The following is a 57,671-nucleotide window of genomic DNA, read 5'->3' on the forward strand; positions in this document are numbered from 1 at the left end:
GATTAATGAAGCAATTGCTCCACAGCCTACTAGACCTATTTTTAACATTTTAATCTCGACTTAGCTAATTAATTAAAATCTGCCAGTAATTGGTGGCTTTATTAAGATAATATTTCCTATTGCTGATATCAAATTGAATGGCAACACTATTTTTTTCGTAGGATCATCGATATTTTCGCTTAAACATCCGCTTGAAACATCCGTAATAACAATACCGCTTATTGCAGCTTTATCAGTATCAACCATGGCATCGTAAACTTTACCCACATATATAGCATCTGTAGTGTATATTTTTTTATTCAACAAGTCACTAATTTTTATTGCCATACTACTCCTCCCGTTAAATTCTTTCAATAATATAAACGAGGTAATATAAAATATTTGTTAATCGTTAATATTTTTAATATACTTCATTTATATGTTTTATTAATTATTTTTCGAGGTGATAGCATATGTTAACAGAATACATTAAATTTTATTTCGAAAAAGATGGAGATATATGGGAAAAAATCGTTCAAAACAGAGATTGCATTGAAACTTTAGACATTATCCGTAATGCCGTTATGGTTGACGGATATAAACTAATAAAATGGGAAGAATGGCTCTCTGAAGAACACGATTAATTTATAGCATATTAAATGCCATTAAATATTATTTTGGATAGTTTTTAATTACTAATTCCGTTATTTTTCGCCTTCCGTTGACTCTTGAATTTATTATTCTTCCAGCACAAACTTTATCGATATTAAATCCACCATAGTGGTCTTCAAAAAATCGGTCTTTTGGATTTGTATTTGTCGGGTCAGAATTACTGAGCATTAAATATGCGCCTTTTTTGTCCAGATATTTAAACCAGTTGCTCAAGTCCACCTGATCTTTTTCGAGAAAATCCTCTTTAGAATAAGATGTAAAACTAACAGTTTCTGGAAGGGGCCTGTAGGGTGGATCGATATATACAAAAGTTTCTTTGTCGATTGAAATATGCTTTTCAACGCCCTTATAGTCATCACACAGTAATTTTACGCCTTTTAAAGCCTTGTTTACTCCCCTAAGGGTTGGTTCATCAAATATTCTTGGACGAAGATACCTTCCAAATGGAACGTTGAACATTCCTTTCTTATTTAGCCTATAAAGGCCATTAAAACAGGTTTTATTTAAAAAAATAAATCTCGCGACATTTTCAATGATATTTTCAGATTTATTTTTATCAATGTTTGATTTTTCAATGTTGTATTCATTTCTTATTTTGTAATACTGCATTTTTTGAGATTCGAAGTTCATTTTGTTAAAATTTTCTTCAATAGGTTTCAAAATAGAAATTAATTCATCAATGTTATTTTGAACAGTTTTATAAGAAAGCATTAATTCGTGATTTATATCATTTAAAACCACTTTTTTAAATTTATATTTACTTTGGAGGCCCAGATAAACTGCACCGCCACCTAAAAATGGCTCAACGTACTTTTTAATCTTTCCATTCTTCAATCCTTCCGGATAGTGGTCTTCAAACTGGGTTAAAAGTCTTCTTTTACCGCCAGCCCATTTTAAAAAAGGTTTCGCTTTTCGGTGCATAACATATCAGAAAAGAGTATAAAGACAATATATGTATATTTTTCGGTACTGGATCTTTTCGTTGCGTTATTTGGTCAAAAACTGTCAATTAGATCTATATTAGAAATATCGATCCCATTGTTAAAATATTCATAATTTAGAATGAGTACAACGTGGTCAATCAGTCCCTTTTTTTCTGAACTTAAAATTTTCTTTAAGTCATCTTTTACTCGAACATCACATATTTCAGGAAGCAGTTTTTCAGCCATCCCGATAGACTCTATTCCAGATAATGTCTTTTTTAAAGCCTCTGGAACAATTTCAGAGGTGTAAATATGGTTTTTATTCTCCAAATATTCCATATTCCTCAATATTATCTCATTTTCGCCCGTACTCCCATCATAGCTTATCATATATGTCCCCCACAATATATCATATCCATAAATTAAAATTTATAAAAAGAAGTATATATGTTTTATTAAGAAATATAATCTCTTCAAAACGTTTTAAATGAACATAAATCAGTTTAAGGGTTAAAAAGGCAGGTTATGAAGCAGGTTAAAAAATTAGAAAACGAAAAAATTAATAATCTCATGATAAGGTATGTTATCCCCTCGATTGCAGGAACTGTTATTATTGGGATTTATGGGATAATTGACGGGATATTTATTGGACGAACAGTCGGAGCTGAAGGTCTTGCAGGGGTAACATTTTCATTTCCCGTTTTGATCGCAATTAGCTCCATAGGAGTTATGATTGGAGCTGGATCTTCTGCAATAATATCGATAAGCCTTGGAAAAAAAGACTACAAAAAAGCATCCTGCATATTAAAAACTGCACTAACTTACATTATACTGATAAGCCTGATAATTACTTGTTTTGGCTATCTGCTAATAGACCCGGTTATTTCATTCATGAACCTTTCAAAAAATTTGGAAATATATGTTGCAGGGTATTCAAAAATAATAATTCTTGGTGCAATTGCACAAATTTTTGCGATATCTCTTGACCCGATACTTAGAAACGACGGCTTTCCAAAAAAATCCATGATAATTCTGGCATTAATGTCGATATTTAACATTATACTTGATTATATATTGATAGTTATATTTAATTTTGGTGTTATAGGGGCTGCCGCTGCTACTGTGCTTGCACAAGGTCTTGGATCAATTTTATACTTAAAACATTTCTTAAGCGGTAAATCAAACGTTAAAATCGGGAAAAATAGTCCATTTTTAGAATTTTCGACTATTAAAAGAATTGCAAAAACCGGATTTTCACCGTTTATCATGGAACTTGCATTTGGAATACTGATGATAGTACACAATATCCAGTTTATGAGATATGGAAGTCCATTAGACGTTTCTGCATACGGTATTGTAATATATATCACATCATTTCTATACATGGTCTATTTGGGGATTTCAGAAGGCGTTCAGCCATTGATAAGCTACAACCATGGAGCTAAAAAATTCAACAGGGTTTTTGAAATATTAAAAAAAGCAGTGTTTGTCAATGCAATACTCGGTATTTGTTCATTTTTAACAATTTTAAAGTTCCCAAATCTTTTAATAAAGATTTTCAATCCCCATGATACGAATTTAATCACAACAACCACAATCGGCCTTGAAATTCATAATTTCGCAATTTTAATCATGGGTGTTTCTATGGTATTGATGATGTATTTTTTAGCAACGGAACAGCCAAAAATTGCAGGATTTTTATCCCTTGGAAGAACCTTGATTTTTATACTCCCTGCAATTATTCTATTTCCCATATACCTTGGAATTAAAGGAATATGGTGGTCAACAGTATTTTCGGAATACTTGAGCTTTATTATTACAATTTACTTCATAACTAAAGAATTTAAAAAGATAAAATATGAAAAACTAAACGTTAAAAAATAAGTTAAGGTTTAAACATTAGCGAGTTGTCTAAATAGTATAAAAATAAATATTATTTCTTAAACTTAATCCGAATTTTAAAATTTTAAAATGGTCAAAATATGCTTCAATTAACCCTTGAAAGTTCATTTTCAAACACTTTGACGGTTTCGGAACTGAATTCTTATGTAAAAAGCACTTTAGAAGAAGATTTTTTATTAAAAAGAGCTTGTATTAAAGGAGAAATTTCAAACTGTACCTTACATAAATCAGGACATGTTTATTTTACATTAAAGGACGAAAACAGCGCAATTGATTGTGTAATGTTTAAACCATATACTAAAAAGTTAGATTTCAGCCCTACTGAAGGTATGAGCGTAATAATAAAAGGAAAAGTATCTTTGTATACAAAAACTGGAAAATACCAGTTTTATTGTAATGAAATGGAAAAAGAGGGTCTTGGGGATTTATTTATAAAATTTAAAAAATTAAAAGAAAAACTCGAAAGTGAAGGATTATTTAACGAAGAGTACAAACAAAAAATCCCGAAATACCTGAAAAACATTGGAATCATTACATCCCCAACAGGGGCAGCCATTAGAGATATTATCAAAGTTACGAGAAATAGAAACAGTTCTGTTAATATAATTATATATCCTGCAGTGGTTCAGGGCGAATCTGCTGCAAAAACAGTTATTGCCGGAATTTCAGAGCTAAATAAACTTGAAAAAATCGATTTAATCATTATTGCTCGTGGTGGAGGATCGATGGAGGATCTTTGGTGCTTCAACAACGAATCCCTTGTAAGAACAATTTTTGAATCGAAAAAACCAGTAATTACAGGAATAGGGCATGAAACAGATTTTACGATTTCCGATTTTGTAAGCGATTTAAGGGCTGCAACACCATCAAATGCTGCAGAACTTGCCATATATAATGAATACGAATTGAAATCGATGATTAATAACCTTGAAAGAATGTTAAAACACAAGGTAAAGACTGAAATTTCAAACAGGTCTTACGAGTTAGACATTCTTTATTCAAAAATCGAAAAAAACAGCCCGAAATCTAAAATTGAAAAACAAAAAGTGCATGTTGATAAAATACGGGCTCAAATGAATCATGAAATTAAAAATAAAATTTCTTACGAAGTAAAGCGCTTTGAAAAGTCGTATTCACTTTTAAATGCATATAATCCGTTAAATGTACTGAATAAAGGATACAGCATTATACAGGATGAAAATGAAAAAATTATAAGTTCAAAATCTTCGCTAAATTTAGAAAATGATGTAAAGATTACGTTAAAAGATGGAATTGTTGAAGCACATATTACTTTGAAAGAATAAAAAAGGATACTGGTGATATTTATGGACAATTATGAAGAATTAATTGAAAAACTTGAAAATATCGTAAATTCAATGGAAAATGATGAATTATCACTTGAAGAAGCCATGAAAAACTACGAAGAAGGGATAAAATTGAGTAACAAACTTTATAAAATTTTAAACGAAGCTGAAGGAAAGATTAAACTACTGTCTGAAAACGGCGAAATTGACTTTAACACTGAATAAGGGAATTTTATGTATTATATCTCAATGATTATCGTAGTTTTAGCAAGTATACTCTACCATATCTGTCAAAAATCAATTTCAAGCGGTGCAAACCCTTATGTTTCACTAATGATTACATACCTCGTTTCAATAATTTCGACAGTTGCTGCAATTATTATACTGAATGGAAAAATCGATATCATAGAATCTGTCAAAAATTTAAACTGGGCAAGCTATGTTCTTGGAATTTCCATTGTATTTTTAGAACTTGGATTTTTACTTGTTTACCGTGCAGGCTGGAATGTAAGCGTTGCGGCACTTACTGCATATGTTGCAGTTGCAGTTTTATTAATACCTGTAGGAATACTTTTATTTAAAGAAAATATCAGTATTTTAAAAGTTTTAGGAATTTTATTTTGCGTATTGGGACTAATTTTAATCAATAAATAATTCAAAGTCGGATCAATTCTGTAATATATATCCCCAAATTATCCGATATTCGTACCGTTTTTATTTTATACATCGTCACGTATATTTTTATAAAAATTTTAATCCAAATTATTCCAAATGATAGTTATGAAAGATATCATCATAAAAGGCGCAAGAGAACATAATTTAAAAAATATCTCGCTAACACTTCCAAGAAATAATTTAATAGTTGTAACTGGAGTTTCCGGCTCTGGAAAGTCCACAATAGCATTTGATACGATATATGCCGAAGGTCAGAGAAGGTATGTTGAATCACTTTCAGCATATGCAAGACAGTTTTTAGGGCTTATGAATAAACCTGATGTTGATAGTATTGAAGGATTATCCCCTGCAATTGCAATACAGCAGAAAACAACAAGTAAAAACCCAAGAAGTACCGTTGGAACGGTTACTGAAATTTATGACTACTTAAGACTGCTTTACGCAAGAATTGGAATTCCATACTGTCCCGAACACAATATTAGAATAGAATCACAGAGTCCTGAAAAAATAGCTGAAAAAATCGAAGAAGAATTTTCTGAAACTGTGACGATATTGTCCCCCATTGTGAGGCAGAAAAAGGGAACCTACCAAAAACTCTTTAAAGACTTAAATTCCGAAGGTTTCGCAAGAATTCGTGTAAATGGCGAAATTTACAGAACTGATGACGAAATAACACTTGAAAGGTACAAAAAACATGATATTGAAATTGTTATCGATAGATTAACTCCAAAAGATGACCATTCAAGGCTTGTTGAAGCCTGTGAAAGAGCACTTGAACGTTCAGGCGGACTTTTAATTGTAACTGGCACTAAAAATAATGAAGAATTTGAAAAAATTTATTCTTCAAATTTAGCCTGCCCAATATGTGGTATTTCGTTTGAAGAGCTTCAGCCAAGAATGTTTTCATTTAACAGCCCATTTGGTGCATGTGAATACTGTAGCGGACTTGGAATAAAAATGGAGTTTGATGCGGACTTGATAATTCCAGATAAAAACAAATGCATTGCTGACGGTGCAGTTGCACTTTATAGAAACTTCCTTGATGGATACAGGTCACAACATCTGGCGGCAGTTGCAAATCATTTTGGATTTACGGTTTTAACACCGATAAAAGACCTTTCAAAAGAACAGTTAGACATTTTGATGTATGGAAGTCCTGAAAAAATTCATTTTAAAGTATCAAATGGCAGTGGAGATACCGAATGGAGCCAGAATAAACCATGGGAAGGGCTTATCCCGCAATCCATTAGACTCTACAATGAAACTAAATCAGAATACAGAAGAAAAGAACTTGAAAAGTTCATGAAAGTCAGTTTGTGTCCAAAATGTGGTGGAAAACGTTTAAAAGATAAAGCACTTGCCGTAAAAATAGAAGATAAGTCTATTATCGATTTAACGGATCTTTCAATTTCAAAAGCAGAAGAATTCTTTAATAATTTAAAATTAACGGATAAAGAGTACGAAATTGCAAAACAAGTTATAAAAGAAATAAAATCGAGATTAAAATTCTTAAATGACGTTGGTTTGGGATATTTAACCCTTTCAAGGCGTTCTGGAACACTTTCAGGTGGAGAAGCTCAGAGAATAAGACTTGCAACCCAGATTGGTTCAAACTTAACTGGTGTTTTATATGTACTCGATGAACCATCAATTGGCCTTCACCAAAGAGACAACCAAAAATTAATTGAAACGCTCCATAAATTAAGAAATTTAGATAATACATTGGTTGTTGTTGAACATGACGAAGATACAATTTTAAATGCAGATTATGTCGTAGATATGGGGCCAGGTGCAGGAGTTCATGGTGGAGATGTTGTTGCAGTTGGAACGCCAACAGAAATTTCAAAAAATAAGGATTCGTTAACTGGAAAATACCTATCTGGCGAATTAAAAATCGAAATACCAAAAAATAGAAGAAAAAGCGATAAATTTTTAAAACTTTCAAACTGCAGGCAGAACAATTTAAAAAATGTGTCTGTTGAAATTCCAACAGGAGTATTTAACGTGATTACAGGAGTTTCGGGAAGTGGAAAATCCACTTTAATTTATGAAAACCTGTATCCTGCATTGAAAGAAAAAATAAAATCTGAAGAGAGTGTTGAGGAACTTGATTTTGAGGATCAGCTCTACGAAAATACTAAAGAAAAATGCAATCTTGAAATCAATTCAGAAATCGATAAAGTTGTCGTAATTGACCAGAGCCCGATTGGAAGAACCCCTCGATCAAACCCTGCAACTTACACGAAAGTATTTGATAAAATCAGGCAGGTTTTTGCAGAAACCAAAGAAGCAAAAATAAAAGGGTATGGTCCAGGAAGGTTCTCTTTTAACGTGAAAGGAGGACGCTGTGAAAACTGTCAGGGCGATGGAGTTATAAAAATAGAAATGAACTTTTTGCCAGATGTTTTTGTGGAATGTGAAGAGTGTAAGGGTGCTAGATACAACCACGAAACTCTTGAAGTAAAATATAAAGGAAAATCAATTTCCGATGTTTTAAACATGAGTGTTGAGGAGGCAAGAGAACATTTTAAAAATATTCCGCAGATTTCAAATAAATTAAAAACTCTGTGCGATGTTGGGCTTGGATACATTAAATTAGGACAGAGTTCCACAACACTTTCAGGTGGAGAAGCTCAAAGAATTAAATTAACAAGGGAATTATCCAAAAGAGCTACGGGAAACACCATATATTTACTCGATGAACCGACAACAGGACTTCACTTCCACGATGTTAAAAAATTAATCGATGTTTTAAACAGCCTCGTTGAAAAAGGAAACACTGTAGTTGTAATCGAACATAACCTCGATGTAATAAAATGTGCTGACCACATAATCGACCTTGGACCTGAAGGCGGGGAATTTGGCGGTAAAATCATTGCAACAGGGACTCCCGAAGAAATTGCAAAATGTAAATTAAGCCATACTGGAAAATTCTTAAAAAACATTCTTTCCAAAAATTAAAGATAATATGATAAATATTTCAGATATTCCGAAAAATCCGGGCTGCTATATTTATAAAAACGAATCCGGAACTGTAATTTATGTTGGGAAAGCAAAAAACTTGAAAAAAAGAGTTAGTAGCTACTTTAACAAAAAAAATCACGATCCTAAAACCGAAAAACTTGTAAAATCAATTTACGAGATGGAATTCATAGTAACAGATAATGAAGTCGAAGCTTTGATTTTAGAAAATACTTTAATCAAAAAATACAGTCCTAAATACAATATAGACTTAAAAGACTCTAAAAATTATGCATATATCTACATTAGCGAAGAAAATTTCCCAAGAATTGGAATATCGAGAAATAAATCAAAAAAAGGAAAATTTTATGGACCATTTACTTCTGCAAAGGAAAGAGATTATGTTTTGGATGTTTTAAAAAAGACTTTCAAAATAAGATCTTGTAAAAATATGCACAAACGTCCCTGTTTAAGGCACCATATAAAAAACTGCACCGCGCCATGTAGTGGTGACATAACCTCCAAAGATTATTTGAATCAGATAAAAAAGGCAGAACATGTTTTAAAAGGACATATCGATTCATTAATTGATGAACTCAAAATTGAAATGGATAATAAATCAAAAAATCTGCAGTTTGAAGAAGCTTTATTGATTAGGGAAGAAATAAATGCAATTGAAAGACTTAAGACTCGTCAAAACGTTAAAAGAGATGTAAAATATAATGAAGATGTAATCAGCGTCCTTGAAAAAAGCGGAAAACTCCATATAATGGTTTTTAATGTATTGAAAGGAACGCTTTTTGATAGAAAATACTTTGAATTTGATTACACAGAAAATTTCTTTGAAGAGTTTTTAATCCAGTATTATTCAGAAAATGAAGTTCCTTCAGAAATTATACTTTCAGAGCTGCCTAAAAATCTTGAAGAAGATAATAATGAATACAATTCTGATGCAATTTTAGAGTATCTGTCAAAAAAGAAAGGTTCAAAAGTTGCTTTTAAAATCCCTAAACAAGGAGAGAAAAAACAACTTTTAGACCTTGCTATAAAAAATCTTGAAATTTATGTTAATGGAAATGAAATAAAAGTTCAAAGTTTAAAAAACAAATTAATGCTTGATAAAAGTCCAAATGTAATAGAATGCTTTGATATATCGCATCTTTCAGGAACATTTACTGTTGGATCAATGGTCCAGTTTAGAAATGGAAAACCTGACAAAAAAAATTACCGCAGATTTAAAATAAAAACAGTTTCTGGAATAGATGACTTCAAATCCATTTCTGAGGTAGTATTTAGAAGATACAGTAAATTAATCGAAGAAAATTTGGAATTGCCTGATTTAATAATTATTGATGGTGGAAAGGGCCAGCTTTCGTCAGCATTTTCTGAACTTCGAAAATTAAAACTTAAAATTCCGCTAATTTCGATCGCAAAACGTGAAGAAGAAATTTACACTCCCGGAATTGAAAATCCCCTTCCAATAAAGAAAAATGAAAAAGCATCCCTATTTATTCAGGAAATTCGTGATGAAGCACACAGATTCGCAATAAATTACAATCGATTACTTAAAAAAAAGGAATTGATAAAATGAGTTCTCCCGATTTCAAGTTAAAAGCAGATTTTAAACCAAAAGGATCCCAGCCAGAAGCAATTGCAGGGCTGGTTAAAGACCTTGAAAAAAATCCAGAAAAAAGTAAGCAGACACTGCTTGGTGTTACAGGTTCTGGAAAAACTTTTACTATTGCAAATGTTATTGAAAAAGTTCAAAAACCAACACTGGTAATTGCGCACAATAAAACACTTGCGGCACAACTTTATAATGAGTTTAAAGAATTCTTTCCTGAAAATCGAGTAGAATATTTTGTTTCGTACTATGATTACTATCAGCCAGAATCATATATTCCACAAAAAGATCAATATATTGAAAAGGATGCACAGATCAACCCGAAAATTGAGCAGATGCGTCTTCGTGCAACTTCTGCAATTCTTTCGAGAAGGGACGTGATAATTGTTGCATCGGTTTCCTGCATATATGGTCTTGGAAATCCTGAACTTTTTAAAGAAATGGGTTTTGAACTTAAAGTTGGAGAAAAAATCAAAAGATCCGACATTATTGAAAAATTAGTAGATATTCAATACGAAAGAAACGATATGGAATTAGTTCCAGGAAGATTCAGGGTAAAAGGCGATACTTTAGATATTATTCCCGGATATCAAGATGATATTTTAAGAGTTGAAATGTTTGGGGATGAAATTGACAGAATTTATGAATTGGATCTAAAAAACATGTCTAAAAAACATGAAATAGATTCATTTTACATGTATCCTGCAAAACACTTCGTAATTCCCGAAGAAGATAAGAAAAATGCGATTAAATCTATTTTAAAAGAACTCGATGAATGGCTTGTAAATTTAGACATGCTAAAATCCCACAGGTTAAAGCAGAAAACCCTGTATGATATAGAAATGATTGAAGAAACTGGAAGCTGTAAGGGAATTGAAAATTATTCGAGGCATTTTGAAAATAGGAAAGAAGGAGAACCTGCATACTGCCTTTTAGACTATTTCCCTGAAGATTTTTTGATTGTAATTGATGAAAGCCACCAGACAATCCCGCAAATTCGCGGAATGTATAAAGGAGACCGTTCAAGAAAACAGTCATTGATTGATTACGGTTTCAGACTTCCAAGTGCATATGACAACCGCCCACTTAAATTTGAAGAATTTAAAAAATACATGAATAATGTAATTTTTGTGTCAGCTACCCCTGGAGAATACGAATTAGATAATTCAAATCAGGTTGTAGAACAGATTATTAGACCAACAGGATTGCTTGATCCAGAAGTTGAAATAAGGCCGATTGAAAATCAGGTTGAAGATATCATAAAAGAAACTGAAAAAATGGTCGAAAAAGGGGAACGGGTATTAATTACGACCCTTACAAAACGTCTTGCAGAGGAATTAACAGAATATCTTGCAAAACGAAATGTTAAAGCAAGATATCTGCATTCTGACATAGATACAATTGAAAGGACTGAAATTATTCGAAATTTAAGGCTTGGAAAATTTGACTGCCTCGTTGGAATAAATTTATTGAGGGAAGGGTTAGACATTCCAGAAGTCGGGTTCGTTGGAATACTCGATGCTGACAAGGAAGGGTTTTTGAGAAACGATAAAAGCTTGATTCAAACAATTGGTCGTGCTGCAAGAAATGCAAACTCAAAAGTTGTACTTTATGCTGACAAAATGACCGACTCAATTAAAAAAGCAGTTTTCGAAACAGAACGAAGAAGAAAACTTCAAAAAGAATACAATGAAAAACACAATATCATGCCTAAAACTATTGTAAAACCAATAAGAGAAAAAGTAGTCGATATTTCTGATGTAAAACATATCCCTGTAGCAGATATTCCAAACGTCATTATTGAACTTGAAACTGAGATGTATGAAGCCGCAGAAGCGCTCGAATTTGAAAAAGCAATAAAAATAAGAGATACAATTGCAAAACTGAAGAAAAAAATTAAATAACTTATTTTTTTATTTTAAATTATTAAATCAAAAATATTATTTTAAAACATACTCGGTAGTCAATACTCCTAAAATCAATAATACCGATATACCTCCAAGATATAACTCTAATTTTGGAACCAATTCTATCCAGTAGGGGATTATCCCACAAAAGGGGCCATAAAATAACCTTAAAATTACAGAAATGCCAAAAATTACCAATAAAGCATTGAACAGAACATAGGATATATCTTTTTTAAAATAACTCTTTAAATTGACATCTAATCCCATAATAACCCCTTTTGATTTTAATAATTCGATCCAATAATTAATATATAACAATGCAATTTAAAAAAACTAATATATAATTATATGGTTTAATATACAACTTAATTCTAAAAACCATTGAATACAGGATATGTTAGTTCTAATCCAAATTTATGGAAAAAATGCACTTAAAAGACTATAAATTCACTGGATTAGATATTCCGCCAATATTTACAATTTTTATATATTAGTTAATGAAAGAAAAAATTAATAAATGAGGGATTTTAGATAATTAACATAATTAATTGGTGATGAGCCTAATTTTTGGATATTTCTTTTTATATTAAGGTATATTTTGTTATACGAGGTTAGTTATGGGAAAAACAGACAAATTTAAGAAAAAATATGGGATTAAAGATATTAGTGAACAGGGGTTTTTTGAACATTTTTTTGAACTTGCCCTATGGAATTCCAGATTTATCGTGGTTTTGGCAGTTATTTTTGGAACCCTTGGATCAATTATGTTATTTTTAGCAGGATCTGCTGAAATATTTCATACGATTATTAGTTATTTTTCAGACCCTATGAACAGCGACCAACACAACCAGATACTAATTGGCGTTATTGGTGCAGTAGACCTTTATTTAATAGGAGTTGTACTTTTAATATTTAGTTTTGGGATATACGAGCTTTTCATCTCAAAAATAGATATCGCGCGGGCAGATGGCGAAGTTTCAAATATTTTAGAAATTTATACGCTCGATGAACTAAAAAGCAAAATCATTAAAGTTATAATAATGGTTTTAGTAGTCAGTTTCTTCCAGAGAGTTCTCTCAATGCACTTTGAAACATCGTTAGATATGATATATATGGCAATATCAATATTTGCAATATCCCTTGGAGTTTATTTCATGCACAAACAAAAAGTGTAAGTTATTTTTTAATACACTGCATTTTTTAAATTATTCAATACTTCAAAATAGACGTTAATTTCATTGTGAATGTATTCCCCAAATAATTCATGCCGATAATTTGGAGCTTTTTCCACATTTAATTCACAATAATAACAATTTTTTAAGTCCGATATATTCATATCTAAACATTTTTTGCAGTATATACTGTACAAAAAATTCTCTTGTAGATAATTAAAATAATCAAGAGCATATTTGCTGTTTTTATGAATTTCAAAAGTAGAATGTTTGTTGCAGTATAACCCAAGCATGTGTTCTGCAACTGAAATTTCCTGAGAAACTACTTCGAGTATTTCTGGAATTTTTGAAACCATTTCAACGTTATTTTTAACGCATTCTTCGAAATTACCACAATTTTTAAGTAAATAGATGTAATAATGAAGTTCATGATCATATCTATCCAAAATATCCCCCTTAAATAAAAATAATCATGTGGTTAAAATTGGGAAACCTGGATTAACATATGAAATGGGATTAATCGTCAATATATCTATTTTCATCTAAATATTAATACCTTTTGAAAAGGTATAAAAAAGTAAAAATTAACATTTAATTGCTTCTTCAGGAGCCCCTAATTTTTTTGGATGAGGTGCTTTTAAAACAAAAAATTCAAGCGTTTCTGAATTTTCATTTTTGATTAACATTTTTGTATTGAATGGTATGCTTAAAATCGTTCCTTTTTTGTAATTTGCCGGATTTTGATCTTCAAGAGTAATTTCCATTTCCCCACCAACAATTACTAAATTTACATTTGAATTTGAGATATGTTTTGGCATGAATTCTCCTTTTGGAAGCATTATGTGTCTTATCTGGATATCATCGGTATTTACAAGCATTTCAACCAATTTTTTATCGGATTTATTGAAATTTTGAACTTTTTCAATCATTTTATCACCTTGAAAAATCATAACTTTTTGTAAGTTATTGCATTTGTTGGGCATTTTAATTCACAATTTAAACACAAGAGGCAGTGTTTTTTGAATATCTCTGCATTTTGCTTGTTTTCAACTTTAACAGCTTCGGCAGGACATACATTTTCACAGATCTTACATGAAATACATTTTTCAGTTACATTTAAGCCATACTTTGAAAAATACCCAGTAATGCTTAATAAAAATCCCCAAGGACATAAATAACGGTGCCATGAGTTTTCATTTGACAGTAATGTAGTCAAAACACCAATTGAGATTATTATAATGGGTAGTGGAAATCTTGAGCCATTTATCATTGCATTTACGGTAATTCCAAGCCCCACCATAAATAATAACATTATTAAAAGTCTTGGTTTTTCAGATTTTAGTAAATTTGGAATATTTTTACTGGAAAAGCCAGTTTTATCTTTTAAAACTTGTATGGGATGAATAATCGTATTTATGGGGCATACGAATCCGCAGTAATACCTTCCAAATATTCCTGCCAATATTATCGATAAAAATACAAAAACCATCCAAAACTGAGTTTGACCGCTTATAAAGGTCCACAAAAAGATAATAAAAAATAATACCTGAATAAAAGGCCGTATTTTTGATATCTGCATTTTAAACCCTCAAAATCAGATTTTAATGTTTGATATTAAATTAATCCATTAATTTACCATCGAGTGAAATAACTTTTTTAGTAATATTTACATCTAAACCATTCAGTGCACGGCTTACTAATGAATAAAGTCCACTGCAACACGGAACTGTCATTATCGCAACTGTTACATTTTTAATATCGTTTTGTTCAACAATTTGCCTTATTTTTAGCATGTAATCTTTTGTATCGTCTAGCTTTGGACAGGCTATTGCAAGAACTTTTCCTTTCAAGAGATTATTGTGAAAATCAGGATACGCAAAAGGAACGCAATCCGCCGCAATTATCAAATCAGCGTTTTTAAAGTAAGATGCATTTGGATTTAGAAGTTGAAGTTGAAGTTGAAGTTGAAGTTGAACTGGCCAGTTTAAAAGTTCTGATTCTGTTTCTTTATTTTGAAGCATTTCTGATCTTTGTTCAGACCTATTGAAGCTTTTTACAGCTGAACCGGGACAGGGTTTTCCACTGTGGCCACCACAACTAAAACCAGAGTCAGAAGTAATTTTTAATGCCCCAACTGGGCAGACATCAAGGCAGGCCCCAAGACCATCACAATTGATTTCACGGGTTTTATCAACTTTTACTTTTCCCGTTTTTTCATCAGGAATTATTATACTTTCTTCACAGGCTGAAACACAGAGTCCGCACTCTTTATATCCAAGACATGTTTCACTGTCAATTTCAATTTTGAATTTTGCCATTGAAATCACCAACATGTAAATACTATTTTCAAACTTCTAAAATTAATTTAAATTTTTTTAAGTAATTTTTAAAAATTAAAAGTTAATATGGAGTTTAGGAGATTATTCCCCTAAAAACATCTTCATATCAGATTCCACGTTGCTTATTCTGCCAAGTTCAAATTTATCAATTAATACTTTTGCAACGTTTGGCGAAAGGAATTCGGGAAGTGTTGGACCTACATGGATATTTTTAATTCCAAGATAAAGGAGTGCAAGTAAAACAGCCACTGCTTTTTGCTCGTACCACGCAATATTAAATGCAATTGGAAGCTTGTTTATATCGTCGAGTTCAAACACTTCTTTTAATTTTAAAGCAATTACTGCTAGTGAATAACAGTCATTGCACTGCCCTGCATCGATAACTCTTGGAATTCCCCCAATATCCCCGAGATTTAATTTATTGTACCGGTATTTTGCACAACCTGCTGTTAAAATAACTGTGTCTTTTGGAAGATTTTTTGCAAATTCCGTGTAATATTCCCTATCGCTATTTCGTCCGTCGCATCCTGCCATTACAAAGAATTTTTTTATTGCGCCAGATTTTACTGCGTCAACCACCTTGTCAGCAAGCGCCAATACCTGATTATGTGCAAAACCACCGACTATTTTTCCAGTTTCAAGTTCTACTGGTGATGGACATTTTTTAGCCTGTTCAATTACTTCTGAAAAGTCTTTTTTGCCGTTAACTGTTGGAATATATTTAATTCCAGGGTATCCAACAACGCCAGTTGTATAAATTCTATCGGCATAACTGTCTGCAGGGGGCACAATGCAGTTTGTAGTCATTAAAATTGGTCCATTAAATGATTCAAACTCTGTTTTTTGTTTGTACCATGAACCGCCGTAATTTCCTGCAAAATGTTCGTATTTTTTAAATTCAGGATAGTAATGTGCTGGAAGCATTTCACTGTGAGTATATACATCAATTCCAGTTCCTTTTGTCTGTTCTAAAAGGTCTTCCATGTCTTTTAAATCGTGACCGCTTATTAAAATACCAGGATTTTCCCTAACTCCGATATCAACTTCGGTTATTTCAGGATTTCCATATTTTCCAGTATTTGCTTTATCCAAAAGCGCCATCGTATCTACAGCATATTTTCCAGTTTCAAGAACCAGCGCAGTTAATTCATCGGCTGATTTTGAATCATCAGAAATATCAATCAGCGCTTTTTTGATAAATTTGTGAATTTCACCACTGTTTTCACCAAGAACCATTGCATGGTGAAGGTATGCAGCAATTCCTTTTAATCCGTAAAGTGTAGTAACTCTTAAAGCCCGTATATCTTCATTTTCAGTTGCCTGTAGTGAAACTTCTTTTGAATTTGATTTTTCTAAAATTTCTAAATCTGTTTTTGCATTCCAAGTTGCAAAATCTGGTAATTGTCCGCAATTTCCGCCACAATTTGCTTTTAAACTATCCCTTAACTTCAAACCTTCTTTAACTTTTTCAATTAAGTATTTGTCATCAAAGTTAGTATTTGTAACTGATGCGAAGAGCGAATCTACAATATATCTATCTATAACTTCAGTATTTGCTCCTGTTTTTTCTGAAACATGAGAAATACCTTTTAAAGTATAAATTAAAAGGTCTTGAAGATTGGCCACATTGTCCTTTTTCCCGCAAACTCCAACTTTGACACAACCTGTTCCTTTAACTGTTTCCTGACATTGATTACAATACATTTTTGTTGGTCTTTCCATAAAACACACCTTTTAAAATTTTAAACTTCACCCTAAAATCAATTATATTAATATCATGATTAATCGATTTTAAAGGAATTTTTGTAGTTTAAAGTTAGTTTAATACATTTTTATAGGGTTTTGGAATTAGTTAACGAATAGTATTGTATTATTTAGGATATAAATAAATTTTTGACCGTTTTTAAATGGTTTGTGATATAATTATTATTACTATTAAATAATTTAGTAATATTAGACATAAAAAAGTATTTGTTAAAAAATAATAATGTTATCGTAGATTTTCCCATTTATATTTTGTATTTTCTGATAAAATTCAGAAACTATGTCAGATTCACCTTCGATTACAAAAATTTCGAGTTTTTTGTTCTTTTCGCATGTCGTTTTTACGTAAGACTGGTTCATTGATTTTATTATTGTCTCGTACTCAAAATAAATATGGCTCATTTCTTCCATCGTATCTTTTGATGGGCTGTAAACAACTGTGATCATTCCATTTACAGTTTTTCCAGGGGTTAACGCATTATTTTCGATTACATATTTTCTTACAGCGTCACGAATGAGTTCGCTCCTGCTGGAATAATTTTTAGATTCTACAATGGAATCCAGTTCAGAAAGTAAAAATTTTGGAAAAGAAAGGCTTATCCTTTCTACGTTAGCCATTATTTCACCGATAGATAAATAATTACTATTAAAAAAAGTTATTTGGGAATTAATAAATACCAGGCTTTGTCGCCATTTTCTTGGTATCGAACAGCCATAAATTCAGTTTTAGACTTTTTTGACATGTCGTGCGTGAATGTTATAAATGGCCGCCTTTGTTCAGTAACCTCTGCCCGCATGTTCCTTAATATTGAGTATAATCTTTTAAAATAAGTAACAGTATCATCTTTATCAGGGTATATCGCATCATATACGTTTCGAGTTATGTAAACAGGCTCACTAAAACCCCTTCTTTTCGCATAACGAGAAACATTTATGACCTCTGCACCAGGTTTTATTACTTGCTCGATATCCTCTAATTCTTCAGGTATCTCAAAATTGCCCCTCATCAAAAATCCCCTCCAACGAAGTAGAATAATATATGGTTAGCATTACATTTAAATATATCGGTAAAAGGAAATAAATAGCTTTTTTTAAAATAAGAATATTATTTAAAGAATTACTTGTAATTAAAACCATTTTTACACATTTGTGGTAATTTATGTGTTTAATATTTTTTAAAACAGGGATAACACTGTTTTTCAGGCCATTTTCAAAAAACATTATTACATTATTAAAAAGTGATTTATAGTTTAAAAAACATCATAGAATCTGAAATTTTGAACAAAGATCGATTTAATATTTTTAAGTCCTGTTTTATCCAAAACTCTTGAAAAAGTATTTAATGAAAGAAATCCATACTCTATAAATTAAATTAGGAACTGAAAAACATGGTATCCCAAGACGACATACTTTACGAATTTTACAATAACGATGGAATACTTTCTACAGAACAACTTAAGGAATTATCCGGCATTTCAAAGGAGGAAAGTATAAGAAGCATTTCAAAATCTATGAATTCGTTGATTCAAAAAAAACTAATCGGAAAAGTAAAAGGCCCAAAAAACAGCACAATTTATTTTTTGACCAACCCTTACTATTTCCTATGTGACGATAATGAAAGAATAAAACATGAAAAAACACACTGTTTAAACGTCATAAAAAAAGTCATGGAACATCATGATGAATGTAAAATCTTTGAAAAACATGACATGATTATCCTAAAGTTTAGTGCAACATACCAGATTCGAAACCATCTAAAATTAATAAAATCAATCATAGAAATGTTTGGAAATTGTTTAAAATATGTTTTACACGACAATTACATACTTGTAACGGGTAAAACCCATCTTGAAATTGACATGTTTAATATAAACCATTTTTTAAAAGAAGAAAAAGAAATAAACTTTAAAAATACCATAAAATAAAATTAAATAAAGTTAGATGCCGTATATATCATCTGCATCTAAAACTTCAGTATCGTGCTCTTTTAATACATCAATTCCTTTTTGAATATCTTCAGTTCTTAAAACTGCTAAAGCTTTGTCATTCATTGAAAATGCATATACATAATCAATGCTGATATTTTCTTTTGAGAGTATATTAATAGTTTTTGAAAGAGATCCAATCTTATTTGGGATACATATACATAAAACATCCGTTAAACTTACTGAAAACCTATTTTCTTTTAAAATTTTTAATGCAAGATCCGGATTTGAAACAACCATTCTTAATATTCCGTAATCTGATGTGTCTGCAACACTCAGTGCAGAAATATTTATTCCTGCTTTTTCGAGTATTTCAGTTACCTCATTTAGTCTTCCGGATTTATTTTCTAAAAATACTGATAATTGTTTGATAATCATATTGGCCCCTCCATTATAGTTTTCTTTTATCAATTACCCTTTTGGATTTTCCTTCACTTCTTTCAATAGTTTTTGGCTCTACAAGTTTAATTTTAACACTTATTCCAAGAGTACTTTCGATTTTATGTTTGATTTTTTTACTTAACTGTTCAAACATACTGATTTTGTCTGAGAAGAACTGGTCTTCGATTTCAACCCAAACTTCAAGAACATCTAAATTATTTATTCTATCCACTATTAATAAATAGTGAGGCTTTGTTTCACTCATTTCTAAAAGGACACTTTCTATTTGTGATGGGAATACGTTAACCCCCCTTATAATTAACATGTCGTCGCTTCTTCCAGTGCACTTGTTCATTCTAACAAGGGTTCTTCCGCATTTACATTTTTCGTAATTTAAGGAGGTTAAATCTCTTGTCCTGTATCTTAAAAGAGGCATTCCTTCTTTTGTGATCGTTGTAAATACAAGTTCCCCTTCACTTCCTGCAGGAAGTGGTTTTAATGTAACTGGATCAATAATTTCTGGAACGAAATGATCTTCATTTATGTGCAATCCGTCCTGATATTCACAGTCGCACGCTACACCTGGACCCATTACTTCACTAAGCCCGTATATATCCATTGCTTTTATTCCAAGTTTATTTTCAATTTCTTTTCTCATGCTTGGAGTCCAAGGTTCTGCACCAAAAATTCCAACCCTTAAATTAATATCGTCAGCAGTCATTCCAGCATCTTCGAGTGTTTCTGCTAAATAAAGGGCATATGAAGGCGTACATGCAAGAACAGTTGTTTTAAAATCAGCCATTAATTGAAGCTGTTTTTGAGTATTTCCGCCCGAAATTGGAATTACTGTTGCACCTAATTTTTCACCACCATAATGCAGTCCAAGACCGCCGGTAAAAAGACCATATCCATAAGCAATCTGGATGAAATCATCTCTTGAAGCTCCAGCACAGCTTAATGCTCTTGCAACTATTTCAGACCACATTGCAATATCTCTTCTCGTGTATCCTACAACAGTTGGCTTTCCAGTCGTTCCAGAAGATGCGTGAACCCTTACAATTTCGCCCATGGGCACTGAAAATATTCCAAATGGATAATTGTCTCGTAAATCCTGTTTTGTTGTAAATGGGAGTTTTGAAAGGTCATCGATACTTTCAATATCTTCTGGATAAACGCCCATACTTTGCATTTTTTTCCTGTAAAATGGAACATTGTGGTAAACACGACTAACTGTATCAGAAAGCCTTTTACTTTGAAGTTCCCTCATCTCTTCTCGATCCATGCATTCAATAGTTTCATTCCATATCATGATATCCCTTCTATTCTAAATTGTAACCCATTTCAAAAGCTTTCAAGTTCAATTCCAGAAATTTTTCAGGAACTGTGTCTTTTATAGCTTTTATCCATTCTTCTTTTTTAATGTTGCTGTTTTTTGCGAGAACTCCGATTAAAGCAACGTTTACTGCTTTTAGTGTTCCTGCTTTTTTTGCAATTGATAGTGCATCTACTGGAATATACCCAATGTTTAATTCTTCAAATTTTTCACTTAAATCAGAAGGATATTTCATATTTCCAGTGATTACGGGCATTGGATCTATTTTTTGAGTGTTTACTACCAATTTTCCATTTTCTTTTAAGTAATCCACATATCTTGCACCTTCGAGCATTTCAAAAGCCAAAACAATATCTGCAGTTCCTTTTTCAACTACTGGGGAATAAACTTTTTCACCAAATTTAACGTATGCAACGACGCTACCGCCTCTTTGAGACATTCCATGAACTTCTGAAACTTTAACGTCTTTTCCGAGATTTTGTGCAAGTGTTCCTAATATTTTAGAAGCTAAAACTGCACCCTGTCCACCAACTGCTGCGATGACGATATTCATTATTTTACCACCTCAACTATTGCTGAAAATTTACACAAGTCTTTGCAAAGCCCGCATCCAACACACAAAGAATCATTTATTTTTGCAACTTTTCCATCAAATGAAATTGCAGGACACCCTGCTTTTAAACATAGTTTACAACCTGTGCAGAGTTCAGGATCTATTTTATAATCTTTAAAATCAAATTTAACCCCTTTTATCAATACACATGGCCTTTTTGTGATAATTAAAGAAGGTTCTTCAGCATTTACTTCTTCTTTTATCGTTTCTTCGAGTGCTTTTAAATCGTACGCGTCAACTACGCGAATTCTATTTATTCCAATTGATCTTCCAAGTGCTTCAAAATCAATCTGATTGGTACTTTCCCCAGAGAGTGTTTTTCCGGTTGAAGGGTTTTCCTGATGTCCCGTCATTGCAGTAATTGAATTATCTAAAATTATAACCGTACTGTGTCCTTTATTGTACACAATATCGATTAATCCAGTAACGCCTGAATGCCAGAACGTAGAATCCCCGATAACTGCAACGGACTTTTTAGCAAAATCTTTTCCCCTTGCCATTTCAAATCCGTGTGCCATTCCAATACTTGCACCCATGCAGATTGTAGTATCGATTGCATTTAATGGTTCAAACCCTCCAAGGGTGTAGCAACCAATATCTCCTGCAACATGGAGTTTTAATTTTTTAAGAACGTAAAATGGACCCCTGTGGTGGCATCCTGGACACAAAACAGGTGGTCTTTGAGGCAATCCTTCAATTTTTTCAATAACAATTTTTGATTCGTTTAAAAGCGCATTTCTAATTATTTCACTGCTCAATTCACCAACTACTGGGAAAATTTCTTTTCCAATTACGTTTAATCCTATTGATCGAATTTTTTGTTCAAAAATAGGTTCCAATTCTTCAAATACGTAAACTTTATCGCAATTTTGAACGAATTCTTTAATTTTTTCTTCAGGAAGTGGATAGCTCATTCCAAATTTCAAAAAAGATGCATCAGAAACTGCTTCTTTTGCGTAATTGTAAGCAACCCCACTTGTAATAATTCCAATTTTTTTATTCGTATATTCAATTTTGTTTATATCAGATGAATCTGCGAAATTGGAAAGCTCATTTAATCTTTCTTCAATGAAAATTCTCCTTTTTTTAGCATTCGCAGGTGCGGATACGTATTTTGAAGGGTTGTAGTCGTATAGTTTTAATTCAATTTTTTCTTTTTCTTCCAATTCAACCAAACTTTGGGAGTGGGATACTCGGGTACTGAGCCTCAATATTACCGGCGTATCAAATTTTTCACTGATTTCAAGACCCAATTTTACAAAATCCTTACATTCCTGGCTGTCTGAAGGTTCCAAAACAGGTATCTTTGCAAACATTCCATAATACCTTGTATCCTGCTCATTTTGAGAACTGTGCATACTTGGATCATCTGCAACAATTATCAAAAGTCCTGCATTAATTCCAGTATACGCAACAGTCATTAATGGGTCTGCTGCAACGTTTAAACCTACGTGTTTCATTGACACTACGGTTCTAGCACCTGCAATTGCTGAACCAATAGCCACTTCAAGAGCAACTTTTTCATTTACTGACCATTCCGAGTTAATTTCAGGATATTTTACAATATGCTCTGTTATTTCAGTACTCGGTGTTCCAGGATATGCAGTTGCCACAAGAACTCCTGCTTCGTAAGCGCCTCTTGCTACTGCTTCATTTCCAAGCATTAATTTTTTCATAATTAACCTCTCAAATGAATAATTGATGAAATATTTTTTGATAATTTTTCCGAAAATAAAACGTTATCCCGATTTGATATATTCAAGCGATATCAAATCTTTTCCGGTTTGAATATGCAAAGACTGTTATTTATGCATATTGTAAATTGTTAAAATAAAAAAGCATTATCGCGTTGAAATAATATGATTTAAACGTTTGAAAAAAAGAAATTCTGGATAAATATCCAGTTAATTCAAATATGAACCCCTATTTCTTAAATTACCCTTCCGATTATTCGAGCAATTGATGAAAGTATCCCTAAATTTGGGACAATCAATTATTTTTGATTTAATCAATATATATTAATTATTAATTGATTTTTTTGGATATTTTCATATCAAAACTTAACAAAAAACTGAAAAAACGGAGTTTAATATTTTTCAATGATTAAATCCACCTTTTTCGCCTGAAAAACATAACCATTGAAGTTAATACAAGCCCCATTACAATAAGAACATAAAAATATCCAAAAGACCACTTTAATTCAGGCATATTTTCAAAATTCATTCCATAAAGCCCTGCAACGAATGAAAGCGGGATAAATATTGTGGAAATTATTGTAAGTACTTTCATAATCTCGTTCATGTTGTTGCTCATCACGGAAAGGTGTATTTCTGCAATGTTTGACGTATTATCCTTTAAAATATCGATTGTTTCGATTAAGTGAACCGTGTGGTCATATAGGTCGTGAATGTATATTAAATTGCTTTTTTCAATAAATTCATACTCATCTCTGCTGAATTTATGAAATATTTCTTTAAATGGTCCGATATTTTTTCTTAAAGCTACCAATATTTGTCTTATCTGCTTTACATGGATAATTTCTTCATTTTCGATATCTGAAAACAATTTTGAATCATATCTCTCAATTTCATCTTCAATCGGTGAAATTATTGCAAAATAATGGTCAATTATTGAATCAAGCACTGCATAAAATAAATAATCCAGTTTTTTTTCACGGATAGACCCGCTTTTGTTTGATATTCGATTAATCAAACTCTCAAGGATAGTTATGTCGTGTTCAAAAAAAGTGATTAAAACATTGTTTTTTAAAATTATACTGAGCTGTTCTGATTCAAGATGTACTGTATCAACTTTCTGGTGGATTATCCTTGTTACGAGATACTTATATTTCTCGTAGACCTCAAATTTAGTTCTCTGACTGGTATTCAATATATCTTCAAGAGTTAATTTGTGAAGTTCATATCTTTCACCAATCAACCTCATTTCTTCAGCAGTTGGAATCCCCGAAAATATGATCCAATTTACACATAAATCATCAATAATTATTTCATCGAGACTTTTTACCTGCTTTTTTAAAAAATTATCGGCATTATAACTAATAAATATTATTTCAGTCTCTTTTAACTCCATTTCACCAGTATATACCAAATCTCCAGGAGGCAGTCCTGCTTTTTTTGAATATCTGCTTCCAATTTTTCTCATACTACCACCTTATGTAGAAATTTCAGTTAAAACTGTTGCATGTTTGCCGGATTTTTTATGTCTTTTATATACTTTCAAAAGTTCATGCGCTCCCAAAAATACAAATGATGCCAACAACACGTAAGCCCAGTCGACAAGCCCCATCGGTGCAAAACCAATCATTTTGTTTATCGGCGAAACGTATATCGCGGTAAGCGTAAATACTATGGAAATTAGTATCGAATAAATCATATTCATGTTTGTAAAGAGTGTTCTGCTAAATAAGGTTTCGTAAGAGTATCTTCGTGAAAGAATATTCATAAACTGGCAGAATGCAATTGTAGAATAGCTTATCGTAGTTGCAAGAGGGTATACTCCGGCAATTTGCGTCAATTCAAGGTCATTTCTAAAAATAAATAGTCCAAAGTTTAAAAATGCTAAAAAACCCATTAAAAATCCAAAAAACAAGATTTCTGAGATTGCATATTTATTTAAAACGTGTTCTTCTTTTCTCCGAGGTGGTGCATTCATTATATCTCTTGATGCAGGATCGAAAGTTAATGCAGTTAACGGTAAAATTTCTGCAAGAAGGTCGATTGCAAGTATCTGAATCGTTAATATGGGCATTGGCCAGCCCATATATGCAACAGCAAGTAAACCAATTAAAACTATTGTCAATTCTCCCCCATTACTTGTAAGAGATGCAATAATCGTTTTTGTAAGATTATTATAGATTGTACGCCCTTCCCGAATTGCATAAACTAACGTTGTAAAACTGTCATCGAGTAAAATAAGTTCAGATGCTTCTTTTGATACGTCCGTACCAATTTTTCCCATTGCAACCCCAATATGGGAACTTTTAAGAGCTGGAGCATCATTTACCCCATCGCCAGTTACTGCAACAATTTGACCCTGTTCTTTTAGTGTTTTTACGATCCTAAGTTTGTTTTCAGGCGAAGTTCTCGAAAATATCAGTGCATCATTTTCAGCCATGTTTTGTTTTAACTCATCATCAGGCATTGAATCGAGTTCTTTTCCAGTTATAACTTTTACTTCCCTCCCGCCGTCTGCTAAAAAAATCTGTTTTCCAACAGCCTGTGCAGTTATAGCGTGATCTCCGGTCATAATATATGTTTTTATATGTGCTTCGTGTGCTTTTTTTATTGCATCTTTCACACCCTCTTTTGGAGGATCACTCATTGCCATTAAACCTAAAAAAACCATGTCTTTTTCAGTGTTTTCAACAGAATATTCTCCCCCATTGTTTTCCAATTCCCGATATGCGAATGCAAGAACCCTCATTGCTTTTTTTGAATACTGGATATTTAATTCGTTTAACATTTCAATATCTTCTTTTTTTAATTCAACAACTTTTCCATCCTTATAAATATATTTACTAACTGAAAGAACACTATCAAGTGCTCCTTTCATCATTAACATCTTTTTATCATTAAAAAGCCTAATAGAACTCATTCTTTTTCGAACAGAATCAAAACTAAACTCCTGAATTTTAGGATATTTTTCATCTTCATTTAGCGACATTATATTTAATTTTCTAGCCGCCGTTATCAGAGCAGCTTCGGTCGGGTCTCCAATTGGGTACCATCCATAGTGATTTTCGTCAGGCTCGTGAATTTTTGCATTTGAAGCCATTGTAGCCGTATTGAATATTAATTCGATATTTGAAAAACCTGATTCGTCCAACTCATTTTTCGATGCATCAAGAATCGTACCTTTTGGTTCATATCCGACACCTGTTATTTCATACTCTTTTCCATCAAACCAGATGCTTCTAACAGTTATTTCATTTTTGGTTAATGTTCCGGTTTTATCAGTTGTAATTACGTTTGTCGAACCGAGTGTTTCAACTGCTGAGAGTTTTTTTATTACTGCATTTTTCTTTGCAAGTTTAGAAACTCCGTTTGCAAGAGCCACCGTTATCTGCATGGGAAGGGCCTGCGGAACTATCGCAACTGCAATTCCAAGTCCGTAAATTAAACCAAATTTTAACCCCAAACCTTGATTTAAACTTATTAAAAAAAGTATTGATGCAATAACTACTGCAAAAATGGTAATTTTGTTTGCAATATTGCTGAGTTCTACCTGTAACGGTGATTTTGCAAGTTTTTCTTCCCGCGTGAGGTTTGCAATTCTTCCAAGTTCAGTAGCCATCCCTGTTGCCACAACAACTCCTTTAGCATTTCCTGTAGCAATATTTGTACCCAAGTAAACCATATTTGTACGATCTGCAACCCCTACTTCAGAATCAAGCGCCTCAGTATCTTTTTCCTGGGGCATTGATTCACCAGTAAGTGAAAAATCATTTGTACTTAAATTATAAGATTCAATAAGCCTGATGTCAGCAGGTACTTTGTCGCCTTCGTCAAGATGTACAATATCTCCGACAACCAGCAACCCTTGCGAAATTTCTTTTAATTCTCCGTCACGGTAAACTTTTGAAGGGGATTGTATAAGTTTTTTTAAAGAATCCATGATATTTTCAGCCTTATTTTCTTGATAATACCCAATTACTGCATTTATTATCACAATTAATGCCATTATTGTTCCATCACGGTAATTACCAATTAAAAAAGAAACTGCCGATGCAAAAATTAAAACTGCTGCAAAAACGTCTTTAAACTGAAATAAAAATTTTAACCATTTTGGAAGCCTAATTTCTGCATTTAATTCATTTTTTCCAAAAGTATTCAGCCGATTTTCAGCTTCTACGTTAGAAAGTCCTGATTTTTCAGTATCTAATTTTTTAAATACCTCTGAAATAGGCATTAAATAATAATTGGTATCTAGCATCCCCTCCCCCCGGCAAAATACCCATTTTTAAATCATCGTTAAAATATTTTCATGCTTTTACATCTTAATTTATGTAAATACATTAATTTAAAGATTATCAAAATAGAATTTTAAATTTATATTATTAAAACGTTAAAAAAGAAGAAAAATTCTAAGTTATTCAAGTGAAAATTCAATGGTTACTTCCTGATCTACTAATCGTAAGTAGTACTGTCCGGCACCAGTTCCTGCAGACATTTGGAAATCGAAAGAGTCGCTACCTAAAGGGGCAGTGATTTCAAAACAGTTCGATTCCATGCTTACATTTTCACCATTAATTGTGCAGACGTAGTCTGATTTCATTCTAAGGATGATATTTGATGCAGTGAAGTTTGTCCATGTCTCATTTAATGGAACTTTTACAATTGTACCATCAGCATAGTTTTTAATCAAGTTTGGTTTTACATTGTCCAGTGAATAAGTTACTACAGTATTATCTGTAGTATTGGTGTATGTCGCATTAAATTCATTATTGGTTACCGCAGCATTTGGGTTGATATTAATTATACCAGTAGTAAGCTTTACCAGTGCTTTATCAATTGATGTAGCGCCAAAATCTGGTGTAAATCCGCAGTAAGAACTTTCCTGAACATCGTTAACAGTGGTAGTCTCAAAAGCACCTTTTGAAAGATCTAATGCAACGTAAGAACCAGAGACTAAAACTGCCAGTACTAAAATAACCATCTCTATGGATAATTGTCCCCGATTGGACATTTTAATCACCGCCGTTGAAAGTATATGTAGATTATATGGGTATATTCATTTATGTGTTTAAAATATGTCTATTCAATAATATTAATCTTACGTATTAGTTGTATCAATTTAATAAAACCTTTAAAATTGGACTAATTAAAAAATAGATTTAAAATTTGAACTTCAAACTAAAAATTTGAAAAATGTAAACTTTATTTTGAAAATAATATAATTAAACGCCCCCATCGGGATTTGAACCCGAGTCCACGGATCCGCAGTCCGCGAGGATATCCTAGCTACCCCATGAGGGCATACTCAAATTATAATTACTTAATTTTGAGTAATCCTTTTTAATATACTCATAAAAAATATATTAATAGTTTTTGGTTATTTTAACTAATTTAAGCTAAATAATTTAAAAAATAAAAATTATTTCAATTATTTTTGTAATTTAATGTTTATTGCCATTAATCCTTGCAAACTTTTACTATTTCTTTAACTAAATCTTTTTGAATTCTTCCTGCATTTCTATCTCCTTGTGTACATGCAGCACCCCTAACACCTACAATGTCGCATCCTATTTCTTTTAACATTGGAATTTCTTCAATTTTAATTGAACCTGCAAGAGCACATTTCATTCCATATTTATGTGTTTCTTCAACAAATTCTTTGAGTAAATCTAAGTCCATGTGATCAAAAAGTGTTTTTCCATCTTTTACTGCAGTATCTAACATTGCAACGTCGCATCCTGCATCCCTTGCAACTTTTGGAATAACTAATGGATCAACTGCACCTACCCGATAAGCATCAGCATATCCTGCAGCTACAACAATTTTGTTTTCCCCTGCATCTTTTACCGCTTTTGTAACATTTTTCATTACATCAAGTGCTTCTTGGTACGACCTTGTACCGTAAAGTCCAACTTTGATATAATCAGCACCACTTACTGTTGCCCCTAGTGCTGCAAGTGTAACGGTTCCCGGTTTATATGGAACATCGCCTATTGCAGCACTTACAAGCATTCCTTTTGGTGTTGCTTCTCTTGTTTCTTTGATTACCCATGGAAAATTTGCACCTAATGAACCTTCAGGCGGGTTTTTAACATCAATAATATCAGCACCACCTTCAATTGCTTCGTAGGCTTCAGCAACGTCTTTAGGACTTACAAGAAGTATCATAATTTCACCCAGTGATTTCCGAATTTTACCTAAGATTATAAATATGTATTCATAGTTATTCTATCTGATTTATAATATCCAAAATTATTTAATGTATAAAAATTTAACGATTTGTATATTGTATTAATCTCTTAACAAGTAAAATTTACAAATACCTGTGATTTAACCTACAGGCAAACTATACTATATTTACTGGGTGTTAATATGGAAATTTCCCTTGTAATAGGGTACATATCCCTTTTATTTATTATCGGATCATTTATAGCCAAACTTGCTGATAGAATAGGTATCCCTGATATCCCATTACTATTGATTACAGGTTTGCTCATAGGCCCAGTATTAGGATTAATATCTCCAATTTATGCTCAAACAATTTTTTCTTTTGTTGGAACTATTGGTCTTATAATTCTTTTGCTTGTTGGCGCCTTTGAAATGAGATGGATTGTTTTAAAAAGAGTTTTAAAAACCGTTTTGAAACTCGACACTATTGGGCTGGTTATTTCACTTTTAATTTCTGGAATAATATTTAGTTTTATATATGCACTGCCTTTCACAAACCCGATTGGATTTATTTATGGTGCTGTAAACTGTGCAACGGACCCTGCAACACTTATACCAATATTTTCGAAATCAGATGTTGATCCAAAAATTGCAGTAACGCTTGAAGCAGAAAGTGTATTTAACGACCCCCTTGGTATTGTTGCAACAACACTAACTCTTTCATCACTTGGACTTAGTAAAAGTGTAAATCCAATTCTTGATTTTGTTATGTTAGCATTTGGAGGCCTTGCTTTAGGTTACGTTGGAGGAAAAATATTTGAATTTGTAGTTTCAAAAGATGAATTTGGAGAATATATTGCACCATTAGGTGTTGGATCTGCAATGGCCCTATGGTTCTTTGGAGAAGACGTTGCCCCCCATTTTTTAGGATACGGACTGAGTGGTTACATGGCTGTTGCTATTATGGGTCTTTACATTGGAAACGTAGTAACTAAAAAGCCTAAAAACTCAAAAGATATGCACAAAATGGCAGAATTCTGTACAGACCTTTCATCACTTACTAGAATATTGATATTTGTATTTTTAGGTGCAAGCATAAGCTTACCCCTCCTAAAAAGCTTTGGAATTTACGGTCTTCTTTGTGCTATCGGCACATTATTTATTGCAAGGCCAATAGGTGTTTTTATTGCAACTGCAATTCCACCTGTAAGTTCACTAAAAGAAAGAATTTATTTTGCGCTTGAAGGCCCCAGAGGAGTAGTTCCTGCGGCACTTGCGGCAATGATATACACAAATATTATGCACAACCCAGGAATAATTCCGCATTCGATAACGCAATATATGCCCCCCGAAATGATTGCAGGATCAATTCTTGTTGCGACATTTGCTACAATATTTTTAAGCGTTATTGTAGAGGCTTCTTGGGCATACCCCCTTGCAAACAAACTTTTTAAATAATCCGGTGATTTAATGGAGAAACATGGCAATTACGATATTAAAAAAATCTGCGTTATTGGATTAGGATATATTGGACTTCCTACAGCTTCAATGCTCGCTAACCACGGCTATGATGTTGTTGGTGTGGATGTCAACGAAAAACGAGTAAACCAGATTAAAAACGGTGAATTAAAAATTGAGGAACCAGGACTTTTAACTCTTGTAAAGGGTGCAATAAATTCAAAAAACTTAAATGTTCGGACCTCAGCAACAGAGGCGGATGCATTTATTATTTGTGTTCCGACCCCTGCACTTGCAACGGAAGATGGATCCAAAAAATGTGATTTAAGTTATGTGATGAGTGCAGTTGAAGCAATTTTACCATTTGTAAAAGATGGAAACTTAATAGTAATTGAAAGTACAATCCCTCCGGAAACCACTAAAAAAATTTACGAAACACTTAATAAAAAAATATACGTTGCCCACTGCCCTGAAAGAGTACTTCCCGGAAAAATATTAAAAGAACTCGTTGAAAACGACAGGATCATCGGCGGAATAAATAAAAAATCTGCCGAAATGGCAAAAGAAATCTACAAATCATTTGTAGAAGGACAAATATATACTACAAACTCAAACACTGCCGAAATGGTAAAATTAATGGAAAATACTTACCGAGACATCAATATCGCACTTGCAAATGAATTTGCAAAGATATGTGACGAAATTGGGGTTAATGTATGGGATGCAATAAAAATTGCAAACAAACACCCGCGTGTAAACATATTAAATCCAGGACCTGGAGTTGGAGGCCACTGTATAAGTATTGATCCATGGTTTATAGTTGAAAAAACAAATAATGCAAAATTCATACGTGCCGCAAGAGAATTAAACGATAATATGCCAGCTTACGTTTGCAACTCCGTTCTTTCCGAATTAAAAAAATTGGGAATTGAAAAACCAAAAATATCGATATTTGGTGCAACATACAAAGGAAACGTGGAAGATACAAGAGAAAGCCCTTCTAAAAATGTTATTAAAATGCTTTTAGAAAATGGAGCAACAGTTTCAACATATGATCCCCATGCTAGTTATTTTGAATACCCATTAAGCACATTAGATGAATGTATTTCTGGTTCAGACTGCATTGTAGTTTTAACCGACCACGACGTGTTCAAAACCATTAAAAAAGACGATATTGATGAAATATGTCCAAAACTCAAAAATAAAATTGTCTTTGATACCAAAAATATATTAGAACATAGTTTATGGAAAAAGGCAGGTTTTACGGTTAAATTGCTTGGTAATGGGGCATGGTGAATAAATGTATAAAATAGGAATAATTCTTGGAACAAGACCTGAAATAATTAAAATGTCCCCGGTGATTCGGGAACTAACTACTAAAAATTTTTTTTTGATTCATACTAATCAACATTATTCTGAAAATATGGATAAAATCTTTTTTGAAGAATTAAATCTAAAAAAACCAGACTATAATTTAAATATCGGGTCAGGCAGTCATGGAGACCAGACTGGCAGAATGTTAATGGAAATTGAAAAAGTTCTTCTGAAAGAAAAACCCGATTTTGTACTTGTTCAAGGGGATACAAACACTGTTTTAGCCGGAGCCCTTGCTGCATCTAAATTGGGCGTAAAAATCGGCCATATTGAAGCAGGTCTTCGAAGTTTTGATAGAAAGATGCCTGAAGAAACAAACAGAGTTCTTACAGACCATATTTCAGAATTTTTATTTGCACCAACCAAAACTGCCTCGAACAATATTTTAAAAGAAGGAATTTCGGGCGAAAAAATACATATCGTTGGAAACACGATTGTGGATGCAACCATCCAAAACCTGAAAATTGCAGAAAAAAATGAAAAAGTTTGTAAATTTATATCCGAAATAACAAAAAATGAAAAATACTTTTTATTAACTCTCCACAGGGCCGAAAATACGGATAACTTCGAGATTTTATCAAAACTCGTAACTTCAATAAATAACATATCTAAAAAATATGAAAAAAACATAATTTTTCCAATTCATCCAAGAACGCATAAAAAATTAAATGAATTTGGATTAATTAATGCACTTGAAAATAACCCTCTGATAAAAATAATTGAACCTGTTGGATACCTTGAATTTTTGGGTTTAGAAAAAAATGCAGAACTTATAATAACCGACAGCGGTGGCCTCCAGGAAGAAGCATGTATTTTAAATGTACCTTGTGTAACATTGCGGGAAAATACTGAAAGACCTGAAACTTTGGACGTAAATTCAAATATTTTAGCAGGTAGTAACCCCGAAAACATATTAAATTGTATTGAAAAAATGCTAAAATCAAATAGACACTGGAATAACCCATTTGGGGACGGAAATTCTGGAAAAAATATTGTGAACATTGTTTTTGGCGAAAAAAAGCCTTAAATCAAGAATATATTTGCCCATATGGGTATATTTTTATATAGTATGTTATTCATTATATAAGTGATATTTATTTAACTTCTATCGGTGAGATTATGGCAGAAGAATGCTCTGGAAATTGCGATAGCTGCGGTTCAAGTTCCGACTGTTCAGATACTAAAAAAATGATGGAACAGCAGAACGCACAAATTAGGGACAATATGTCAAAAATTAAGTATAAAATAGCAGTCATGAGTGGTAAAGGGGGAGTTGGTAAATCCACAGTTACCGTAAACCTTGCTGCAACCCTTAACATGATGGGATACAAAGTTGGAGTTTTAGATGGAGATATCCACGGCCCAAATATTCCACAAATGCTGGGAGTTGACCAAATTCAACCAATGGCTGATGAAAATGGAATATACCCTGTATCCACCCCACAAGGAATTAAAACAATGTCCATTGGATACTTTTTGCCAGACAAAAACACTCCAATTATATGGAGAGGTCCAAAAGCAAGCGGTGCTATCAGACAGTTCTTAAGCGATGTTAATTGGGGAGAACTAGACTTTTTATTAATAGACACTCCTCCAGGATCAGGAGATATTCAAATAACGACACTACAGGCTATCCCTGACATTGACGGAGTGGTAATCGTCACAACCCCTGAAGAAGTATCTGTTTTAGATGCAAGAAAATCAGTATCTGCTGCAAATACGTTAGAAATTCCAATAATTGGTATTGTTGAAAACATGGGCGGATTTGTATGTCCTGAATGCGACAAAGTTATTGATATCTTTGGAAAAGGCGGTGGAGAAAAAGCTGCAAAAGAATTAAATGTATTTTTCCTTGGAAGAATCCCGCTCGACATTAAAGCAAGAGTTGCGTCTGACAGAGGAGTTCCAATGGTTACAATGGACTGTAAAGCATCCGAAGAATTTAAAAAAGTTGTTAATACAGTTCTTGAAAGAATTAAAAAAGAATAACTTAAATTTTTTATTTTTATCCCTGATTTTAGGTGTATCAATGCTTCCAAATAAAAAGGCACTCGATTTAATTAAAATTTACATGGAAAAAGATTTTACTTCAGAAAATTTAAAAGAACTAACCAAAAAACTAATAGAATTGGATTTACTTGTAAAAACAGAAGATGAAACATTTACTGTTAGATCAGACGACCCTGAAGAACTCATGCATTCGAGAGTTGGTGCTTTAAAAGAAGGTATTGAAAAATTTGCAGTTCCTTCAAACGTTAAAGAAATAAAAAATCCAAAAATTTTGGATCTTTGCAGCGGTATGGGCTACAATGCAGTTTCCGCACTTCATTATAACATCAATTCTGAAATAGATATAGTAGAATACAGTAAAGAAATGCTTTTTCTATCCCTTGCACTTGATATTCCAATGAACGAACATTTTATAATAAAAAATGCAATATCTGAATTTTTTAAGGGAAATAAGAATCAAAAAATTAGAATTTTTAACGAAGATGCAAGATTTACACTTTTAAGAAAAGATTTGAAAAAATACGAGTGTGTATTTCATGATGCTTTTTCGCCCTTAAATGACCCAGTATTATATACAGTTGAGTTTTTAAAGTTAATTTACGAAAATATGGCAGATTCTGGTGTTTTAATATCGTATTCTTCATCAATTCCATTTAGGAGTGCACTTGTAGAGTGCGGATTTATAATTTCTGAAGGTCCATCAGTTGGAAGAAAAAGAGGGGCTACATTAGCATACAAAAATCCAAATGAACTACAAAAAAAAGAAATAAAAAGAATTCCTGAAAGTGATGAGCGATTAATTGCATTAGCTAGTGTTGGAATTTCATTTTACGATAAAAATTTGAATTTAAATTCTTCTGAAATAATTAAAAATAGAGAAATTGATCGGGAAAACTTGAAAAATCTGCTCGGAGATAAATATTACTCAACTACAAAAATTAAAAGCGGAAAGATAGATGAAAAACTCTTAGAAATTCAAAAAGAAGATCTAAACTCATCTGAAATCATTAAAAAAATGAAAAAAATATATCTTAAAAATTAAGTTTTTTAATAAATTAATACCCGTTTGCATAATTTAAAGCTTCATCGATTAAGTTTTGAGCGATATCTACATCAGAAATTCTTGAAAGTCCTTCCCATGAAGGACATGCATTTACTTCGATAACTTTTAATCCATCGCTGCTTTCGAGTATATCTACACCTGCATAAACGAGCCCTACTGCATCTTTTGCAGCAAGCACGATTTTACTTAACTCTTCAGTTATTTCGCACTTTTCTGGAACTCCGTTTTGGTGAATATTTGTAATCCAGTTGTCAGACGTTCTATACATTGCAGAAATTACCTTATCCCCAACTGCAAATGCTCGAATGTCCCTATAAACGTTATTTGGATTGTTTACAAATTCTTGCATATAAATTACGCCGTGAGTGCTTTTAAAAGTATTTAACGCTTTTAATTTTGCAACGGTTGATCTACCCTTAACCCTTACAAGGCCTTTTCCCTGATTTCCAAAAAGAGGTTTTAAAACAACGTCTTCAAATTTATCTGCTGCGATTAACGCTTTATTTACATCTTCTGCGACTATCGTCTTTGGATGCGGAATTTTATGAACTTCCATTAAAAATGAGGTCCTGAATTTATTTCCTGCATTTTCAATCCCATCCATCGGGTTTATTACAGGTACGTAATTTTCAAGGTATTTTAACATGTCAAACCTGTGAAACATTTCGACCCCTTCACCGATGTTTCTAACAAAAGCGCATTTTAAATCGAGTATGCTTCTATTATTCTGTTCAAACTTAACTTCCGATTCGATATAAGAAATTATTTTTGAGGGCTGTATAATAACTGGGCCTATATCATTTTTTTCCATTTTGGACTTCAACTCATCGGTTACCCAGTCCCGTTCTTCAGAAATTATTCCCATTCTCATATTAACACCATAAAAATTATAAAAACAATAATATTTGTCTTAAAAATCTGAAAACATTTTTTTAATTTTAACGTTTAGCGGCGTCGGATTGTGGAATGCCCTTGCCATTTCAGCATTAACTCCGTTTTCAGTTAAAATCTGGAGCAACTCTTCGTTAAATTCTTTTCCAAAAACAATTGCTGACGTATTTACATTGTGCGTCATTTTGTAGGTTACAATGTAATTAACTGCCGCATCGTTGTGTGCAAAACCGATAATATGATCAACTTCGGCTCTGGTTTTTAAACCTTTATCGATTGGTTGAAAACCGATTCCAGTTAGATAATACTTTTCAGGATCCGCAGACTCAATTAATTTCAAAGCTGCAGGGTTTGCTGAAACGATTACTTCGTGTCCTTTGTTTTTAAGCATATTTAGTAAAAACATGAACGCAGGTACCAAAACAGGGGGTTCAGGACATCCCAAAATTATCATTATTCTCAAAAATACCACCAAAGTATATTAAAAGTATATAATTTTATCAATAAAAGATATTAATATTTTCCGATATTTCAAAACTTAAAATCTATTTTTGGCTACCATCTGATTTATATAATATTATAGTGATAGAATATCAGATATATATAACATTTAATTTAGGACTTTAAACCCCCCGAATAGAATAGATTGGTGTTTTAATGGATGAAAAAATTGAAATTTCGAATGTAGAATCTGCAGTTTTAGGTTTGCTCCTTGAAAAACCGATGTATGGTTATGAAATTGAAAAAATAATCGAAGAAAGGAAAATGAGGCAGTGGACAGAAATTGCATTTTCGTCAATATACTATGTCTTAAAAAAATTGGAAGAAAAACAAATTGTTGAAAGTGAAACTGAAAATAAATGTGGAAGAGCTCGAAAGATTTATTTTGCAACGGATTTAGGAAAAAAAATAATGCGAAAAAAAGTAAAAGAACTCATTTCAAATTATGAAAAGACGATATCGGGTTTTGACCTTGGAATGAGTAATTTGGATATTTTATCAAAAGAAGAAGCTTTAGAATGTTTTGAAAATTACATTAAATCAGTTGAACATGTAATTAACCGCATATATGAGGTCAACAGCACAGTTAAAAAATATAACCGTCCAGACCATGTCCTTGCTCTTTCAAATAGATTATTAGCACATTTAAACACTGAAAAAGAATTTATTCAGGAATTTAAAGAAAAATTTAAAGAAAATGAAAATTAAAAAATTTAAAATTTGTGAGAATTATGGCATACAAAAGTGAATTTTTAGGAACAGAAGATGTTAAAAAACTTTTAGTTAAACTTTCGGTCCCTGCAATAATTGGAATGCTCATCATGGCACTTTACAATATAGTCGATGGATTTTTTATTGGCCGATGGGTTGGAACAGCTGCATTTACAGGAATAGCATTGATATTCCCATTCCAAATGATGATTATGGCATTTGGAGTAACTTTTGGAATTGGAGGATCGTCCCTTTTATCGAGAAAACTTGGTGAAGGAAATTTAGACCTTGCAAGAAAAGCTGGAGGAAATGCAATCAGCAGCGTTTTGATTTTATCAGTATTGATAACAATTGTCGGGGTTATATTTATGGTTCCAATTTTAAACCTCCTTGGAACTTCTGCAGACATATTCCCTTACGCAAAAGACTACTACGAAATAATACTCTATGGAACAATATTCAACAGCTACCTAGTTGCTGCAAACAACCTTGTTCGTGCAGAGGGAATGGCAAAAATTGCAATGTTTGCAATGGTTGTCCCTGCAATTATAAACATAATTCTTGATCCAATATTAATCATAGTATTCAATATGGGAATCAAAGGTGCAGCAATTGCAACGGTACTATCCCAAATTATCGGTGTAATTTATATTATAAAACACCAGTTTGGAAAAAATACGAGCATTAAATACGCAATGAATGATTTTTTAATCAACCTTAAGATTTTAAAAGAAACAGTATTTATTGGAGCTTCTGAATTTGCAAAACTGATTATAAGTAGCATTCTTTTGATCCTTGGAAATAATTTGCTTGGAATATATGGTGGAGATATTGCAATTGCAATTTACGGAGTAATTATGAGAATCGCAATGCTTTTACTCATGCCCGTTTTGGGAATTGTGCAGGGTTTTCAGCCAATTGTTGGATATAACTACGGAAAAGGACAGTTAAATAGGGTCAGCGAATCAATAAAACTCGCATTAGTTGGAACTTCGGGCCTCTGTTTACTTGGATTTATACTTGTAATGATATTCCCAGAAAAATTCATCCAGATATTCATAACTGATCCAGAAGTAATTTCACAAGGAGTTTTTGCAACAAGAATATTCTTCATGTTTTCGTTCCTTATCGGGGCTCAAATGACAATAGGTGGGTTATACCAGTCACTTGGTAAAGCAAAACCTGCATTTATCATTTCTTGCGCAAGGCAGACTTTATTCTTGATGCCTGCATTGATTATTCTTCCATTATTCTTTGGATTGAACGGAATATGGTTTTCATTCCCAATTGGAGATTTGTTAGGCTTCACTCTTGCAAGCGGCATTATATTCAAAGATAGAAAATCATTAAACCTATCTTCTTAAATTCTTAAAAAATTATTTTAAATTTTTATTTTTAAAAAAAGTATTTATAAAAAATTTTGAAATTTAAGTTTACCAAAACTTCAATTTTGAAAGTATTCCTTTCTTTTCGCCAGTCTCTTTAATTTTTTCGTGGGATTTCATGTACTGATTTAATGGAACCCTGAGTACGTGGCTTCCGTAGCAGGGTTTTGTAAATGGAAAAATTACAAAATCATCATCATAAGCAACTGGAATTGGAGGAAGTCCAATAAGCATTACTCCTTCCAATATTTCGTCTCCAGGGTTAAACTCACGAATATTTTTGTAATTTTTTTTAATATAATCACTACATTCTTTAAATGAACCTTTTAAGAGAATTTCATGGTTATAATTATCAATACATGACATAAAATCACCCAATAAAAAATTAAAAGTTATTCCATGTATATTGCAGGTTTGTAAGGTATTGCAAATTTCTTTTTGCCTTTTACATCCTCACCATTTACAATTACCTTGCAATCGAATTCACTTTCAATAAATGTTTTGGCATTTTCTAGTATTTCTACTTCAGCTATTGCCTTTTTAACGCCTATTTTCATTATTTCGTTAATTAATTTCATCACTTCTTTTCCATGCCTTTTGAATTTATCTTCTTTCATAACGAGTGGAATAAGTGCTTTTACGTTTTTCTCAGCGTTCTCATTCATAAATTCAAGGAGGTCGTATTTCCAGTCGTCTGCAGTGTATAAATACATTTTTTCAGGGTTGATTTTTGCAACTCCTTTAATATTTCGAATATCTTCCATTGCAGACTTGATAAATTCTTCCCCAAGTTCTAAATCTTCATTAATTAATTCTGGCTTGATTAAAGGATACATTTCTTGTGAAATAAATCCAGCATACCCTAATTTTTCCCAGATTTCTTCACAGAGGTGTGGTGTTACTGGGGAGAGTAATTTAGTCCAAATTTCAACAACTTCTTTTAAAACATTGTTGTTTTCCCCGCCTCTTCGTTTATACCATCTTAAATCATTGATGAGTTCATAGAACATCAAACCAATTTTTCTAAGCTGGAATTCTTCGTATGCAGTTTCAGCACCTTTTATTGAACTGTAAGTTTTGTGTAAAAGCCATTTATCAATTAAAGATAGTTCTTTTTCAGTTTTTTCTTCTTCCATGACTGATACTGCAAGTTCGTATAATTTTATTAGATTATCTCTTGCTTTTTCCATTTCTTTGAATTTAACGTCTGCATCTTGCGGAAGTTCAGCACATGTTGTGATGTAAAATCTCGCAACATCTGCACCAAAGTTTTCTGCAACTTCTGAAACAGGTAAAACCGGACCTTTTGATTTTGAGAGTTTTTTACCCTCAATTGTAACGTATCCGTTTATTTCAATCCCTCTTGGCCAGTGTTCTCTTCCAAATAATGCAACGTGGTTGAATATCATGAATGTGAGGTGGTTTGGAATTAAATCTTTTGCAGAACATCTCCAGTCAAGCGGGTAGTAGTATAAAAATTCTTTTCTCATTTCTTCAATTGTTTCTGTTGGAATTTTTGAATTTTTAGCTATTTCATCAACATTTCCTTTTCCAAGGTAGACGTAATCAAATAATTCTGGAATAAGCTGTTCTGGAGTTAACCCTTCGTTTATAAATCTTGCAATTGTGTAATATGCCATGTAAATTGTACTGTCCGATAATGATTCAATAATCCAGTTTTCATCAAACGGCAGTATTGTTCCAAGCCCTTTTTTCCTTGCACAAGCTTTGTCCTTCATCCAATCAACTTTGTTGTGGAATTCCTGCCTTATTCCTTCTGGAGCAAAGTTCATATTATCGATACATTCGTGTGCGAGTTTCTTCCAGTTTTCGTCAGAATAGTTGATAAACCACTGTCCTTTTACGGTTTTTATAATGCACTTTTCACCGCACCTGCAGACAACTTTCTGCTCTGAAAATTCGTACATTATTTCTGCAATGTTTGAATTTATGTAATCTTTTGTTAATTTTTCTTTAATGTCTTTTACAGAAATTCCTGCGTATTCTCCGCAGTTTTCATTTAATTTTCCCTTGTGAAATTCGTCCTTGTAGATTTTACTCGTTGCTTGTTCGAGTAACTCTTCATCATTTTGGTCTTTAACTCCCAGTTTTTCCACAATCTCTTTTGCAGGATATTTATCGTATCCTTCAATTTCGATTAAGGGGATTAAACCTACTTCTTCAACTTTTCCAAGATCCCTTAAAGCAACGTAGTCGTATGGGGCGTGTGCTGGAACACTCATTACACACCCTGTTCCAATTCCCATTTCAACGAAATCTGCTGGAAGAAGAGGAACTTCTTTTTTCGTAACAGGATTTTTAATTTTCAAGCCGAGTAATTCGCTTCCTTTAATTTCTTTTAAAATTTCAATTTTTCTATCTTGCTCTTTTAATTTATCTGCACATTCTTTTCCAATAACCCAGATACCGTTGTATTTTAAATCAACATCTTCACTATCCAATTTCTGGATTTCATCGTGGACTTCTGCCATTACGTAAATTTCATTTGGATTAACCCACGCATTGGTTACACCAAAGACTGTTTCAGGCCTTAATGTTGCCATTGGCATTATTATTTCTTTTCCGTCAAAGTTGGAAGTAAATTTAATTAAGCTGTATTCTACTGTTGTTGATTCCTCACCGTGGAGTAAATCGTGGTCTTCTACAGGGTTTTCACATTTAGGACAGTATCTTACAGGGTGTGAACCTTTTGTAATGTGCCCCATTTCTTTTAAGTTGTAAAATTGCCATTCTATGAACTTACTGAATACTTTATCATCAGTTTTGAAGTTTCTTCTCCAATCGAGTGAAAATCCCATTCTTTTAAATGCTTCTGTTGCTTTTTTTGAAAAACATTCAACTATTGCTTCAGGGGTGTTTAATTTTAAGAGTTCATCCATCGGAATGTTGTGTAAATTATTGTAAGCCCAGATAATATCTTTTTTTCTCTCTTTAATCTGGTTTGCTAAGCCCAAAATAGGAGTTCCAGTAACGTGAAATCCAAAAGTCCAGAGCACGTTTTTATTTTTCATTCTCTGATATCTTGCAATTGTTTCAGGAATTGTAAATGTTCTTAAGTGTCCTGCATGAAGCACCCCGTTTAAATATGGGAATGCAGCTGTTATGAAAAATTTATCCCTTGAATCGTGTTCCGCTTCAAAAATTTTAGCTTCTGTCCATTTTTTCTGCCATTTGTCCATTATTTTAATTAAATCAACGGATTTATGGCCTGTTTCTCCAATTACTTCTTTCTGATCCATATTTCTCACTCTTTTATCTTAAAATCTATCTTCCAATTATTTATGCAAACATTAACAACATTTTTAGAGATAAAATTAAATATTTATCAAATACTCATCAATTTAGCAATATTTTCATAAATTATATAAATATATTTTATAAATAGTCTGTCATGTTAGATGCATATGCATGAAATAATTATGTAAGTTATTTTACTGCTTATTTTATATTAAAAATATTAAAACACGTTAATTCTAAAGATAACTATTTACGGTGAAAAAAATGGAATTTTCTGAATGGTACAGCGACATATTAGAAAAAGCCGGAATTTACGACTTAAGATATCCAATAAAAGGATGCGGAGTTTACCTCCCATACGGTTTTAAAATCAGGAGATATTCTTTTGAAATTTTAAGAAAATTACTCGATGAAACCGGTCACGATGAAACACTCTTTCCAATGTTAATACCTGAAAATTTGCTTGCAAAAGAAGGAGAACACATCAAAGGGTTTGAAGATGAAGTTTTCTGGGTAACTCATGGGGGAAAAACTCCATTGGAAGTAAAACTTGCATTAAGGCCCACATCTGAAACTACAATGTACTACATGATGAAGCAGTGGATCAAAGTGCATACTGACCTTCCATTAAAACTCTACCAAGTAGTAAACACTTTCAGGTACGAAACAAAGCATACGAGGCCATTAATCAGGTTACGAGAAATAATGAGTTTTAAAGAAGCACACACAGCTCATGCAACAAAAAAAGAATGTGATGCACAGATTGAAGAAGCACTAACGCTCTACAAAGCATTTTTTGATGAAATCGGTGTTCCATACGTAATTTCTAAAAGGCCAGAATGGGATAAATTCCCAGGAGCGGACTACACAATGGCATTTGATACAATATATCCTGATGGAAAAACAATGCAGATTGGAACAGTTCACAATCTTGGTCAAAACTTTGCAAAAACTTTTGAACTTGAATTTGAAACTCCTGATGGCGAAAAGGATTTCGTGTACCAAACATGCTACGGAATTTCCGATAGGGCAATTGCATCATTAATTTCAGTTCACGGGGACGAAAAAGGTCTTGTAATTCCTGTAGACGTTGCACCAATCCAGATTGTTCTTATCCCTTTATTATTCAAAGGAAAAGAAGAAATTGTAATGGATAAAATTAAAGAATTAAATAAAACCTTAAAATCAGAATTCAGAGTCCATTTAGACGATAGAGACATTAGACCTGGAAGAAAATATAATGACTGGGAATTAAAAGGAGTTCCATTAAGAATCGAACTTGGACCAAGAGATATTGAAAATGGACATGCATTAATTGTCAGAAGGGATACTGGAGAAAAAATAACCGTTGAATATTCAAATATTTTAGAAGAAGTTGAAAAAATAGTTTCAATGTATAAAGATAACTTAAAAATAAAAGCTGAAGAAAAAATTAAAAGCTTTATAACGGTTGTAGACTTTGAAAGCGACGTAAATGCACTTTCAGAAAAAGTTAAAGCTGAACTTTTGGAAAATAAGGGAATAATATTAATTCCATTTGAGGAATCAATCTACAACGAAGAATTCGAAGAATTAATCGATGCATCAGTTTTAGGTCTGACTACTTATGAAGGAAAAGAATATATTTCAGTTGCCAGAACATACTAATAATCAAAAACTTACGCCGAATTTCTTTTATTTTTAAAAACCGGTGAGTATATAAAGCATTTATTATAAATTGATTAATATTAAGTGGTGATAAGATGATATCCAACAGCGAATACCATAAAGAGTATATGAAAGGAACGACCACCGTAGGATTACTTTGTAATGATGGCGTCGTTTTAGCTACTGATAAAAGGGCTACAATGGGCAATCTTATCGCGGATAAAGAAGCGAAAAAGTTATATAAGATTGATGACTACATAGCAATGACTATAGCTGGAAGTGTTGGGGATGCACAGTCACTCATCAGGTTAATTTCTGCTGAGGCAAAAATCTACAAAATGAGAACTGGAAACAATATGACGCCTCTTTCATGCACCACATTAATAAGTAACGTCTTGCATGGTAACAGACATTACCCTCTTTTAACACAATTAATACTCGGTGGATACGATCTGATTAACGGAGCTAAACTGTTTTCACTCGATCCAGTTGGAGGCATTAATGAAGAATCTTCATTTACGGCCACAGGATCAGGTTCACCTACTGCTTACGGAGTACTCGAATCAGAATACAAATCCGATATCGCAATAGAAAAAGGATTATTAATTGCTGTAAAAGCTCTCTCGTCTGCTATGCAAAGAGATGCATACTCTGGAAATGGTATTTCCTTAGCTCATATCAATAAAGATGGAGTAAAATTATACTCAGACGCAGAAATTGAGGGTTTTTTAAAAAAAATCAACAGAAAAAGATAAATTAAAAATATAATATCTCAAATTCTACTATTGAAAAGTATTCTTTTCAAATTTTTTTTATGTTTTAACACAGATTAATCAATTTTATAGGCGTTTCTAGAATTTAAACAGACATATTATTAGGAGGGACTATTTTGTCAGCTGAAGATATATTAAACGAGATAAAGGCGGCGGTTATAAACAAAGCCCCAGGAAATGCGGTTATTACTGACGTCGAATTTGAAGGTTCAGAAGTAGTTATTTATGCAAAAAACCCAGAACTTTTTTCAAACAATCTTATCAAAGAATTTGCAAGGGACTTTAGAAAAAGACTTGCAATTCGACCGGATCCATCTGTTTTAGTCGAACCTGATATCGCGAAAGATAAAATTTTAAAAATAGTTCCAGAGGATGCTGAAATTACAAACTGTATTTTCGATGCAAATACTGGTGAAGTAATAATTGAATCTAAAAAACCAGGACTAGTAATTGGAAAAGAAGGTTCCACCCTTGAAGATATTAAAAAAGCAATTCAGTGGGCCCCAAAACCAGTTAGAACCCCACCGATTCCATCAGATACAATTAAAGCCATTAGAGCTACAATGTATCGAGAAAGAGCAGATGTAAAAGATATTTTAAGAAGAATCGGAAGAAGAATCCATAGAGACGTAAGACTCAGAGATGATTCATGGGTTAGAACTTCGTTTTTAGGGGGAAGTAGGGAAGTTGGAAGAACTTGTCTTTACCACCAGACTCCTGAAAGCAGAATCTTGGTTGACTGTGGAATCAACATTGCAGTTGAAGATGAAAAAGCATTTCCTCATTTTGACGCACCTGAATTTTCAATCGAAGAAATTGATGCAGTTGTAGTAACTCACGCGCACCTTGACCACTGTGGATTTATTCCCGGATTATTTAGATACGGTTATGATGGTCCAGTTTACTGTACCAAACCAACAAGAGATTTGATGACTCTTTTACAGAAAGATTACGTTGACATTACTGAAAAAGAAGGTAAAAATGTTCCATATTCATCAAAAGATATTAAAAACTGTATTAAACACACAATTCCACTTGACTATGGTGTTACTACAGACATTGCGCCTGCAATCAACTTAACAATGCACAATGCAGGACACATTTTAGGTTCAGCAATTGCACACTGCCACGTGGGCGATGGACTTTATAACGTTGCATACACAGGAGACATTAAATTTGAAGCATCAAGATTATTAGAACCTGCAGTATGCCAGTTCCCAAGACTTGAAACATTGATTATCGAATCTACTTACGGAGGATACGACGATGTACTTCCGGAAAGAGACGAAACTGAGAAAGAATTCTTAAGAGTAATTGCTGAAACCATTGCAAGAAAAGGAAAAGCAATAATTCCAGTATTTGGTATCGGAAGAGCTCAGGAATTGATGCTTGTTTTAGAAGAAGGATACAATCAGGGAATATTCAACGCTCCAGTATATCTAGACGGTATGATTTGGGAAGCAACTGCAATACACACTGCTTATCCAGAATACCTCTCGAAAAACATGAGAAACAGAATTTTCCACGAAGGAGACAACCCATTCCTTTCAGAAGTATTTAAAAAAGTTAAAAATACAAACGATAGAAGAAACATCATGGATAGCGATGAACCAGGAATTATTTTAACTACCTCAGGTATGCTCAGCGGTGGACCGAGTGTTGAATATTTCAAAAACCTCGCAGATGATGAGAAAAACTCAATCGTATTTGTAGGTTACCAGTCTGAAGGAACATTGGGTAGAAAAATCCAGAAAGGATTTAAAGAAATCCCATTAATGGGTAAAAACGGAAGAAGTAAGGCTGTTAAAGTGAATCTTTCAGTTCATACATTAGAAGGATTTTCAGGACACAGTGATAGAAAACAGCTCATAAAATACCTTAGAAAATTAAAACCGATCCCAGACCGTATATTAACAGTTCACGGGGAAGTTTCAAAATGTATCGACCTTGCAAGTACCGCATACAAGTTATTTAAAAAAGAAACGAAAGCTCCAATGAATCTCGATTCAATAAGATTGAGATAAGTATTCTTTTTTATTTTTAATTCGAATAATTGATATACCCCTTTTTTCAAAAGTTATATATGGATATATCGGGGTGATACAATGGATTATTTCAAAATATTCGCTATTTTTTTAGTTTTAATTATTCCAGTATCTGCAAGCGATGTCGTGCTTGTAAGCGACACTGTTTCAGACTGTGCAAGCGCAAATATTATTCCAACAATTAACGATTCATACGTTGTTATAAATACATCTTGGGGAGTTTATGACGATGATGTGCTTGAACAGATATCAAACGAAAATCCAAAAAACGTAATTATTGTAGGAGGCACTGTTGCAGTTCCTTCTGAATACGACACCCAATTAGAAGAAGCAGGAATAACTGTTGAAAGAATATACGGTATTGATAGGTACCAGACAAACAAAAATGTAATATTAAAATTTAAAGATCAGATCCAGGACAGAAATATGTGGATAGTTTATGGGGACGATGATAGACCAGAATTTTGTAATGCTGGAAGCAATATCGTAATTTTATCAAATGGTACGGCATTGTCCGTTGATGATGAAGATTTAGGAGATTTTGATCCTGGAAGAGTTACCATTATGGAAAATCCAGTATTTAATTCAAACAATGTGATGGCACGACTTCAAAATCAAGGATTTTACGTAAGTACTCAATCAATGCCTGAAAGCGTGTTGAATAGAACTGTTTACAGAAAAATGGAACAGTTACAACTCCAAATCGAAACCATGGAACAGCTCGGAATAAATTGTACTCCACTTAGAAATGATTTAAATTCTATAAATAATTCCATAAGAAATCAGAACTTAGAACAGGCCTATGCTGGAGAAATAGTTCTTGAAAGGAATTTACTAAGTTACAAACATCAAAACCGCCACGTTTACTGGAACGGGCCAAAAATCACATACAATCCAAAAAATAATAGTCCTAACTACAACAATTAAATAATTTAATATATAATAAACAATAATACTATTTTATTGCCTTTAAAACGTTTAGAGGGATTTTTATGGACATTTTTAAAAAATTAGTTCTATTAATGATTCTATTAATGCCGGTTTCTTATGCAAGCGATGTCATTTTAGTAAGTGACAACTTTGCAGACAAACTCGTAGCTCAAACTATTGCTGACGAACTCGACGAATTTGTACTCGTTGAATCCCCATGGGGAAATTTCAGCAATGATACATTAAATGAAATATTAAACGAATCTCCTGAAGATGTAGTGATAATTGGCGGAACTGTGGCAGTTCCTGAAAATTATACAACTGCATTAGAAAATGAAAATATTACTGTTGAAAGAATCAATGGTTCAGATAGATTTGATACAAACAACCTTACAATAAATAGATTTAAAGATTTATTCGTTAACAAATCAATATTAATCGTTTATGCTAACGGCACAAATGATACATACGGAAATATCACCAATGTAACCTTTGTATTAACTGATGGAAACAAAACCTCAGTAAGCGAAGAAGTTATGGAAAATATATCTGATAACATTACAGTTTTAGAAGATGCTGCATACAACTACAGCGGACTTTTAAAAAGACTTCAAAACCATGGATTCCAGGTAAGTACTGCTTCAATGCCTGGAAATGTTTTAAAAGCAAAAATTGAAAGAAGAATGAATACTATTCAGACAACTCTTCAAGCTTTAGAACAGAACGGAATCAATATTTCAGAACTCGATACAAAATATGGTGCATTAACTGATGCATACAATGGCGGAAACTACAGTTATGCTTATGCTCTTGCAATCCAGTTGGAAGATGACTTAAAAGCTAAACAGTACAAAACTACAGGAAATACAAAAGTCGAAAAAACCGTTAAAGTAAAAACAAACAACGGTAAATCTTCAAAAGATAATTCTGACGACGATGAAGAAGAAATAGAATACGAAAATGAAACCGAAGAAGAAAACGAAGACGATGAAGAAGAAAACAATGAAACTTCAGAATAACGTTTGTGAAATATAACAATCAATTTTACTTTTTTCAGTTACTTTTTTTAAATTCGTTTCATAATATTATTATATTGGTGAAATGATGAAAATGCAGATTTTAGTTTTAAGTTTATTGTTCATTTCGATTGTAACAACTTTTGCATGGGATGACTGCCCGTTTGGAGTTACAGATTCAGATTGTGAGTTTCCCGGAGCCTGCGGAAGGTATATTGATACAAATAATAATCAAATTTGCGACCATTCCGAACCGGTCCCTGAAAATCTAAAAGAAACCGTTTCAAGTTCTGAAAATGCAAGCTATGGTGATCTAGTTGAAACTTATGTTTCACTATCGGGAAAAGAATTAAAAACTTATACAATTAAAGAAATTTGCGAATATTACGGAATAAAAACTGAATCTTTGAAAAATAAACTAAATATTGAGGTAGATGACAGCATTACAATCGATCAGATTCGTTCAATATATGGTTTTTCAGTTGTTGATATAAAATATGCAATATTTGACTGCATGGTAGAAGAAGGCATTGTAAATATTACTGAAAATACAATTTCAGAAGAAAATAAGTCTTTTTCAGAAAAAATAATTGATTTTTTGTTTACATGGATTGACTTAAGGAGTTTTTGGTGAATTAAATGAAAATTAGTTTCCAATTAATAAGAAATCTAATCAAAACATCATTTTTAGGATATTTTTTAGTGAATAATAGTTTTTGTCTGTGTATTGTAGGTTTTGTTCAAAGAATTCTTTTAACATTTAATTTAAGCGAGATTACACCCCAATTAATTGGACTTTCTGCGGTTTCAGTTGTTTTTGGGAGACTTTTTTGTGGATTTATATGCCCCTTTGGAATCATTTTTGAATGGACGTATAAATTAAAAATGAAAATAGATAATTCAAAAATACTCCCAAAAGTAGATCCGAAAATCCATAACAAATTGATTTATCTAAAATATATTCTCTTAATAATCGGGCTTTATTTGACTTTTAAATATGCAACTTATGTAATTTGTGGAGTATGTCCAATTGGCTCGTTTGCAGGATTAAATGGAACTGTAATTTCATTTATACTTCTAGGATTATTCATAATTTTAGGATATTTTATACCGATGTTTTTCTGCAGGTACTTCTGCCCAATTGGAGCACTTCTTGGAATTCTATCTGTAAAACCGGTTTTTAAAATAAAATCTAATGATAAATGTAACACCTGCAGACTTTGTGAAAAGAAATGCCCAATGCAGATTAATATACTGGATAATATGGATGAAAAAGAATGTATCCGATGTTTTCAGTGTGTGACTGCCTGTAAAAAAGGTGGAATAACATATGGAAGATAATTTTAAATTTACTTTTTTTAATTTCAAAATAAATAGTATAACAAAAAAAGATAAAAAAAGATTTTTTATTTATCCAATGTACACAAACCTTGCTGCAAAGATGATTGCAAGTAAATATACGATTGGGTGTACTTCTTTTGAACGTCCTGCAATTATTTTAATTAATGGGTAGAAAATAAACCCTAATTGAAGTCCTGTTGCAATACTGTACGTTAAAGGAATTGTAATTAATGCAATAAATGCAGGAACTGATTCAGTAATGTCATCCAAATCGATTCTTTTTATTGCTGAAATCATTAAAGCCCCAACGATTATTAATGCAGGAGCTGTGGCATATGCAGGGATTGCCGCAACAAATGGTGAGAAGAATATCGAAAGTAAAAATAACGCGGCAACTACAACCGATACAAATCCGGTTCTTCTACCAAGTCCAATACCTGAAGCAGATTCAACGTAGCTTGTAACTGTTGAAGTACCTAAAGCTGCACCAACCGCAGTTGCGACTGAATCGGACATTAATGCTTTTTCTGCTTTTGGAAGTTTTCCATCTTTCATGTATCCTGCCTGTGAACTCAGAGCACTCAGTGTTCCAAGTGTATCAAATAAATCCACAAAGAAGAACGCCAAAATTATGTTTATAAGACCAAAACTAAGAGCTCCCATAACATCCATCTGCATCAGTGTTGGTGCTAAGGATGGAGGCATTGCAACTAAACCTGCAGGAAGTGCTGAAACACCAAGGCCCATGCCAATTACTGCGGTTAAGATAATACCCCAGAGAATTGCGCCGGTTACTTTTCTAGCCATCATTGCAGCAGTTGCAAATAAACCAAAGAGTGCCAAAAATGTTGCAGGTGAAAGCACGTTTCCAAGACCTACCAAAGTAGCTTCGTTTGCAACGATAACTCCTGCAGATTTTAAGCCAATAAATGCGATAAATAACCCGATACCAACAGCAGTACCGTATTTCAAAGCATCAGGTATCGCGTCAAATATCCAGGTTCTAATTTTAGTTAATGTTAACAAAATGAATAAAATACCAGAAATAAAAACAGCACCAAGAGCAGTCTGCCAGCTTAGGCCCATGCCCATGACCACACCAAATGTAAAGAATGCGTTTAAACCCATTCCCGGTGCAAGTGCAAACGGATATTTAGCATAAACGCCCATTATAAAAGTACCAAGTGCAGCGGATATACATGTTGCAACCATTACTGCCCCAAAATCCATTCCCGCCAGACTTAAAATCGACGGATTTACAAATATGATATACGCCATGGTCATAAAAGTCGTAACTCCTGCCATGGTCTCTACTTTGAAGTTTGTTTTATGTTCTTCAAACCCAAAGTACCTAGCCAAAAAATTTGCCATAAGTTCACCCCAGTTAATTAATATATAATATAAGCAACTATTATGAATATAAAGATTACATTTCATCATAAAATTTAGAAATTTAGTGATACTGATGTTTAAAAGAGAAGAAATCATTGAAATGGCCAATAAGGACTTTGAAAAAGCATGGATCGAAACTAAAGACCTTATAAAAGCTAAAAAGATAAACGAAAGTTACCCGAGAATAAAACCAGTTTTTGGAAAAACACACCCTGTAAATGACACTATTGAAAATTTAAGACAAGCATATCTTAGAATGGGTTTTGAAGAATATATAAATCCCGTAATCGTCGATGAAAGAGATATTTATAAACAGTTTGGCCCGGAAGCTATGGCAGTGTTAGATAGATGCTTTTATTTGGCAGGACTTCCAAGACCAGACGTTGGTTTGAGCGATGAAAAAATTTCACAGATTGAAAAACTTGGAATTAAAGTTTCTGAACACAAAGAAAGTTTGCAGAAAATACTTCACGGATACAAAAAAGGAACACTTGATGGTGACGACTTAGTTTTAGAAATTTCAAATGCACTTGAAATTTCAAGCGAGATGGGTTTAAAAATTTTAGAAGAAGTTTTCCCAGAATTTAAGGATTTAACCGCAGTTTCTTCAAAATTAACTTTAAGAAGCCATATGACTTCAGGCTGGTTCCTTACTGTTTCAGACTTAATGAACAAAAAGCCACTCCCATTTAAACTCTTTTCAATCGATAGATGTTTTAGAAGAGAACAGAAAGAAGATAAAAGCCACTTAATGACATACCACTCTGCATCCTGTGCAATTGCAGGTGAAGGCGTGGATATTAATGACGGAAAAGCAATTGCAGAAGGATTATTATCGCAATTTGGCTTTACGAACTTTAAATTCATTCCTGATGAAAAGAAAAGTAAATATTACACACCTGAAACACAGACAGAAGTTTACGCATACCACCCAAAATTAAAAGAATGGCTCGAAGTTGCTACATTTGGAGTATATTCGCCAGTTGCATTAAGTAAATACGGAATAGATGTACCAGTCATGAATTTAGGACTTGGTGTTGAAAGACTTGCAATGATTTCTGGAAATTTCGCAGATGTTCGAGAAATGGTATATCCTCAGTTTTACGAACACAAACTTAATGACAGGGATGTCGCTTCAATGGTAAAACTTGATAAAGTTCCAGTAATGGATGAAATTTACGATTTAACAAAAGAATTAATTGATTCATGCGTTAAAAACAAAGATTTAAAATCCCCTTGTGAATTAACCATTGAAAAAACATTTTCATTTGGAAAAACCAAGAAAAATGTAAAAATAAATATTTTCGAAAAAGAAGAATGTAAAAACTTACTTGGACCTTCAATTTTAAACGAAATCTACGTTTACGATGGAAATGTAATTGGAATTCCTGAAAGCTTTGATGGAGTAAAAGAGGAATTTAAAGACTTCTTAGAAAAAGGAAAAGCAGAAGGGGTAGCAACAGGCATTCGATATATCGATGCACTTTGCTTTAAAATTACTTCAAAATTAGAAGAAGCATTTGTGTCAAACACGTCTGAATTCAAAGTTAAAGTTCCAATTGTCAGAAGTTTAAGCGACATTAACTTAAAAATCGATGATATCGCGTTAAAACAGATAATGAGCAAAAATAAAGTAATCGACGTTAGAGGCCCAGTCTTTTTAAATGTCGAAGTAAAAATTGAATAATTAATTTTTTTTATTTTTTTTAAATTTTATTTAAAAACTAATTTTAAAAATTAAAAAAGAAATTTAATATATTTTAAAATTATTTGATTTCAAAAGTATTTGAATCAATTTTTCCAAATCCTCCGTAATCACTTTTCATTTGGTTGTAAACTCCTTCCCCAACTAAAAAGCTATATATATCGTCTGCGTTCTCTTCGGGATTTACATCATTGAACTGATCAGGATATATCGTTTTTCCAATATAATAAGAATCTGCAAGCAGTGTTCCAATATTTATCGTATAAGATGTAATTGGTAAAACTGCATGGGTATTTCCACCATTAAATGCAGTAAATGAGTTAAAAAGCTCGGGATTTTTCCCATACTCTTCTTTTATTCCATTAAAACTTCCTTCATCTATAAAAATATAGTCCGGATTCCATGAAATCAGCCTTTCTTTATCCACAAACGTTTGTTGTGGATCATTTCCAAGTTCGAGCTCGTTTACAACGTTTTTAGCACCCAGTGCTTCGAAAGGTAAAAATTTATACTGTGTCGAGGTAATCCCCTGAGAGCCGGACTTTGCAATTCCGCCAAGATACACAGTTGGTTTTTCATTTTCGGTGATATTTTTAGTCTTTTGATTTAAATCTTCAAAATTTTGCTTCATAAATTCAATTACGTCATCTGCCCTATTCTCCTTTCCAATGATATCCCCTGCAAGTGTTAATGACCCATATACTGAATTTATTTCAAAAGAAGCTCTAGAAGCGCCACCGTAGCTTAAAACCACCACTGGAACTCCAGTTTGTAACTGTAACTCATCTGCAGTCTGTTTATCCACGTATGTAATAAATAGTACATCAGGATTAACTGCAATAATTGCTTCAGGATTTGGCTTTGGATCACTGCCTCCTTGTCCTATTATGGGTAAACTTGAATATATTTTCGTATTTGCAAGACTATACGGCCTTCCCGTTGGTTTTGTTTCTGAATTTTCTACACCTGATATCATATCTACTGCATCTAGATACGTCAGAAGCCTTAATGAACCCGAACCAACACATACAATGCTATTAACTTCTTTTGGAACATCCACTTCACGTCCAATAGTATCAACAATATTTACAGTCGTAATTTCGTCATCCACTGGAGTATTGTCACCAATACAGCCCGCAAATGAGGAAATTATGAGAATTGCCATTATTGTCAACATTATTTTTTTCATATTGCACCCCATATCTAACTTATTAATAAATTAACAAAAATATGGTTAATATTTAATAATATATATGTATATAGTATTACAGAAGATAAATTAGAGGTATCATTAACGTAATAGTGAATTTTAGAAAAAAATAAGTAAATAATTTTTAAAAAAGGAATTTATTTTTAAATTTCTGCAATTAATTCTCTTATTGCATCTTCGACGTTTTTAGCTTTTACAACCCCTGATGCAAGCAAAACACCGTTTGTTCCAAGTTCAAGCGCAGATTTTACATCTTCCCCTTTTGAAATACCTGCACCGCACAATATTTCAACGTTTTTGTTAATTTCTCGAACTTCTCGAACAGTTCCAGATACAACTTCAGGATTTGCTTTTGAAACTGGTATTCCGCTTCCAATCAATTCTGGAGGTTCTACTGCAATTGAAGTTGGATTTAACGCAGAAACTGCTTTTGAAACAGATATATTGTTTGTACAGACAACAGTTTTTAATCCGAGCTTATTTGAAATTTCAATGCATTTTTCAAGGTCTGCAAGAATCATTCTTCTTTCAGAGTGGTTTAAAAGAGTTCCAGTGACTCCTGCATCTTTTAATGCATCAGGCAATATATGTCCAGTACTGCTTCCAGGAGTTACTGCATCCATGTGTTGTGCATAAACAGGAATATTTACTTCATCTAAAATCATTCTTAAATCTAAAAATTGAGGTGCTACTCCGATAGTAACTCCAGACTCTTCTGAAACTTTTTCTGCAGCTTTTGCAATTGCTAAACCGCTTTTACCAACGCTTTCCGTGTAAGTTTTGTAATTTATGATTACATTTGGCTTAATAGTACCACCGCCCTTAATTATAATAATCTTTTTTAAAAAAATGATATTTATAGGTAACTTTTTAAAAAAAGGAGAAATTTAGATTTTTATCTCTTTTAATGCTTCTTCTACTTCAACATCTTCGTGAACGATTTTGCAGATTGCACTTGTAATTCCTTTGACATCTTTGTGCTGGAATACGTTTCTTCCAGAAGCTACTCCTTTTCCGCCTGCATGCATTGCATCTTTTACCATTTGTAAGAATTCTTCGTCAGTGTTTGTTTTTGGACCGCCTGCAATAACAATTGGTGCAGGGCATCCTTTAACAACTTCTTTGAAGGTGTCAGGGTCTCCAGTGTAATTTGTTTTGATAATATCAGCACCAAGTTCAGCACCAAGTCTTGCAGCGTGTGCGACAACTTCAGGGTCTTTTTCGTCTTTAATTTTTGGGCCTCTTGGGTACATCATTGCAATAAGAGGCATTCCCCAGTGTTCACAGGTTTCTGAAATTAAACCTAAATCCCTGTACATTTCAAAGTCTGATTCTGCACCAACATTTACGTGTAAAGATACTGCATCGGCACCCATTCTCATTGCATCTTCAACTGTTGTTACAATTACCTTTTTGTTTGGATCAGGTGAAATTGAAGTTCCTGCAGACATGTGTATTATTAATCCGATGTCTCTTCCGTATCCCCTGTGTCCGTGCCTTACAAGTCCTTTGTGGCCTAAAACTGCGTTTGCACCACCGTCAGCAACTGCATTTGTCGTAATCCGCATATCCTTTATACCGTCAAGTGGCCCCGATGAAACACCGTGGTCCATAGGGATTATTACTGTTTTTTCGCTTCTTTTATCGAATATTCTTTCTAATCTGATAAGTTTTCCTACATTTTTGATATTGTCGAACATTTCCATAATCAATCACCTTAAAAATTGTATAGTGTCTTCTTTAGATTTATAGTATATAGTGTGGAGAATATACTCTTATCATTAAATTCCTTAAAACCTGCAAAATTCTGCAATCGAACAATTTACGAATACAGTTTACTTAAACAAACAATTCTCAGCAGTTAATAATACCACTGGTATGAAAAAAACAATCTAAACCCTAATGCGCCACATAATTTATTTACGATACAATTCAAATTCCTGATGCTACTCTGCGTATGCGTCATTTTCATCCCTCTTTTTCATTTGTATTTATTCCTTATTTTTGATTTTTTATTTCACAGAAATTCATCTAGTTATATTGATATATATATTTTCCGATTTTGATTATTCAAAAATAAAACCGTAGTTTGAACAGTGTTTAATTTATACTATTCGATAAATATCTACTGGAACATTTACAGCCTTTTTCTTATGGAATTCATAAATTGCAGGTATCCTAAAGTCTGCCTGGAATATATTCGTAATTTCTCGACCTTTTTCTTTAACATAATTTATTAAAAAATCCCTTGTCGCAGTATTGTGTATTGTATAAATCACGTCACCGATTTCAAACGCTTTGTCCAAAAAAATTCTATCAGCATACTTTTTTTGAGATCCAAACGGCGGATTTTGAATAACAACCTTTTTTAAACCATTAAAATCGGAAAAATTATCTTCAAAATATTTTTTATCGATATTTTTAACATCGGAATTTAAAAAATCGACTTTTAAATCTGAATTTGAATCTACATTTAAATTTTTCAAATTTTCTTTTGCAGTATCAATTGTTTCTTCATCAATATCGATTCCAACTGCATGTTCTGCACCAAGAACTTTAGCACCAATTATAAGTCGGCCGCTGCCGCATCCTAGGTCAATTACAAAACTGCCATCAATATCTTCCTTAGCAAACAGCAAAAACTCGCTTGCAAGGTTTCCTTCGATAGAATATTGTTCGAGATGCGCTTTTGGTTTTGGATGCGGTTTTAAATTGTCAAGTAAAATTTCAAGATGTCTTTTTTTCATTAAAATCCCAAAAATTATTGTTAAGAACTGATTAAAACTACAACTATAAAAAAGCATTATTAAAAATTTTAAAATAGATAAATAAAAAAATTAAGTATTTTTATTGATTTTAAATCAGTTATTCTATGTCAATTCCGGTTCTCTTAGCTTTTTCTGATTTTGGAAGCGTTACAATCAACATTCCGTTTTCAAATTTAGCTGAAGAATTTCCTTCCTTAACAGGAGCTGGTAATTTTATAGTTTTGTAAACTTCTTCATCTTCAGGAACTTCAGAATAAATTATCTTTTCTGATTCCATTATAGCCATTGGGGCCCTTTTAGCCCTTAATTCAAGAGTTTCCCCAATTGCATTTATTACAATGTCGTCTTTATTTATTCCTGGAACTAATGCAATTACTTTAATCGTTTCATCGCCTTCGATTAGCGTTATAGGCATGAAACCTTTACCACTAATTTCTAAACCCATTGAGTTCATTTGAAACATTGATTTTCCCATTGAGCCCCCAAGGCCCTCCATAGGAACTCCCATACCAAAAACTTTGAATATTTCTGAAAAGGGATCTTTTGGATCTCTACCAAACATGTTTTATCACCCATTTCTCGATTTCTGAATATTACTTACTTTGAAGTTCTATATAAACGTTATGGTTATATGCCTGTAAATACACTAATTAAATATAATATATTTAAAATAAAACAGTATAACAGTTTTAACAACAATTCCCAATACCGAAAGGTGGAAAATAATGTTTGGAAGTCTAAAGGAAAAATTAAATAATACCATTTCAAAATTAAGTGATAAAATTTACACGAAAGGA

At 32.7% G+C, this 57,671-nt stretch carries 56 protein-coding genes and 1 tRNA gene (2 of these 57 cut by a window edge); 26 read left to right on the plus strand and 31 right to left on the minus strand.

Annotated features, from left to right (window positions below; translation table 11 throughout):
• Positions 1-48 carry the 5' portion of an aspartate dehydrogenase gene (locus MMJJ_RS01195; protein WP_104837322.1) on the minus strand. Its footprint begins 756 nt before the window's first position, so 48 of the gene's 804 nt are visible here — the first part of the coding sequence; it begins with the start codon at positions 46-48; the stop codon falls past the left edge of the window.
• A 24-nt stretch (positions 49-72) separates the two neighbouring features.
• Complete coding sequence (locus tag MMJJ_RS01200) at positions 73-327, minus strand: PRC-barrel domain-containing protein (protein WP_011170680.1); 255 nt, start codon at positions 325-327, stop codon at positions 73-75.
• 125 nt (positions 328-452) lie between these two features.
• Here MMJJ_RS01200 and MMJJ_RS09335 point away from each other — a divergent pair, with 125 nt between their 5' ends.
• On the plus strand, positions 453-623 hold the full coding sequence (locus MMJJ_RS09335; protein WP_169929101.1) for a hypothetical protein: 171 nt from the start codon (positions 453-455) through the stop codon (positions 621-623).
• Positions 624-651: 28 nt separating this feature from the next.
• Here the strand turns inward: MMJJ_RS09335 and MMJJ_RS01205 are convergent, their stop codons facing one another.
• Complete coding sequence (locus MMJJ_RS01205; protein WP_104837323.1) at positions 652-1,572, minus strand: DNA adenine methylase; 921 nt, start codon at positions 1,570-1,572, stop codon at positions 652-654.
• Positions 1,573-1,646: 74 nt separating this feature from the next.
• Positions 1,647-1,964 (minus strand): hypothetical protein, encoded by a 318-nt coding sequence (locus MMJJ_RS01210; RefSeq protein WP_104837324.1) that lies wholly within the window; start codon positions 1,962-1,964, stop codon positions 1,647-1,649.
• Positions 1,965-2,099: 135 nt separating this feature from the next.
• Between MMJJ_RS01210 and MMJJ_RS01215 the strand changes: the two genes are divergently transcribed.
• The 7 genes from MMJJ_RS01215 (at position 2,100) to uvrB (ending at position 11,944) form a co-directional block, all read left to right on the plus strand.
• Positions 2,100-3,458 (plus strand): MATE family efflux transporter, encoded by a 1,359-nt coding sequence (locus tag MMJJ_RS01215; RefSeq protein ID WP_104837325.1) that lies wholly within the window; start codon positions 2,100-2,102, stop codon positions 3,456-3,458.
• A gap of 98 nt (positions 3,459-3,556) precedes the next feature.
• Entirely contained in the window at positions 3,557-4,780 is a 1,224-nt protein-coding gene (gene xseA, locus MMJJ_RS01220; RefSeq protein ID WP_104837326.1) for an exodeoxyribonuclease VII large subunit, read from the plus strand.
• Positions 4,781-4,801: 21 nt separating this feature from the next.
• Complete coding sequence (locus MMJJ_RS01225) at positions 4,802-5,005, plus strand: exodeoxyribonuclease VII small subunit (protein ID WP_011170675.1); 204 nt, start codon at positions 4,802-4,804, stop codon at positions 5,003-5,005.
• 9 nt (positions 5,006-5,014) lie between these two features.
• Positions 5,015-5,434 carry an EamA family transporter gene (locus MMJJ_RS01230; RefSeq protein WP_104837327.1) on the plus strand — a complete coding sequence of 140 codons (420 nt, stop codon included), beginning with the start codon at positions 5,015-5,017 and terminating at the stop codon, positions 5,432-5,434.
• Positions 5,435-5,560: 126 nt separating this feature from the next.
• Positions 5,561-8,416, plus strand: coding sequence for an excinuclease ABC subunit UvrA (gene uvrA, locus MMJJ_RS01235; RefSeq protein ID WP_104837328.1), 2,856 nt, complete (start codon positions 5,561-5,563; stop codon positions 8,414-8,416).
• Between the two features lie 7 nt (positions 8,417-8,423).
• Positions 8,424-10,007: an excinuclease ABC subunit UvrC gene (gene uvrC, locus MMJJ_RS01240; RefSeq protein WP_104837329.1), complete on the plus strand. Its 1,584-nt coding sequence runs from the start codon at positions 8,424-8,426 to the stop codon at positions 10,005-10,007.
• Positions 10,004-11,944, plus strand: coding sequence for an excinuclease ABC subunit UvrB (uvrB, locus tag MMJJ_RS01245; protein ID WP_104837330.1), 1,941 nt, complete (start codon positions 10,004-10,006; stop codon positions 11,942-11,944). The genes uvrC and uvrB overlap by 4 nt, the downstream gene beginning before the upstream one ends.
• 36 nt (positions 11,945-11,980) lie before the next feature.
• Here uvrB and MMJJ_RS01250 read toward each other — a convergent pair whose 3' ends face one another.
• The gene (locus MMJJ_RS01250) at positions 11,981-12,214 is read right to left on the minus strand and encodes a hypothetical protein (protein ID WP_104837331.1); all 234 of its coding nucleotides are present in this window, start codon (positions 12,212-12,214) and stop codon (positions 11,981-11,983) included.
• A gap of 350 nt (positions 12,215-12,564) precedes the next feature.
• On the opposite strand from MMJJ_RS01250, the gene MMJJ_RS01255 reads away from it, so the two are divergent.
• Positions 12,565-13,122: a YqhA family protein gene (locus MMJJ_RS01255; protein WP_104837332.1), complete on the plus strand. Its 558-nt coding sequence runs from the start codon at positions 12,565-12,567 to the stop codon at positions 13,120-13,122.
• Positions 13,123-13,130: 8 nt separating this feature from the next.
• On the opposite strand, the gene MMJJ_RS01260 is transcribed toward MMJJ_RS01255, so the two are convergent.
• The 7 genes from MMJJ_RS01260 to MMJJ_RS01290 form a co-directional block, all read right to left on the minus strand.
• A complete protein-coding gene (locus tag MMJJ_RS01260) occupies positions 13,131-13,565 on the minus strand; it encodes a hypothetical protein (RefSeq protein ID WP_244901541.1) in 435 nt (144 codons plus the stop codon).
• A gap of 138 nt (positions 13,566-13,703) precedes the next feature.
• Positions 13,704-14,048, minus strand: a complete 345-nt coding sequence (locus tag MMJJ_RS01265; protein ID WP_104837333.1) for a cupin domain-containing protein — start codon at positions 14,046-14,048, stop codon at positions 13,704-13,706.
• Positions 14,049-14,065: 17 nt separating this feature from the next.
• Positions 14,066-14,608, minus strand: coding sequence for a 4Fe-4S binding protein (locus tag MMJJ_RS01270; protein WP_244901542.1), 543 nt, complete (start codon positions 14,606-14,608; stop codon positions 14,066-14,068).
• A 130-nt stretch (positions 14,609-14,738) separates the two neighbouring features.
• Positions 14,739-15,437 (minus strand): ATP-binding protein, encoded by a 699-nt coding sequence (locus MMJJ_RS01275; RefSeq protein WP_104837335.1) that lies wholly within the window; start codon positions 15,435-15,437, stop codon positions 14,739-14,741.
• 102 nt (positions 15,438-15,539) lie between these two features.
• Positions 15,540-17,180: a hydroxylamine reductase gene (gene hcp / locus MMJJ_RS01280; RefSeq protein ID WP_104837336.1), complete on the minus strand. Its 1,641-nt coding sequence runs from the start codon at positions 17,178-17,180 to the stop codon at positions 15,540-15,542.
• Positions 17,181-17,432: 252 nt separating this feature from the next.
• Positions 17,433-17,840, minus strand: coding sequence for a CopG family ribbon-helix-helix protein (locus tag MMJJ_RS01285; protein ID WP_104837337.1), 408 nt, complete (start codon positions 17,838-17,840; stop codon positions 17,433-17,435).
• 38 nt (positions 17,841-17,878) lie between these two features.
• On the minus strand, positions 17,879-18,229 hold the full coding sequence (locus MMJJ_RS01290; RefSeq protein WP_104837338.1) for a hypothetical protein: 351 nt from the start codon (positions 18,227-18,229) through the stop codon (positions 17,879-17,881).
• Between the two features lie 381 nt (positions 18,230-18,610).
• Here MMJJ_RS01290 and MMJJ_RS01300 point away from each other — a divergent pair, with 381 nt between their 5' ends.
• On the plus strand, positions 18,611-19,147 hold the full coding sequence (locus tag MMJJ_RS01300) for a MarR family transcriptional regulator (RefSeq protein ID WP_104837340.1): 537 nt from the start codon (positions 18,611-18,613) through the stop codon (positions 19,145-19,147).
• A gap of 12 nt (positions 19,148-19,159) precedes the next feature.
• Here the strand turns inward: MMJJ_RS01300 and MMJJ_RS01305 are convergent, their stop codons facing one another.
• The 9 genes from MMJJ_RS01305 to MMJJ_RS01345 form a co-directional block, all read right to left on the minus strand.
• Positions 19,160-19,585: an ACT domain-containing protein gene (locus MMJJ_RS01305; RefSeq protein ID WP_104838570.1), complete on the minus strand. Its 426-nt coding sequence runs from the start codon at positions 19,583-19,585 to the stop codon at positions 19,160-19,162.
• A gap of 13 nt (positions 19,586-19,598) precedes the next feature.
• Entirely contained in the window at positions 19,599-20,897 is a 1,299-nt protein-coding gene (locus MMJJ_RS01310; RefSeq protein WP_104837341.1) for a phenylacetate--CoA ligase family protein, read from the minus strand.
• 10 nt (positions 20,898-20,907) lie between these two features.
• Positions 20,908-21,474 carry an indolepyruvate oxidoreductase subunit beta gene (locus MMJJ_RS01315; protein ID WP_104837342.1) on the minus strand — a complete coding sequence of 189 codons (567 nt, stop codon included), beginning with the start codon at positions 21,472-21,474 and terminating at the stop codon, positions 20,908-20,910.
• Positions 21,474-23,210, minus strand: a complete 1,737-nt coding sequence (gene iorA / locus MMJJ_RS01320) for an indolepyruvate ferredoxin oxidoreductase subunit alpha (protein WP_104837343.1) — start codon at positions 23,208-23,210, stop codon at positions 21,474-21,476. Before iorA ends, MMJJ_RS01315 begins: the two co-directional genes overlap by 1 nt.
• Positions 23,211-23,637: 427 nt before the next feature.
• A complete protein-coding gene (corA, locus tag MMJJ_RS01325; RefSeq protein ID WP_104837344.1) occupies positions 23,638-24,696 on the minus strand; it encodes a magnesium/cobalt transporter CorA in 1,059 nt (352 codons plus the stop codon).
• A gap of 9 nt (positions 24,697-24,705) precedes the next feature.
• Positions 24,706-27,486 carry a cation-translocating P-type ATPase gene (locus tag MMJJ_RS01330; RefSeq protein ID WP_104837345.1) on the minus strand — a complete coding sequence of 927 codons (2,781 nt, stop codon included), beginning with the start codon at positions 27,484-27,486 and terminating at the stop codon, positions 24,706-24,708.
• 156 nt (positions 27,487-27,642) lie between these two features.
• Positions 27,643-28,239 (minus strand): class III signal peptide-containing protein, encoded by a 597-nt coding sequence (locus MMJJ_RS01335; protein ID WP_104837346.1) that lies wholly within the window; start codon positions 28,237-28,239, stop codon positions 27,643-27,645.
• Positions 28,240-28,455: 216 nt separating this feature from the next.
• Positions 28,456-28,529 (minus strand) — tRNA-Arg (locus MMJJ_RS01340).
• Between the two features lie 156 nt (positions 28,530-28,685).
• Positions 28,686-29,396: a (5-formylfuran-3-yl)methyl phosphate synthase gene (locus tag MMJJ_RS01345; protein WP_104837347.1), complete on the minus strand. Its 711-nt coding sequence runs from the start codon at positions 29,394-29,396 to the stop codon at positions 28,686-28,688.
• Between the two features lie 204 nt (positions 29,397-29,600).
• On the opposite strand from MMJJ_RS01345, the gene MMJJ_RS01350 reads away from it, so the two are divergent.
• The 5 genes from MMJJ_RS01350 to MMJJ_RS01370 all read left to right on the plus strand — a co-directional run bounded on the left by MMJJ_RS01350 (position 29,601) and on the right by MMJJ_RS01370 (position 35,280).
• A complete protein-coding gene (locus tag MMJJ_RS01350; RefSeq protein ID WP_011170651.1) occupies positions 29,601-30,854 on the plus strand; it encodes a cation:proton antiporter in 1,254 nt (417 codons plus the stop codon).
• 12 nt (positions 30,855-30,866) lie between these two features.
• Positions 30,867-32,150, plus strand: a complete 1,284-nt coding sequence (gene wecC / locus MMJJ_RS01355; protein WP_104837348.1) for a UDP-N-acetyl-D-mannosamine dehydrogenase — start codon at positions 30,867-30,869, stop codon at positions 32,148-32,150.
• 4 nt (positions 32,151-32,154) lie between these two features.
• The gene (wecB, locus tag MMJJ_RS01360; RefSeq protein WP_104837349.1) at positions 32,155-33,255 is read left to right on the plus strand and encodes a non-hydrolyzing UDP-N-acetylglucosamine 2-epimerase; all 1,101 of its coding nucleotides are present in this window, start codon (positions 32,155-32,157) and stop codon (positions 33,253-33,255) included.
• Positions 33,256-33,347: 92 nt separating this feature from the next.
• Entirely contained in the window at positions 33,348-34,217 is an 870-nt protein-coding gene (locus MMJJ_RS01365; RefSeq protein ID WP_011170648.1) for an Mrp/NBP35 family ATP-binding protein, read from the plus strand.
• Positions 34,218-34,257: 40 nt separating this feature from the next.
• Positions 34,258-35,280: an MnmC family methyltransferase gene (locus tag MMJJ_RS01370; RefSeq protein WP_104837350.1), complete on the plus strand. Its 1,023-nt coding sequence runs from the start codon at positions 34,258-34,260 to the stop codon at positions 35,278-35,280.
• A 13-nt stretch (positions 35,281-35,293) separates the two neighbouring features.
• Here MMJJ_RS01370 and mptN read toward each other — a convergent pair whose 3' ends face one another.
• Together mptN and MMJJ_RS01380 are read right to left on the minus strand one after the other, a co-directional pair.
• Positions 35,294-36,172 carry a tetrahydromethanopterin:alpha-L-glutamate ligase gene (gene mptN, locus MMJJ_RS01375; protein WP_104837351.1) on the minus strand — a complete coding sequence of 293 codons (879 nt, stop codon included), beginning with the start codon at positions 36,170-36,172 and terminating at the stop codon, positions 35,294-35,296.
• Positions 36,173-36,211: 39 nt separating this feature from the next.
• Positions 36,212-36,655 carry a DUF1890 domain-containing protein gene (locus MMJJ_RS01380; RefSeq protein WP_104837352.1) on the minus strand — a complete coding sequence of 148 codons (444 nt, stop codon included), beginning with the start codon at positions 36,653-36,655 and terminating at the stop codon, positions 36,212-36,214.
• A 194-nt stretch (positions 36,656-36,849) separates the two neighbouring features.
• Between MMJJ_RS01380 and MMJJ_RS01385 the strand changes: the two genes are divergently transcribed.
• Entirely contained in the window at positions 36,850-37,401 is a 552-nt protein-coding gene (locus tag MMJJ_RS01385) for a PadR family transcriptional regulator (RefSeq protein ID WP_104837353.1), read from the plus strand.
• 23 nt (positions 37,402-37,424) lie between these two features.
• A complete protein-coding gene (locus MMJJ_RS01390) occupies positions 37,425-38,768 on the plus strand; it encodes an MATE family efflux transporter (protein WP_104837354.1) in 1,344 nt (447 codons plus the stop codon).
• A gap of 69 nt (positions 38,769-38,837) precedes the next feature.
• On the opposite strand, the gene MMJJ_RS01395 is transcribed toward MMJJ_RS01390, so the two are convergent.
• Both MMJJ_RS01395 and leuS read right to left on the minus strand, forming a co-directional pair.
• Complete coding sequence (locus MMJJ_RS01395) at positions 38,838-39,155, minus strand: DUF1894 domain-containing protein (protein WP_013998932.1); 318 nt, start codon at positions 39,153-39,155, stop codon at positions 38,838-38,840.
• A gap of 26 nt (positions 39,156-39,181) precedes the next feature.
• The gene (gene leuS / locus MMJJ_RS01400; protein WP_104837355.1) at positions 39,182-42,049 is read right to left on the minus strand and encodes a leucine--tRNA ligase; all 2,868 of its coding nucleotides are present in this window, start codon (positions 42,047-42,049) and stop codon (positions 39,182-39,184) included.
• Positions 42,050-42,311: 262 nt separating this feature from the next.
• On the opposite strand from leuS, the gene proS reads away from it, so the two are divergent.
• The 7 genes from proS (at position 42,312) to MMJJ_RS01435 (ending at position 49,799) form a co-directional block, all read left to right on the plus strand.
• Entirely contained in the window at positions 42,312-43,694 is a 1,383-nt protein-coding gene (proS, locus tag MMJJ_RS01405) for a proline--tRNA ligase (RefSeq protein ID WP_104837356.1), read from the plus strand.
• A 95-nt stretch (positions 43,695-43,789) separates the two neighbouring features.
• Positions 43,790-44,449 (plus strand): archaeal proteasome endopeptidase complex subunit beta, encoded by a 660-nt coding sequence (gene psmB / locus MMJJ_RS01410; protein ID WP_011170639.1) that lies wholly within the window; start codon positions 43,790-43,792, stop codon positions 44,447-44,449.
• 134 nt (positions 44,450-44,583) lie between these two features.
• Positions 44,584-46,491 (plus strand): beta-CASP ribonuclease aCPSF1, encoded by a 1,908-nt coding sequence (locus MMJJ_RS01415; protein WP_104837357.1) that lies wholly within the window; start codon positions 44,584-44,586, stop codon positions 46,489-46,491.
• Positions 46,492-46,572: 81 nt separating this feature from the next.
• On the plus strand, positions 46,573-47,439 hold the full coding sequence (locus tag MMJJ_RS01420) for a cell wall-binding repeat-containing protein (protein WP_104837358.1): 867 nt from the start codon (positions 46,573-46,575) through the stop codon (positions 47,437-47,439).
• 65 nt (positions 47,440-47,504) lie between these two features.
• Positions 47,505-48,461, plus strand: a complete 957-nt coding sequence (locus MMJJ_RS01425; RefSeq protein WP_104837359.1) for a cell wall-binding repeat-containing protein — start codon at positions 47,505-47,507, stop codon at positions 48,459-48,461.
• An 85-nt stretch (positions 48,462-48,546) separates the two neighbouring features.
• On the plus strand, positions 48,547-49,092 hold the full coding sequence (locus MMJJ_RS01430) for a hypothetical protein (RefSeq protein WP_104837360.1): 546 nt from the start codon (positions 48,547-48,549) through the stop codon (positions 49,090-49,092).
• Between the two features lie 5 nt (positions 49,093-49,097).
• Positions 49,098-49,799, plus strand: coding sequence for a 4Fe-4S binding protein (locus MMJJ_RS01435; RefSeq protein WP_104837361.1), 702 nt, complete (start codon positions 49,098-49,100; stop codon positions 49,797-49,799).
• A gap of 69 nt (positions 49,800-49,868) precedes the next feature.
• Here the strand turns inward: MMJJ_RS01435 and MMJJ_RS01440 are convergent, their stop codons facing one another.
• Complete coding sequence (locus MMJJ_RS01440; RefSeq protein ID WP_104837362.1) at positions 49,869-51,170, minus strand: NCS2 family permease; 1,302 nt, start codon at positions 51,168-51,170, stop codon at positions 49,869-49,871.
• 94 nt (positions 51,171-51,264) lie between these two features.
• Here MMJJ_RS01440 and sepS point away from each other — a divergent pair, with 94 nt between their 5' ends.
• The gene (gene sepS, locus MMJJ_RS01445) at positions 51,265-52,878 is read left to right on the plus strand and encodes an O-phosphoserine--tRNA ligase (protein WP_104837363.1); all 1,614 of its coding nucleotides are present in this window, start codon (positions 51,265-51,267) and stop codon (positions 52,876-52,878) included.
• 79 nt (positions 52,879-52,957) lie between these two features.
• Here sepS and MMJJ_RS01450 read toward each other — a convergent pair whose 3' ends face one another.
• The 5 genes from MMJJ_RS01450 to MMJJ_RS01470 all read right to left on the minus strand — a co-directional run bounded on the left by MMJJ_RS01450 (position 52,958) and on the right by MMJJ_RS01470 (position 57,436).
• The gene (locus tag MMJJ_RS01450; protein ID WP_104837364.1) at positions 52,958-54,085 is read right to left on the minus strand and encodes an iron ABC transporter substrate-binding protein; all 1,128 of its coding nucleotides are present in this window, start codon (positions 54,083-54,085) and stop codon (positions 52,958-52,960) included.
• A gap of 164 nt (positions 54,086-54,249) precedes the next feature.
• Positions 54,250-54,915 carry a triose-phosphate isomerase gene (gene tpiA, locus MMJJ_RS01455; RefSeq protein WP_104837365.1) on the minus strand — a complete coding sequence of 222 codons (666 nt, stop codon included), beginning with the start codon at positions 54,913-54,915 and terminating at the stop codon, positions 54,250-54,252.
• Positions 54,916-54,993: 78 nt separating this feature from the next.
• Positions 54,994-55,812: a 2-amino-3,7-dideoxy-D-threo-hept-6-ulosonate synthase gene (locus MMJJ_RS01460; protein ID WP_104837366.1), complete on the minus strand. Its 819-nt coding sequence runs from the start codon at positions 55,810-55,812 to the stop codon at positions 54,994-54,996.
• Positions 55,813-56,211: 399 nt separating this feature from the next.
• Complete coding sequence (locus MMJJ_RS01465) at positions 56,212-56,853, minus strand: METTL5 family protein (RefSeq protein ID WP_104837367.1); 642 nt, start codon at positions 56,851-56,853, stop codon at positions 56,212-56,214.
• A gap of 118 nt (positions 56,854-56,971) precedes the next feature.
• Positions 56,972-57,436 carry an Hsp20/alpha crystallin family protein gene (locus MMJJ_RS01470; protein ID WP_104837368.1) on the minus strand — a complete coding sequence of 155 codons (465 nt, stop codon included), beginning with the start codon at positions 57,434-57,436 and terminating at the stop codon, positions 56,972-56,974.
• Positions 57,437-57,599: 163 nt separating this feature from the next.
• Here MMJJ_RS01470 and ftsY point away from each other — a divergent pair, with 163 nt between their 5' ends.
• Positions 57,600-57,671: the 5' portion of a signal recognition particle-docking protein FtsY gene (gene ftsY / locus MMJJ_RS01475; protein WP_104837369.1), read on the plus strand. Its footprint extends 1,080 nt past the window's final position; only the first 72 of its 1,152 coding nucleotides appear in the window; it begins with the start codon at positions 57,600-57,602; the stop codon falls past the right edge of the window.

Source organism: Methanococcus maripaludis, from assembly GCF_002945325.1.
Classification (GTDB): domain Archaea; phylum AGJL01; class Methanococci; order Methanococcales; family Methanococcaceae; genus Methanococcus; species Methanococcus maripaludis.

Excerpts from the sequence above, each read along its gene's own strand:
- MMJJ_RS01200 (WP_011170680.1), bottom strand. The coding sequence starts at position 327 with ATGGCAATAAAAATTAGTGACTTGTTGAATAAAAAAATATACACTACA.
- MMJJ_RS09335 (WP_169929101.1), top strand. The coding sequence starts at position 453 with ATGTTAACAGAATACATTAAATTTTATTTCGAAAAAGATGGAGATATA.
- MMJJ_RS01205 (WP_104837323.1), bottom strand. The coding sequence starts at position 1,572 with ATGCACCGAAAAGCGAAACCTTTTTTAAAATGGGCTGGCGGTAAAAGA.
- MMJJ_RS01210 (WP_104837324.1), bottom strand. The coding sequence starts at position 1,964 with ATGATAAGCTATGATGGGAGTACGGGCGAAAATGAGATAATATTGAGG.
- MMJJ_RS01215 (WP_104837325.1), top strand. The coding sequence starts at position 2,100 with ATGAAGCAGGTTAAAAAATTAGAAAACGAAAAAATTAATAATCTCATG.
- xseA (WP_104837326.1), top strand. The coding sequence starts at position 3,557 with ATGCTTCAATTAACCCTTGAAAGTTCATTTTCAAACACTTTGACGGTT.
- MMJJ_RS01225 (WP_011170675.1), top strand. The coding sequence starts at position 4,802 with ATGGACAATTATGAAGAATTAATTGAAAAACTTGAAAATATCGTAAAT.
- MMJJ_RS01230 (WP_104837327.1), top strand. The coding sequence starts at position 5,015 with ATGTATTATATCTCAATGATTATCGTAGTTTTAGCAAGTATACTCTAC.
- uvrA (WP_104837328.1), top strand. The coding sequence starts at position 5,561 with ATGAAAGATATCATCATAAAAGGCGCAAGAGAACATAATTTAAAAAAT.
- uvrC (WP_104837329.1), top strand. The coding sequence starts at position 8,424 with ATGATAAATATTTCAGATATTCCGAAAAATCCGGGCTGCTATATTTAT.
- uvrB (WP_104837330.1), top strand. The coding sequence starts at position 10,004 with ATGAGTTCTCCCGATTTCAAGTTAAAAGCAGATTTTAAACCAAAAGGA.
- MMJJ_RS01250 (WP_104837331.1), bottom strand. The coding sequence starts at position 12,214 with ATGGGATTAGATGTCAATTTAAAGAGTTATTTTAAAAAAGATATATCC.
- MMJJ_RS01255 (WP_104837332.1), top strand. The coding sequence starts at position 12,565 with ATGGGAAAAACAGACAAATTTAAGAAAAAATATGGGATTAAAGATATT.
- MMJJ_RS01265 (WP_104837333.1), bottom strand. The coding sequence starts at position 14,048 with ATGATTGAAAAAGTTCAAAATTTCAATAAATCCGATAAAAAATTGGTT.
- MMJJ_RS01270 (WP_244901542.1), bottom strand. The coding sequence starts at position 14,608 with ATGGTTTTTGTATTTTTATCGATAATATTGGCAGGAATATTTGGAAGG.
- MMJJ_RS01275 (WP_104837335.1), bottom strand. The coding sequence starts at position 15,437 with ATGGCAAAATTCAAAATTGAAATTGACAGTGAAACATGTCTTGGATAT.
- hcp (WP_104837336.1), bottom strand. The coding sequence starts at position 17,180 with ATGGAAAGACCAACAAAAATGTATTGTAATCAATGTCAGGAAACAGTT.
- MMJJ_RS01285 (WP_104837337.1), bottom strand. The coding sequence starts at position 17,840 with ATGGCTAACGTAGAAAGGATAAGCCTTTCTTTTCCAAAATTTTTACTT.
- MMJJ_RS01290 (WP_104837338.1), bottom strand. The coding sequence starts at position 18,229 with ATGAGGGGCAATTTTGAGATACCTGAAGAATTAGAGGATATCGAGCAA.
- MMJJ_RS01300 (WP_104837340.1), top strand. The coding sequence starts at position 18,611 with ATGGTATCCCAAGACGACATACTTTACGAATTTTACAATAACGATGGA.
- MMJJ_RS01305 (WP_104838570.1), bottom strand. The coding sequence starts at position 19,585 with ATGATTATCAAACAATTATCAGTATTTTTAGAAAATAAATCCGGAAGA.
- MMJJ_RS01310 (WP_104837341.1), bottom strand. The coding sequence starts at position 20,897 with ATGATATGGAATGAAACTATTGAATGCATGGATCGAGAAGAGATGAGG.
- MMJJ_RS01315 (WP_104837342.1), bottom strand. The coding sequence starts at position 21,474 with ATGAATATCGTCATCGCAGCAGTTGGTGGACAGGGTGCAGTTTTAGCT.
- iorA (WP_104837343.1), bottom strand. The coding sequence starts at position 23,210 with ATGAAAAAATTAATGCTTGGAAATGAAGCAGTAGCAAGAGGCGCTTAC.
- corA (WP_104837344.1), bottom strand. The coding sequence starts at position 24,696 with ATGAGAAAAATTGGAAGCAGATATTCAAAAAAAGCAGGACTGCCTCCT.
- MMJJ_RS01330 (WP_104837345.1), bottom strand. The coding sequence starts at position 27,486 with ATGCTAGATACCAATTATTATTTAATGCCTATTTCAGAGGTATTTAAA.
- MMJJ_RS01335 (WP_104837346.1), bottom strand. The coding sequence starts at position 28,239 with ATGTCCAATCGGGGACAATTATCCATAGAGATGGTTATTTTAGTACTG.
- MMJJ_RS01345 (WP_104837347.1), bottom strand. The coding sequence starts at position 29,396 with ATGATACTTCTTGTAAGTCCTAAAGACGTTGCTGAAGCCTACGAAGCA.
- MMJJ_RS01350 (WP_011170651.1), top strand. The coding sequence starts at position 29,601 with ATGGAAATTTCCCTTGTAATAGGGTACATATCCCTTTTATTTATTATC.
- wecC (WP_104837348.1), top strand. The coding sequence starts at position 30,867 with ATGGAGAAACATGGCAATTACGATATTAAAAAAATCTGCGTTATTGGA.
- wecB (WP_104837349.1), top strand. The coding sequence starts at position 32,155 with ATGTATAAAATAGGAATAATTCTTGGAACAAGACCTGAAATAATTAAA.
- MMJJ_RS01365 (WP_011170648.1), top strand. The coding sequence starts at position 33,348 with ATGGCAGAAGAATGCTCTGGAAATTGCGATAGCTGCGGTTCAAGTTCC.
- MMJJ_RS01370 (WP_104837350.1), top strand. The coding sequence starts at position 34,258 with ATGCTTCCAAATAAAAAGGCACTCGATTTAATTAAAATTTACATGGAA.
- mptN (WP_104837351.1), bottom strand. The coding sequence starts at position 36,172 with ATGAGAATGGGAATAATTTCTGAAGAACGGGACTGGGTAACCGATGAG.
- MMJJ_RS01385 (WP_104837353.1), top strand. The coding sequence starts at position 36,850 with ATGGATGAAAAAATTGAAATTTCGAATGTAGAATCTGCAGTTTTAGGT.
- MMJJ_RS01390 (WP_104837354.1), top strand. The coding sequence starts at position 37,425 with ATGGCATACAAAAGTGAATTTTTAGGAACAGAAGATGTTAAAAAACTT.
- MMJJ_RS01395 (WP_013998932.1), bottom strand. The coding sequence starts at position 39,155 with ATGTCATGTATTGATAATTATAACCATGAAATTCTCTTAAAAGGTTCA.
- leuS (WP_104837355.1), bottom strand. The coding sequence starts at position 42,049 with ATGGATCAGAAAGAAGTAATTGGAGAAACAGGCCATAAATCCGTTGAT.
- proS (WP_104837356.1), top strand. The coding sequence starts at position 42,312 with ATGGAATTTTCTGAATGGTACAGCGACATATTAGAAAAAGCCGGAATT.
- psmB (WP_011170639.1), top strand. The coding sequence starts at position 43,790 with ATGATATCCAACAGCGAATACCATAAAGAGTATATGAAAGGAACGACC.
- MMJJ_RS01420 (WP_104837358.1), top strand. The coding sequence starts at position 46,573 with ATGGATTATTTCAAAATATTCGCTATTTTTTTAGTTTTAATTATTCCA.
- MMJJ_RS01425 (WP_104837359.1), top strand. The coding sequence starts at position 47,505 with ATGGACATTTTTAAAAAATTAGTTCTATTAATGATTCTATTAATGCCG.
- MMJJ_RS01430 (WP_104837360.1), top strand. The coding sequence starts at position 48,547 with ATGAAAATGCAGATTTTAGTTTTAAGTTTATTGTTCATTTCGATTGTA.
- MMJJ_RS01435 (WP_104837361.1), top strand. The coding sequence starts at position 49,098 with ATGAAAATTAGTTTCCAATTAATAAGAAATCTAATCAAAACATCATTT.
- MMJJ_RS01440 (WP_104837362.1), bottom strand. The coding sequence starts at position 51,170 with ATGGCAAATTTTTTGGCTAGGTACTTTGGGTTTGAAGAACATAAAACA.
- sepS (WP_104837363.1), top strand. The coding sequence starts at position 51,265 with ATGTTTAAAAGAGAAGAAATCATTGAAATGGCCAATAAGGACTTTGAA.
- MMJJ_RS01450 (WP_104837364.1), bottom strand. The coding sequence starts at position 54,085 with ATGAAAAAAATAATGTTGACAATAATGGCAATTCTCATAATTTCCTCA.
- MMJJ_RS01460 (WP_104837366.1), bottom strand. The coding sequence starts at position 55,812 with ATGGAAATGTTCGACAATATCAAAAATGTAGGAAAACTTATCAGATTA.
- MMJJ_RS01465 (WP_104837367.1), bottom strand. The coding sequence starts at position 56,853 with ATGAAAAAAAGACATCTTGAAATTTTACTTGACAATTTAAAACCGCAT.
- MMJJ_RS01470 (WP_104837368.1), bottom strand. The coding sequence starts at position 57,436 with ATGTTTGGTAGAGATCCAAAAGATCCCTTTTCAGAAATATTCAAAGTT.